This window comes from Halopiger aswanensis (assembly GCF_003610195.1).
Taxonomy (GTDB): domain Archaea; phylum Halobacteriota; class Halobacteria; order Halobacteriales; family Natrialbaceae; genus Halopiger; species Halopiger aswanensis.
In genome coordinates this window covers 1,289,692-1,344,715 of the sequence record NZ_RAPO01000001.1, presented here as the reverse complement: position 1 = coordinate 1,344,715, position 55,024 = coordinate 1,289,692, and the positions used below count along the sequence as shown (strand labels likewise).

At 68.0% G+C, this 55,024-nt stretch carries 56 protein-coding genes (2 of these 56 running past the window's edge); 28 read left to right on the top strand and 28 right to left on the bottom strand.

The window, feature by feature from the left end; all coding sequences use genetic code 11:
• A protein-coding gene (gene uvrA, locus ATJ93_RS06500; protein WP_120243768.1) for an excinuclease ABC subunit UvrA crosses the window boundary here: on the top strand, positions 1–136 show its end. 2,831 nt of this gene lie to the left of the window's left edge; 136 of the gene's 2,967 nt are visible here — the last part of the coding sequence; its start codon lies beyond the left edge, outside the window; its stop codon occupies positions 134–136.
• Positions 137–476: 340 nt separating this feature from the next.
• On the opposite strand, the gene ATJ93_RS06495 is transcribed toward uvrA, so the two are convergent.
• The 3 genes from ATJ93_RS06495 to ATJ93_RS06485 form a co-directional block, all read right to left on the bottom strand.
• On the bottom strand, positions 477–1,079 hold the full coding sequence (locus tag ATJ93_RS06495) for an OsmC family protein (protein ID WP_120243767.1): 603 nt from the start codon (positions 1,077–1,079) through the stop codon (positions 477–479).
• A gap of 287 nt (positions 1,080–1,366) precedes the next feature.
• A complete protein-coding gene (locus tag ATJ93_RS06490; protein ID WP_120243766.1) occupies positions 1,367–2,185 on the bottom strand; it encodes a helix-turn-helix transcriptional regulator in 819 nt (272 codons plus the stop codon).
• Positions 2,186–2,295: 110 nt separating this feature from the next.
• Positions 2,296–2,469 (bottom strand): DUF1059 domain-containing protein, encoded by a 174-nt coding sequence (locus tag ATJ93_RS06485; RefSeq protein WP_120243765.1) that lies wholly within the window; start codon positions 2,467–2,469, stop codon positions 2,296–2,298.
• A 179-nt stretch (positions 2,470–2,648) separates the two neighbouring features.
• Here ATJ93_RS06485 and ATJ93_RS06480 point away from each other — a divergent pair, with 179 nt between their 5' ends.
• Positions 2,649–3,686: a WD40/YVTN/BNR-like repeat-containing protein gene (locus ATJ93_RS06480; protein ID WP_120243764.1), complete on the top strand. Its 1,038-nt coding sequence runs from the start codon at positions 2,649–2,651 to the stop codon at positions 3,684–3,686.
• A 4-nt stretch (positions 3,687–3,690) separates the two neighbouring features.
• Here ATJ93_RS06480 and ATJ93_RS06475 read toward each other — a convergent pair whose 3' ends face one another.
• Positions 3,691–4,224, bottom strand: coding sequence for a hypothetical protein (locus tag ATJ93_RS06475; RefSeq protein ID WP_120243763.1), 534 nt, complete (start codon positions 4,222–4,224; stop codon positions 3,691–3,693).
• Between the two features lie 218 nt (positions 4,225–4,442).
• Here ATJ93_RS06475 and ATJ93_RS06470 point away from each other — a divergent pair, with 218 nt between their 5' ends.
• The 3 genes from ATJ93_RS06470 (at position 4,443) to ATJ93_RS06460 (ending at position 6,701) form a co-directional block, all read left to right on the top strand.
• Entirely contained in the window at positions 4,443–4,757 is a 315-nt protein-coding gene (locus tag ATJ93_RS06470) for a 30S ribosomal protein S24e (RefSeq protein ID WP_120243762.1), read from the top strand.
• Between the two features lies 1 nt (position 4,758).
• Complete coding sequence (locus tag ATJ93_RS06465) at positions 4,759–4,893, top strand: 30S ribosomal protein S27ae (RefSeq protein WP_120243761.1); 135 nt, start codon at positions 4,759–4,761, stop codon at positions 4,891–4,893.
• 98 nt (positions 4,894–4,991) lie between these two features.
• A complete protein-coding gene (locus tag ATJ93_RS06460) occupies positions 4,992–6,701 on the top strand; it encodes a bifunctional N(6)-L-threonylcarbamoyladenine synthase/serine/threonine protein kinase (protein ID WP_120243760.1) in 1,710 nt (569 codons plus the stop codon).
• A 6-nt stretch (positions 6,702–6,707) separates the two neighbouring features.
• On the opposite strand, the gene ATJ93_RS06455 is transcribed toward ATJ93_RS06460, so the two are convergent.
• Complete coding sequence (locus ATJ93_RS06455; protein WP_120243759.1) at positions 6,708–6,932, bottom strand: YgaP family membrane protein; 225 nt, start codon at positions 6,930–6,932, stop codon at positions 6,708–6,710.
• A gap of 118 nt (positions 6,933–7,050) precedes the next feature.
• On the opposite strand from ATJ93_RS06455, the gene ATJ93_RS06450 reads away from it, so the two are divergent.
• Positions 7,051–7,707, top strand: coding sequence for a helix-turn-helix domain-containing protein (locus tag ATJ93_RS06450; protein ID WP_120243758.1), 657 nt, complete (start codon positions 7,051–7,053; stop codon positions 7,705–7,707).
• Between the two features lie 7 nt (positions 7,708–7,714).
• Here the strand turns inward: ATJ93_RS06450 and ATJ93_RS06445 are convergent, their stop codons facing one another.
• Positions 7,715–8,422, bottom strand: coding sequence for a YqjF family protein (locus ATJ93_RS06445; RefSeq protein ID WP_120243757.1), 708 nt, complete (start codon positions 8,420–8,422; stop codon positions 7,715–7,717).
• 157 nt (positions 8,423–8,579) lie between these two features.
• On the opposite strand from ATJ93_RS06445, the gene ATJ93_RS06440 reads away from it, so the two are divergent.
• Positions 8,580–8,861: a DUF5808 domain-containing protein gene (locus ATJ93_RS06440; protein ID WP_120243756.1), complete on the top strand. Its 282-nt coding sequence runs from the start codon at positions 8,580–8,582 to the stop codon at positions 8,859–8,861.
• 1 nt (position 8,862) lies between these two features.
• Here the strand turns inward: ATJ93_RS06440 and ATJ93_RS06435 are convergent, their stop codons facing one another.
• Entirely contained in the window at positions 8,863–9,939 is a 1,077-nt protein-coding gene (locus ATJ93_RS06435; RefSeq protein ID WP_120243755.1) for a Gfo/Idh/MocA family protein, read from the bottom strand.
• Between the two features lie 141 nt (positions 9,940–10,080).
• Here ATJ93_RS06435 and ATJ93_RS06430 point away from each other — a divergent pair, with 141 nt between their 5' ends.
• Positions 10,081–10,629, top strand: a complete 549-nt coding sequence (locus ATJ93_RS06430; RefSeq protein ID WP_120243754.1) for an XTP/dITP diphosphatase — start codon at positions 10,081–10,083, stop codon at positions 10,627–10,629.
• 53 nt (positions 10,630–10,682) lie between these two features.
• Here ATJ93_RS06430 and ATJ93_RS06425 read toward each other — a convergent pair whose 3' ends face one another.
• The 9 genes from ATJ93_RS06425 to ATJ93_RS06390 form a co-directional block, all read right to left on the bottom strand.
• Complete coding sequence (locus tag ATJ93_RS06425) at positions 10,683–11,177, bottom strand: DUF7384 family protein (protein WP_120243753.1); 495 nt, start codon at positions 11,175–11,177, stop codon at positions 10,683–10,685.
• On the bottom strand, positions 11,167–11,325 hold the full coding sequence (locus tag ATJ93_RS23535; protein WP_170155488.1) for a hypothetical protein: 159 nt from the start codon (positions 11,323–11,325) through the stop codon (positions 11,167–11,169). The genes ATJ93_RS06425 and ATJ93_RS23535 overlap by 11 nt, the downstream gene beginning before the upstream one ends.
• 90 nt (positions 11,326–11,415) lie before the next feature.
• Positions 11,416–12,690 carry an ABC transporter substrate-binding protein gene (locus ATJ93_RS06420; RefSeq protein ID WP_120243752.1) on the bottom strand — a complete coding sequence of 425 codons (1,275 nt, stop codon included), beginning with the start codon at positions 12,688–12,690 and terminating at the stop codon, positions 11,416–11,418.
• A 179-nt stretch (positions 12,691–12,869) separates the two neighbouring features.
• Positions 12,870–15,536 carry a DNA mismatch repair protein MutS gene (mutS, locus tag ATJ93_RS06415; RefSeq protein ID WP_120243751.1) on the bottom strand — a complete coding sequence of 889 codons (2,667 nt, stop codon included), beginning with the start codon at positions 15,534–15,536 and terminating at the stop codon, positions 12,870–12,872.
• 87 nt (positions 15,537–15,623) lie between these two features.
• Positions 15,624–17,141: a globin-coupled sensor protein gene (locus ATJ93_RS06410; RefSeq protein ID WP_120243750.1), complete on the bottom strand. Its 1,518-nt coding sequence runs from the start codon at positions 17,139–17,141 to the stop codon at positions 15,624–15,626.
• A gap of 259 nt (positions 17,142–17,400) precedes the next feature.
• Positions 17,401–17,727 carry a tRNA-binding protein gene (locus ATJ93_RS06405; RefSeq protein WP_120243749.1) on the bottom strand — a complete coding sequence of 109 codons (327 nt, stop codon included), beginning with the start codon at positions 17,725–17,727 and terminating at the stop codon, positions 17,401–17,403.
• A 76-nt stretch (positions 17,728–17,803) separates the two neighbouring features.
• Positions 17,804–18,787 carry a TIGR03560 family F420-dependent LLM class oxidoreductase gene (locus ATJ93_RS06400; RefSeq protein ID WP_120243748.1) on the bottom strand — a complete coding sequence of 328 codons (984 nt, stop codon included), beginning with the start codon at positions 18,785–18,787 and terminating at the stop codon, positions 17,804–17,806.
• On the bottom strand, positions 18,784–20,157 hold the full coding sequence (thiD, locus tag ATJ93_RS06395; RefSeq protein WP_120243747.1) for a bifunctional hydroxymethylpyrimidine kinase/phosphomethylpyrimidine kinase: 1,374 nt from the start codon (positions 20,155–20,157) through the stop codon (positions 18,784–18,786). The genes ATJ93_RS06400 and thiD overlap by 4 nt, the downstream gene beginning before the upstream one ends.
• A 108-nt stretch (positions 20,158–20,265) precedes the next feature.
• Positions 20,266–21,276: an AIR synthase family protein gene (locus tag ATJ93_RS06390; protein ID WP_120243746.1), complete on the bottom strand. Its 1,011-nt coding sequence runs from the start codon at positions 21,274–21,276 to the stop codon at positions 20,266–20,268.
• 122 nt (positions 21,277–21,398) lie between these two features.
• Here ATJ93_RS06390 and ATJ93_RS06385 point away from each other — a divergent pair, with 122 nt between their 5' ends.
• From ATJ93_RS06385 to ATJ93_RS06360, 6 genes are all read left to right on the top strand, one after another.
• Positions 21,399–21,902: an SHOCT domain-containing protein gene (locus ATJ93_RS06385; protein ID WP_120243745.1), complete on the top strand. Its 504-nt coding sequence runs from the start codon at positions 21,399–21,401 to the stop codon at positions 21,900–21,902.
• 118 nt (positions 21,903–22,020) lie between these two features.
• The gene (locus ATJ93_RS06380; RefSeq protein ID WP_120243744.1) at positions 22,021–23,130 is read left to right on the top strand and encodes a putative sulfate/molybdate transporter; all 1,110 of its coding nucleotides are present in this window, start codon (positions 22,021–22,023) and stop codon (positions 23,128–23,130) included.
• A gap of 308 nt (positions 23,131–23,438) precedes the next feature.
• Positions 23,439–24,476, top strand: a complete 1,038-nt coding sequence (locus ATJ93_RS06375) for an outer membrane protein assembly factor BamB family protein (protein WP_211334026.1) — start codon at positions 23,439–23,441, stop codon at positions 24,474–24,476.
• Between the two features lie 153 nt (positions 24,477–24,629).
• A complete protein-coding gene (locus ATJ93_RS06370; protein WP_120243742.1) occupies positions 24,630–25,517 on the top strand; it encodes a dihydrodipicolinate synthase family protein in 888 nt (295 codons plus the stop codon).
• On the top strand, positions 25,514–27,766 hold the full coding sequence (gene mutL, locus ATJ93_RS06365; RefSeq protein ID WP_120243741.1) for a DNA mismatch repair endonuclease MutL: 2,253 nt from the start codon (positions 25,514–25,516) through the stop codon (positions 27,764–27,766). Before ATJ93_RS06370 ends, mutL begins: the two co-directional genes overlap by 4 nt.
• A 340-nt stretch (positions 27,767–28,106) precedes the next feature.
• Entirely contained in the window at positions 28,107–29,372 is a 1,266-nt protein-coding gene (locus ATJ93_RS06360; RefSeq protein WP_120243740.1) for an aminoacyl--tRNA ligase-related protein, read from the top strand.
• Here ATJ93_RS06360 and ATJ93_RS06355 read toward each other — a convergent pair.
• From ATJ93_RS06355 to ATJ93_RS06345, 3 genes are all read right to left on the bottom strand, one after another.
• Positions 29,369–30,010, bottom strand: a complete 642-nt coding sequence (locus ATJ93_RS06355; RefSeq protein WP_120243739.1) for a hypothetical protein — start codon at positions 30,008–30,010, stop codon at positions 29,369–29,371. The genes ATJ93_RS06360 and ATJ93_RS06355 overlap by 4 nt on opposite strands.
• Positions 30,011–30,086: 76 nt before the next feature.
• Positions 30,087–31,652 carry a sodium:solute symporter family protein gene (locus ATJ93_RS06350; protein ID WP_120243738.1) on the bottom strand — a complete coding sequence of 522 codons (1,566 nt, stop codon included), beginning with the start codon at positions 31,650–31,652 and terminating at the stop codon, positions 30,087–30,089.
• Positions 31,649–31,915, bottom strand: coding sequence for a DUF3311 domain-containing protein (locus tag ATJ93_RS06345; RefSeq protein ID WP_120243737.1), 267 nt, complete (start codon positions 31,913–31,915; stop codon positions 31,649–31,651). The genes ATJ93_RS06350 and ATJ93_RS06345 overlap by 4 nt, the downstream gene beginning before the upstream one ends.
• Before the next feature lie 214 nt (positions 31,916–32,129).
• On the opposite strand from ATJ93_RS06345, the gene ATJ93_RS06340 reads away from it, so the two are divergent.
• From ATJ93_RS06340 to ATJ93_RS06330, 3 genes are all read left to right on the top strand, one after another.
• The gene (locus ATJ93_RS06340) at positions 32,130–33,044 is read left to right on the top strand and encodes an ArsR/SmtB family transcription factor (RefSeq protein ID WP_120243736.1); all 915 of its coding nucleotides are present in this window, start codon (positions 32,130–32,132) and stop codon (positions 33,042–33,044) included.
• A 111-nt stretch (positions 33,045–33,155) separates the two neighbouring features.
• Positions 33,156–34,700, top strand: a complete 1,545-nt coding sequence (dnaG, locus tag ATJ93_RS06335; RefSeq protein WP_120243735.1) for a DNA primase DnaG — start codon at positions 33,156–33,158, stop codon at positions 34,698–34,700.
• 178 nt (positions 34,701–34,878) lie between these two features.
• Positions 34,879–35,172, top strand: coding sequence for a hypothetical protein (locus ATJ93_RS06330; RefSeq protein ID WP_147376633.1), 294 nt, complete (start codon positions 34,879–34,881; stop codon positions 35,170–35,172).
• On the opposite strand, the gene ATJ93_RS06325 is transcribed toward ATJ93_RS06330, so the two are convergent.
• On the bottom strand, positions 35,155–36,213 hold the full coding sequence (locus ATJ93_RS06325; protein WP_120243733.1) for a hypothetical protein: 1,059 nt from the start codon (positions 36,211–36,213) through the stop codon (positions 35,155–35,157). The two genes, ATJ93_RS06330 and ATJ93_RS06325, sit on opposite strands and share 18 nt — an antisense overlap.
• Before the next feature lie 81 nt (positions 36,214–36,294).
• Positions 36,295–37,638, bottom strand: a complete 1,344-nt coding sequence (locus ATJ93_RS06320) for a DUF92 domain-containing protein (RefSeq protein ID WP_120243732.1) — start codon at positions 37,636–37,638, stop codon at positions 36,295–36,297.
• 163 nt (positions 37,639–37,801) lie between these two features.
• Here ATJ93_RS06320 and ATJ93_RS06315 point away from each other — a divergent pair, with 163 nt between their 5' ends.
• On the top strand, positions 37,802–38,413 hold the full coding sequence (locus ATJ93_RS06315; RefSeq protein ID WP_120243731.1) for an undecaprenyl diphosphate synthase family protein: 612 nt from the start codon (positions 37,802–37,804) through the stop codon (positions 38,411–38,413).
• Between the two features lie 31 nt (positions 38,414–38,444).
• Here ATJ93_RS06315 and ATJ93_RS06310 read toward each other — a convergent pair whose 3' ends face one another.
• Positions 38,445–38,759 (bottom strand): hypothetical protein, encoded by a 315-nt coding sequence (locus tag ATJ93_RS06310; protein WP_120243730.1) that lies wholly within the window; start codon positions 38,757–38,759, stop codon positions 38,445–38,447.
• 75 nt (positions 38,760–38,834) lie between these two features.
• Entirely contained in the window at positions 38,835–39,776 is a 942-nt protein-coding gene (gene uppS, locus ATJ93_RS06305) for a polyprenyl diphosphate synthase (protein ID WP_120243729.1), read from the bottom strand.
• A 198-nt stretch (positions 39,777–39,974) separates the two neighbouring features.
• Here uppS and ATJ93_RS06300 point away from each other — a divergent pair, with 198 nt between their 5' ends.
• The 4 genes from ATJ93_RS06300 (at position 39,975) to hemA (ending at position 43,646) form a co-directional block, all read left to right on the top strand.
• Positions 39,975–40,382, top strand: a complete 408-nt coding sequence (locus ATJ93_RS06300) for a DUF5778 family protein (protein WP_120243728.1) — start codon at positions 39,975–39,977, stop codon at positions 40,380–40,382.
• Positions 40,383–40,565: 183 nt separating this feature from the next.
• Positions 40,566–41,564 carry a transcription initiation factor IIB gene (locus ATJ93_RS06295; RefSeq protein ID WP_120243727.1) on the top strand — a complete coding sequence of 333 codons (999 nt, stop codon included), beginning with the start codon at positions 40,566–40,568 and terminating at the stop codon, positions 41,562–41,564.
• Between the two features lie 85 nt (positions 41,565–41,649).
• The gene (locus tag ATJ93_RS06290) at positions 41,650–42,309 is read left to right on the top strand and encodes a precorrin-2 dehydrogenase/sirohydrochlorin ferrochelatase family protein (protein ID WP_120243726.1); all 660 of its coding nucleotides are present in this window, start codon (positions 41,650–41,652) and stop codon (positions 42,307–42,309) included.
• Positions 42,306–43,646, top strand: coding sequence for a glutamyl-tRNA reductase (hemA, locus tag ATJ93_RS06285; RefSeq protein ID WP_120243725.1), 1,341 nt, complete (start codon positions 42,306–42,308; stop codon positions 43,644–43,646). Before ATJ93_RS06290 ends, hemA begins: the two co-directional genes overlap by 4 nt.
• A gap of 176 nt (positions 43,647–43,822) precedes the next feature.
• Here the strand turns inward: hemA and ATJ93_RS06280 are convergent, their stop codons facing one another.
• Positions 43,823–45,106: an Nramp family divalent metal transporter gene (locus ATJ93_RS06280; protein WP_281271533.1), complete on the bottom strand. Its 1,284-nt coding sequence runs from the start codon at positions 45,104–45,106 to the stop codon at positions 43,823–43,825.
• Between the two features lie 295 nt (positions 45,107–45,401).
• Between ATJ93_RS06280 and ATJ93_RS06275 the strand changes: the two genes are divergently transcribed.
• The 3 genes from ATJ93_RS06275 to ATJ93_RS06265 all read left to right on the top strand — a co-directional run bounded on the left by ATJ93_RS06275 (position 45,402) and on the right by ATJ93_RS06265 (position 46,855).
• Positions 45,402–45,686, top strand: a complete 285-nt coding sequence (locus ATJ93_RS06275) for a 4a-hydroxytetrahydrobiopterin dehydratase (RefSeq protein ID WP_120243724.1) — start codon at positions 45,402–45,404, stop codon at positions 45,684–45,686.
• A 76-nt stretch (positions 45,687–45,762) separates the two neighbouring features.
• Entirely contained in the window at positions 45,763–46,146 is a 384-nt protein-coding gene (gene lwrS / locus ATJ93_RS06270) for an LWR-salt protein (RefSeq protein ID WP_120243723.1), read from the top strand.
• A gap of 79 nt (positions 46,147–46,225) precedes the next feature.
• A complete protein-coding gene (locus ATJ93_RS06265) occupies positions 46,226–46,855 on the top strand; it encodes an HAD family hydrolase (protein WP_120243722.1) in 630 nt (209 codons plus the stop codon).
• Between the two features lie 23 nt (positions 46,856–46,878).
• Here the strand turns inward: ATJ93_RS06265 and ATJ93_RS06260 are convergent, their stop codons facing one another.
• Entirely contained in the window at positions 46,879–47,553 is a 675-nt protein-coding gene (locus ATJ93_RS06260) for a helix-turn-helix domain-containing protein (RefSeq protein WP_120243721.1), read from the bottom strand.
• A 117-nt stretch (positions 47,554–47,670) separates the two neighbouring features.
• A complete protein-coding gene (locus ATJ93_RS06255; protein WP_120243720.1) occupies positions 47,671–49,593 on the bottom strand; it encodes a molybdopterin biosynthesis protein in 1,923 nt (640 codons plus the stop codon).
• Between the two features lie 116 nt (positions 49,594–49,709).
• Between ATJ93_RS06255 and ATJ93_RS06250 the strand changes: the two genes are divergently transcribed.
• Together ATJ93_RS06250 and ATJ93_RS06245 are read left to right on the top strand one after the other, a co-directional pair.
• Complete coding sequence (locus tag ATJ93_RS06250) at positions 49,710–51,194, top strand: MATE family efflux transporter (protein ID WP_245977515.1); 1,485 nt, start codon at positions 49,710–49,712, stop codon at positions 51,192–51,194.
• 77 nt (positions 51,195–51,271) lie between these two features.
• Positions 51,272–51,595: a hypothetical protein gene (locus ATJ93_RS06245; RefSeq protein ID WP_120243719.1), complete on the top strand. Its 324-nt coding sequence runs from the start codon at positions 51,272–51,274 to the stop codon at positions 51,593–51,595.
• Positions 51,596–51,610: 15 nt separating this feature from the next.
• Here the strand turns inward: ATJ93_RS06245 and ATJ93_RS06240 are convergent, their stop codons facing one another.
• A complete protein-coding gene (locus ATJ93_RS06240) occupies positions 51,611–53,272 on the bottom strand; it encodes a potassium channel family protein (RefSeq protein ID WP_120243718.1) in 1,662 nt (553 codons plus the stop codon).
• 100 nt (positions 53,273–53,372) lie between these two features.
• Entirely contained in the window at positions 53,373–54,674 is a 1,302-nt protein-coding gene (locus tag ATJ93_RS06235) for a molybdopterin molybdotransferase MoeA (RefSeq protein WP_120243717.1), read from the bottom strand.
• A 187-nt stretch (positions 54,675–54,861) separates the two neighbouring features.
• Between ATJ93_RS06235 and ATJ93_RS06230 the strand changes: the two genes are divergently transcribed.
• Positions 54,862–55,024, top strand: the beginning of a protein-coding gene (locus ATJ93_RS06230; protein ID WP_120243716.1) for a GIDE domain-containing protein. Its footprint extends 659 nt past the window's final position; the window shows 163 of its 822 coding nt (coding positions 1–163); it begins with the start codon at positions 54,862–54,864; the stop codon falls past the right edge of the window.

Sequence of the window (55,024 nt, the reverse complement as noted above, 5' to 3'; positions counted from 1 at the left end):
CACCCCCGAGGAGGTCGCGCAACTCGACGATTCTCACACCGGCCGCTACCTGCGGGACCTGCTTCCGAAGGTGGACATCGAAGGCCCGCGCGGCGAGCGCGTCGAACCGGTGTCGGCGCCGATGGACGACGACTGAGCCGGACGCCGGCGTTTTCGGTTCTACATCTCGAACTCGGCAGAAACTACCACGAAACCGGGCAGTTCGAGATCCGCTGGAACGGTGCGGACGGGTCGAATCCGGGCACCTACTACCGCCGGCCGCTGGGCGACCTCCTGGGACCGCTGTTCGAGGCCGGCTTCGACCTGCGCGCGCTCGAGGAGCCGACCCCCGACGAGACCCTCGCGGCGGAGCGTCCGGAACTCGCGGCCGAGATCGACCGCCGGACGCCCCGTTCGATCTGTTTCCGCGCGGAGCGGCGAGACGCGGCGGCTTCGGGAGTATTTGGATCCGAGAAACGGCGGTTCGTCGCCGCCGTTCAGTCGTCGCTCGCGATTTCGGCGGGCGTCTCCACCGAGAGGTGCACGTCCTGCCCGAGGGCGACGAGCGCGTAGACGGGGGCTCGCCGGGCCCACTCGTTGACACGATTCTCGTCGACGCCCTCGCCTTCGATCTCGATCTCCGCGGTCGTGTTCTCGAAGACGCCGTCGGTCGCCTCGAGGTCCGCGAGGCCGAAGAGGACAGCGGGGTCGAAATCGGTTCGGACGCGCGTTCGGAGGCGCTCGACGTCGACGCCGTTCGCCACGGCGTTGATCGTGATGCCGACGTTGATGCAGGCGGCCAGCGCCGAGAGCGCGACTTCGATCGGCTCCATCCGGTCCGTGCTGCCGGTCCAGCCGCCGGCGTCTAGCACCTCCTTCCACCCGCCGTACGGGATGGTGTACTCGCGGGTCTCGCGCGCGATCTCCTCGCCGCCGAGTTCGTAGCTATCGATCTTCGCCAGGCTGTGGGCGGCCGTCCCCTCGTAGGTCGCCGCCGCCCCGAGTCCGAGCTGGACCGCGTCGGGATCGTCGGCCGCGTGGTCGGCGAACGCCTCGAACGTCTCGAGGTCGACGCCGTGTGTGGTCTGGTCTGGTGTCATGGGTTGTCTCTCCTTCCCACGAAAGCCGAGGCGCTCGCGGGTTAGCTAGCTATCTGCCGCCCACTCGGCGAGCGCTGCCGGTTGCGCAGCCGATGACCGGCGGTCAGACGTCGCCGTTCGGCCGATGTCGGAGCAGCGGCGAAATAGCGTGCTCCGATACGTACCGTACGAGGGCAGCATCGGGGCGGATTGGGACAGTATTGGAGCGGAACAGAACGAGTGCCTCGAGCGCACGTCACGAAGCGGGTCACGGAATCACGACGCAGGTCACGGAATCACGACGCAGGTCACGGAAGCTCGACCGCCAGCGGCCGCGCCTCGAGCCGCGCGGCCTCGTACCTCGAGTCCGCCCACTCGCGGGCCGGCGGCGCGTCGGTGTCGACCAGCACGCAGACCGTGCCGCTGTCCCGCTCGTAACAGCTCACGGCGATCCGGTCGTCGAAGAGCCCGATCCCGTAGGGCGGCAAGTCGTCGTGGACGAACACCGCGAGGTTGCCGCTCTCGAACGGTTCCGAACAGTGGTCCGGGTACGTCTCGAGGATGTACGCGGCGAGGGCGGGCGGGTCGATGATCTCCGTCTCCATGCCGTCGACGATCCGCTGCCGGAACACGTCCTTGCAGGGTTCGAACAGGGCGATATCCGTGCCGACGAACCGGAACGCGGTCGTCCGCCGGAGTAGCGACTCGAACCGGTTCACCGGGGCGTACGGGTCCGCGGGCCGGGCGACCGTCACGGTCGCGTCGGCGCACATCTCGAGCGTGAACCCGTGGTCCTCGCCCGGCAGCCGGTGCCAGACGTCCCGGAGCGCGCGCTCGGTTTCGACGCGGTCGATCACCTCCTCCATCGCGGTCGCGACGGCGGCTCCGAGTTGCGTCGCCTCGTACCGGTAGCCGTCCCTGCGGACCCAGTTGCGGTCCTCGAACTCGCGCAGCGTGCGTCGGATGGTCGACGACGAAACCTCCGCCAGCTCGCGGAGTTCGGACCGGCTTCGCGGTCGCGCCGCGAGCGCGACGAGCGCCGCGACGCGGTGTTCCGAGCGCACGAGGTACGCGATGTCGTCGATCGGCGACCCCGCGGAAACGTGGTTGTTGGTAGCAGGGTTCATACGAGAACTACTCGTAGCGTCGCTATAACTATTCGTTCGCTCGAGCGCGACGGTCGCCGTCCCCGGTTCCCGGCAGAGGGTAGGAACGCGAACCGTCGCGAGACGCCGCCCTAGACGGTTTGCATGTGTTCGCGCCGAAGGTCGTCGTCCGTGTACTCCTGCCCGTGGACCTCCCGCATGTGATTCCGCGCCAGTTCGACCGTTTCGTCCTCGTCCTCCGACTGAATGATGAATCGGCAGTCGGCGGCCGCTTTTTCGCAATCGAGTCGGTGTGCTCGTGTCATCTCTCTGCTCCCCACGGCAGCTACGAGTCCGGAAGGGAGGTAGCTATCTGCTGCCCGAACGGCGGCGGTTGCCGGTCGGGCGGCTCCTGCACGACGGTCGTCGGCTGCGCGGTACACGCGGTCGCGACGCCGGTCGTGCCGGACCCACTTCGTTTGTACGAGCAGGTCGTAGCTCCGCTATGGCGACAGCGTACGTTGCACTCCGAGACCGCCTGCTCGTCTGTCGCGGTTCGGGACCGGACACCGACGACTGGATCGCCGAATCGACCCTCGAGGGTCGCGCTCTCGAGTGCGTCGCAGCCTCTCCCGACGCACCGGAACGTGTCTTCGTCGGCACCTTCGAGGACGGCCTCCACCGATCGACCGACGGCGGCGAGACGTTCGAGCGCCTCGAGACGGACTTCGTCAGCCAAGCGGTGATGTCGCTGGCGATCAGCCCGCACGACCCCGACGTCGTCTACGCCGGCACCGAACCGAGCCGCGTCTACCGCAGCGCGGACGGCGGCGACTCGTGGACGCACCTCGAGGGCTTGACCGACCTCCCCTCCGAGTCGGAGTGGTACTTTCCGCCGCGGCCGCACACCCACCACACCCGCTGGCTCGCGGTCGACCCGTTCGATCCCGACCGGCTCTACGTGGGGATCGAAGCGGGTGCATTCGTCTACAGCGAGGACGGCGGCGAGACGTGGCACGAACGCCCCGACGGCTCGCGGCGGGACAACCACAGTCTGGCGACCCACCCGGCCCGCGAGGGGCGGGTCTACTCGGCGGCCGGCGACGGCTACGCCGAGAGCGACGACGGCGGCGAGTCCTGGCGGCGGCCACAAGCGGGGCTCGAGCACACCTACTGCTGGAGCGTCGTGCCCCATCCCGGCGATCCGGATCGGGTACTCGTCTCGAGTGCGAGGGGCGCCTCGGCGGCTCACACGGCCGAACGGGCCGAGTCGTACGTCTACCGCCGAGACGATGGCGGCGAGTGGCACCGTCTCGACGACCGCGGGATTCCGATGGGCAACGGGGTCGTCCGCGCCGTGTTCGATGCCCCTGCACTCGGCACGGACGAGACGGCCGACGCTGAGGGCGTCGTCTACGGCGTCAACAATCAGGAGCTGTTCGTCACCACGAATTTCGGGGATCGCTGGCGCCCCGTCGGCATCGACTGGGACGATGCGCTCGAGGCGCAGGCGCCGCGCGGACTCGTCGTCGTGGAAGAATAGGTGGTCAGTTGTGAATCGGCGTCCGATCCGCGAGCCGACGCGGGACGGCGCCGCTGATCGTCGCGAAGGTCACGCCGACGAGCAGCCCGTAGACGAGGTGACCGACGGCGAAGAGCGCCGCGCCGAGCAACTCCGCCGCGAGCCCCGGCAGCGGCAGGAACGGCAACGGGAGCGCTCCCACGCCGGCCTGGGCCACCGCGGCTGGGAGGATCAGCCCGCCCGCGATGAGACCGACCCCCGTCCCGAACGCGATGCCGGCGACGACGTACTCGTCGAACGACGCGACGAACTGTCGAACCGACCGGCGCGAGACGACGACGGCGAACGCGATTCCGAAGATCATACTCACCGAGAGGTGGACGATCCACCCCGCGGCGAGCGTCGACGAGCCGAGCAGCGCGCCGAGGATCTCGAACACGTCCGGGCCGAGAAGGAGCACGAGCCCCATCCCGACGCCGCCGACGAGTCCCGCGAGTAATCCGCCGATCACGATCTCGATACCGGTGAGTCGCCGACTGTGTTTGTGTGTCTCTGCCATGTCTAGTGTTGCTCGCTCGAGAGGAATAACTCTAATTTCAGGCGCAGAGACGATTAACGAATATCGGTTTCGACTGTGTTCAGGGGAGCTACGAGTAGCTGCGAGCAACCGGGGATGGCTCTCGGCGGCGTGACTCGTCGCACGGACCGAGAGCCCGGTGACGGGTTCGAAATCCTTTTAGGCGCTACACGGGGATAGTAGGGTAACTGAGTGATATCATGGACGTCGACATCGTTTCCGAAGCAGACAACCCCATGTTGCACCGTACCGACGTGACCTTCGAGCTAACCCACGAGGACGCCACGCCCGAGCGCCTACAGGTTCGCGACAGCCTCGCGGCGAAGCTGAACAAGGACGCCGACGAGGTCGTCATCCGGAACCTCAACACGAAGTTCGGCATGCGAAAGACCGTCGGCGAGGCCAAGGTCTACGAGTCCGCGGACTTCGCCCGCGAGGTCGAGCAGGACCACATGCTCGAGCGCAACAAGATCGGCGTCGAGGAAGAGGCGGACGCTGAAGCGGAGGAAGCATAACATGGCGCGCTACGAACTCTACAACGACGACGGCAGCACGGACCGCGAGCAGTGCCCCCGATGCGGTGACTCCTTCCTCGCCGACCACGGCGACCGGAAGCACTGCGGGAAGTGCAGCTACACCGAGTGGGAATAACGCGTTCCAGCCGATTCCTGCCGGCCGTTCGCTCTCGAGTGCTCGAGTATCGCAGTGCTGAGAGCGGACCGAGAGCAGGAGTAGCGTAACCCAGACACGTGAGTTCTACTACCCGAATTCTCGGAATCGAGGGCACCGCCTGGGCGGCCAGCGCGGCGGTGTTCGATTCCGCGACCGACGACGTTGTCATCGAGAGCGACGCCTACCAGCCCGACAGCGGCGGCATCCACCCCCGAGAGGCCGCCGAGCACATGCACGAGGCGATCCCGCAGGTCGTCGAACGGGCCCTCGAGCACGCCCGCGAGACACACGACGGCCCCGCCTCCGAACCCCCCGTGGACGCCGTCGCCTTCTCCCGCGGGCCGGGGCTCGGCCCCTGTCTGCGGACCGTCGGCACCGCCGCCCGCGCACTGAGCCAGAGCCTCGAGGTCCCTCTCGTGGGGGTCAACCACATGGTCGCCCACCTCGAGATCGGCCGCCACACCGCCGACTTCGACTCGCCGGTCTGTTTGAACGCAAGCGGCGCGAACGCACACCTGCTCGCGTATCGGAACGGCCGCTACCGCGTGCTCGGCGAGACGATGGACACCGGCGTGGGCAACGCGATCGACAAGTTCACGCGCCACGTCGGCTGGTCCCACCCCGGCGGGCCGAAGGTCGAGGCGGCCGCCGAGGACGGCGAGTACGTCGATCTTCCCTACGTCGTCAAGGGGATGGACTTCTCGTTTTCCGGGATCATGAGCGCCGCGAAGCAGCGCTACGACGACGGCGTCTCCGCGAGCGACGCGAGCGGAGGCTCGTCGGACTCATCCGACGGTGTTCCCGTCGAGGACATCTGCTACTCGCTGCAGGAGAACATCTTCGGCATGCTGACCGAAGTCGCCGAGCGCGCGCTCTCGCTGACCGGCAGCGACGAACTCGTGCTCGGCGGCGGCGTCGGCCAGAACGCCCGCCTGCGGGAGATGCTCGAGGAGATGTGCGACCAGCGCGGCGCCGAATTCCACGCGCCCGAACCCCGGTTCCTCCGGGACAACGCCGGCATGATCGCCGTGCTGGGCGCGAAAATGTACGACGCCGGCGACACGCTCGCGCTCGAGGAGTCCCGCGTCGACCCCAATTTCCGGCCGGATCAGGTGCCGGTGACGTGGCGCGCCGACGAACCCGAATTAGCCGCCGGTCGCGGCGCGGCGACGGGCGAGCAGCAGGTGCAGGGTGCCGAGGCGCTGGTCGACCTCGAGCCCGACGCCGGCCGCGTGACCAAACGCCGCGAGTCCAAGACCTACCGCCACCCGCAACTCGACGATCGACTCCGCCGCGAGCGAACGACCCTGGAGGCCCGCCTGACGAGCCTCGCGCGCCGCGAGGGCGTACCGACGCCGGTACTCTCGGACGTCGATCCGCGGGAGGCGCGACTGGAACTCGAGTACGTCGGCGAGTGCGACCTCCGCGATTCGCTGACCGCTGATCGGGTCCGTGACGTGGGACGGCACCTCGCGCGGTTACACGACGCCGGATTCGTCCACGGGGATCCGACGACGCGGAACGTCCGCGTCGATGGCGACCGAACCTACCTCATCGACTTCGGCCTCGGCTACCACACCGACCACGTCGAGGACTACGCGATGGACGTCCACGTCTTCGACCAGAGCCTCGTCGGCACGGCCGACGACCCCGAGCCGCTGCGCGAGGCGGTGCTCGAGGGGTACCGCGAGGTCGGCGACGAACGGGTCCTAGAGCGTCTCGAGGACGTCGAGGGCCGCGGTCGGTACGTCCAGGACGACGACGAAAGCGACGCCGCGGACGCATAAGTTCGCTCAGTTCGCGTCGCAGGCGTCGCCGCTCGTCGTATCGACGCCGAGCAGGTAGTTGCCGCCGCAGAACCCGGTCGCGACGTTGGTGAGCAACCCGAGGCCGGCGATCCCCGCGATCGCGGCGCGTTCGGTCGAATCGTCCGAGTACGCCGCCGCTGCGGTGACGAGCAGCCAGATGCCGAGGACGCCGCGAACGATGCGATCCAGTCCGCCGACGTTTCGTTCCATATCCGTTCGCCACAGACGGCCGCAGGTGCGGTAGCGCTGCTGCCGAATATCTCGGTGCTATTTATATCCCCGCGCAGCGATACGTTTCACTGAGCTGTCAGCACTATCACGTTCGACCATGAAACGCGTCCGCATCACGCTGCAGCCGACCGGCGACTACGCCCCGCCGATCTACGACCTGCTCGCCGGCGGCGCGAACTACCTCGAGGCGGTTCGGATCGTCAACTGGAACGTGGCGACCCCACCGACGGCGTTTCTCCTGCGAATCCGCGGCGACTACCGGCGGTTCGAGCGCGTCCTAGAGGACAGCGAGGACGTCCGCGACTACGAGGTACTGCCGCTCTCGGAGCGGGAGTGTCACTGCTTTTTCGAGGGGGAGGTGTCGGCGGCCGCGCGGTCGCTGTTCGAGAACTTTACCCGCGGCGGGCTGCTGACGGTCCCGCCGATCGAGTGCAACGACGACGGCAGCAACACGTTCACCATCGTGGGGTCGGACGCCGACATTCAGGCCGCCGTCGAGGGCGTGCCGGCCGGCGTCGACGTGACGGTCGAGGCCGTCGGCGGCGACGGCGTCGCGCCGGAACGCGCACTCGACCGGCTCGCTCCCCGCCAGCGTGAGGCGATCGAAACCGCCCTCGAGATCGGCTACTACGACGCGCCCCGCCGCGCGACGATCGAAGACGTCGCTCGCGACCTCGAGTGCGCGACCGCGACCGCCGCGGAACACCTCCAGAAGGGCGAATCGGCGGTGATCGCCGCGCTGTTCGACGGGTGACCGTCGCTCACTTGCCGTCGCAGCGCTGGCTCGTCGCCGCGACGACGTCGAGACCCGGGCTGTAGTAGCGGATCGGCTCGGTCTCCGGCCGCTCGAACCCGTTCGCTGCCAGCAGCGTGTTCCGCTCGACGGTTGCAGTCGCCGGATACAGCGTCCACGGTTCGTGGTCAACGTCCGTGTAGCGAAGCGAGCCGTCCGGGGCCTCGGTGTAGAACCGGTAGCGCTCGACGAGGAATCTGGCTAACGGATCCGCAGGCGCTTCGAACGACTCTCCGGTCGGTCGGTAGGTCGCCTCGTACATACCGGGCCGTGAGCCGGGATGGCGCCGCCGACTCTCGAATCGGATGTGATCGCTGGCTGGCTCGAGCGAGATCCGCGCGTAGTAGTACGGGAGGTGGTGGAGAAAGCGCGCGCCGAGGACGCTCGCGATCCCGTCGGCGTCGAGGCTGAAGAAGTAGACGGCCGGCGCGCCGTCGCTGCCGTCCCGGGTGACGTACGTCCGCACGTTGATCTCGGGGAGTCGGATGCCGGCACGCGCCGGAAGGCCGCGCGGTCGAACCGCCACGTTGGTAAACGGGATCACCGACAGCCAGGCGTCGCCGTCGTGCGTGTCGACGGACAACTCGTCGGGTAGGTGCGCCTCGAGCAACTCGGCGTCGACCGGCCAGTTTTCGAACAGCAGGTGTCGCCAGCCCATCTCGAGCGGGAGGACCATGCGAATAGGTTAGTACGCCGACGGGAAGCGTGTTTCTATCGGGCGGGTGGCCCGTTCGACGCATCGATCGCAAGGGCCCGAACCGGACGGCGGGCGCGCTCTCGGCTGCCGAGACGAGCACGCAATACTCTTGACAGGGGAGAACGTATCACCGGGCATGGCAGACAAACCGAGCTCGGGAGAGATCCTCGGGGTACCGTACAACTTCGACCGGCCGAGCATCAGTCGCATGCTCTCGGCGTACTGGCAGCCCGGCGAGGGGATGCTCGTCGAGAAGCCGTTCGGCGTCGGTTACACCCTGAACCTGGCTAACTGGCGCTCCTGGATCGTCGTCGCCGTCGCCGGCGCGCTCCTCTGGCAGCAGGAACAGAGCGCCGCGAGCGTCGACGAGGACCGCGAGGACGAGCCGGTCGAAGTCATCGTCGACGACGACGAATAAGTCAGTCGACGGTAACCGACGTTCCCTTCTGTGCGGACCGATAGATCGCGTCGATCACGCGCTGGACCGTCAGCGCCTGCTCGACCGTGTTGAGCGCCGGCGCCTCGCCCGCGGTGACGGCCTCGAGGAAGCGCTCGTCGCTGCCCTCCCAGCCGGCGTGGTCGATGGCGCCCTCGGTGAGCGTCGCGTCCATGTTGTGGTCGGTCCCCTGTGTGCCGCTCTGGAACAGCGTCAGGTTCTCGCCGCCGAGCTCGAGCGCGGCGCCGGCCTCGGTGCCGCGGGCGACGAACTCCTGGGTTTCGGCCTGGTTGGCGGCCCAGGTCACCTCGAGCGAGATCGTCTCGTCGTCCGCACAGCGGATCATCGCCGTCGCGGAGTCCTCGACGTCGAAGACGGCCTCCTCGGTGGCCTCGTACCAGTCGCCGGGGTCGACGTAGTCGTCGCGGTCGCCGAACTCGGTCCGCGTGACGGCGAAGACTTCCTCGACTGCAGGGTACTCCATCAGGTAGAGTGCGAAGTCGATCGCGTGGACGCCGATATCGACGACGGCGCCGCCACCGGAGAGCTCTGCATTGGTGAACCACGAGCCGACGCCCGGAATGCCCCGGCGCCGGACGTAGTTCGCGTCGACGTGGGTGATCTCGCCGAAGTGGCCCTCCGCCTGGTACTCCTTGAACACCTCGGCGGCGGTCGAGACTCGGTTGTGGAAGTTGACCATGCAGAAGCCGTCGGCGTCGGCCGCGGCCGACGCGATCCGCTCGGCGCTCTCTAAGTCGTTCGCGAGGGGTTTCTCGCAGAGGACGTCGTAGCCGTGCTCTAGGGCGGCGACGACGGCCGGCTCGTGGAAGGCGTTCGGCGTCGAGACGGCGACGGCGTCTAAGTCTTCGGTCTCGTACATCGCCTCGAACTCCTCGTAAGTCGTCGCGTCGTACGCTCGAGCGAACTCCTCGCGCGTCTCGGCGACGACGTCCGCACCGGCGACGACCTCGTGGCCGAACTCCTCGGCGTTGGTTGCGTGGGTCTGTCCCATAAAGCCGAGTCCGACGACGCCGAGTCGGACGGGTGGTGACGAACTCATCGGTTGTAGTGACAGTGATTGTCACTCTCGGAGACCGAAAGCGTTCGCGTTGCGGAGAACGTTCCGGCTGGCACGCAGCAGTCACGCGCAGCCGGCAACCGACGGCTATATTCCCCCGGAGCACCCCGCCTCGCACAAGCTATGCTCGTTCGGTTCGTCACCGGCAACGAAGGCAAGGCCCGCGAGGCGCAGGCGTACCTCGAGGGGATCACCGCCGTCAATCAGGTCGAGTACGACTACACCGAGATCCAGAGCGACTCGCTTTCCGAGATCGCCGCCCGCGGCGCGCGCGAGGCCTACGAGGAACTGGGCGGCACGGAACCCGTCGTCGTCGACGACACCGGTCTCTTCGTCGACGCGCTCGAGGGATTCCCCGGCCCGTACTCGGCCTACGTCGAGGACACCGTCGGCGTCGAGCGCCTCTGGGACCTCGTCAGCGAGGAGGAGAACCGTCGAGCGCAGTTCCGGACGGTCGTCGCCTTCGCCGACGGCGAGCGGACGGAGACCTTCGAGGGCTCGGTCCGCGGAACGATCGTCGCGCCCCGCGGCGAGGGCGGGTTCGGCTACGATCCGATCTTCGAGTACAACGGGCAGACGTTCGCCGAGATGAACGCCGACGAAAAGAACGCGATTTCTCACCGCGGCCGCGCGCTCGAGGCGTTCGCGGAGTGGCTGGCGGAGTATCACTGACGCAGCGACCGTCGATCTGCAACCGTCGATCTGTCGTCAGTCTCCTTTTCCGCTCAACTGCGCGGATCCCGATCCGGTCCCGGATACTCGCCGCCCTCGACGGCCGCGTAGAGGCTCTCGGGATCGAACAGCCGCGCGAACGCGTCCGGGGGGCGGACGCTTACCGAGAGGTGGGGCTGCATCGAGAGGCCGGCCTTCGCGGACCCGAGCCCCTCGTCGTACGACAGCAGGTGCGCCGCGTTCCCTCGGTACGCGGACGCGAGCGCCGGATGATCCGCCGCCGGGTGGTCGACCGCGACCCGCTCGGCCTCGAGACGCGCCCGGTGGTCGGCCGCCAGCTCGGCGTCGGCGAGTTCGGTCACGAGCCGCTCGGTCCGCTCGAGCAGGTAGTCGCTCGCGACGAGTTCGACCCACGAGTGCCGACGGACGTGATCCAGCGCCGCGCGGGCGTCGCCGTCGATGAACAGGTCCGCCGCGAGGACGTCGGCGGCGGCGACGACGCGGGCGGGGTTCGGCCGATCGCCCCCGGGGCCGTCGTCAGGCGCCATCGTCGTCCTCCTCGGCTTCGGTTTCGGTTCCGTCGGCGTCCGCCGCCGCGGCGTCATCTAGGTCGTCGTCGACCGCTCGAATCCGCTCGAGGTCGACCCCGTAGCTCGCACTGCGGTCGAAGAGATCGCCCCAGCTCGTGGCTGTCATCGGCGGGTGTTCGGACGGCACGCAGAAAAGCGGGGTGTCTCGCTTCCGGTGGGGCCCAACGGTCGAACCCGCGCGGTAGCGAGGGCGGGACTACGCGGAGAACGCGCTCAGGAGGGACGGCGCGTGGTCATCGGGGTCGAAGTTGCCGAGGTAGGCGTCGATCGCGTCCTCGACTTCGCCGCGAATCGCCGGTGGAACGGCGGCGCCGTGGGCGATCGACGGCGGCTGTGCGTCGGAGTCGCGGAAGTCCCCGATCTGCTGCTGGAGGAACGGCGGGAACTCGCTCTCGTCGACGTCGACGCGGGGCGGAATCGAGCCCTTCAGCGGGTTGAAACGCTCCTGAGCGTCCGTCGAGCCGACGTAGCTGAGGAACGTCTTGGTGTCTTCCGGCGTCGGATTGTCCGCCGGATAGGTAAACGAGTCCATGTTGAGCGCGTACAGCCCTTCGGTCCCCGGGAACGGAACGTGATCCCAGTTGTCCCCGTAGTCGAACCCGTCTCTGTTCCGGTAGGCGCCGGCGGCCCAGTCGCCCTGGTGGATGAACGCCGCCTCGCCGTCGATGACGCGCTCGTTGGCTTCCGTGAACGACGTCGAGAAGTGGTCGTCCGGGAAGAACTCGACGTACTCGGCCAGGAGCGCGAGGGAGTCGCGAACTGCGTCCACGTCGTCGAACTCGCCGTTGATGAGCTCGTCGTAGGCGTCGGCACCGGCCTGTGCGAGGAAGATCGTCTCCCAGAGTTGGAAAACGGTAAACAGTTCGCCCGTCCCGTTTGCGAACGGCGTCGCCTCGGTGTTTTCCGCGACCGCCTGAAAGGCGTCGACGAGCGCCTCGGGTCCGTCGATCGATTCGGGATCGACGCCCGCCTCCTCGACGACCGCGACGTTGTAGAACAGGTTGTTGATCCGGTGGATGTTCAGCGGCACCGCGACGTAGGTTCCGTCCGGCCGCGCGGCCTCCTGTGGCCCCTCGAGGTAGTTTTCCTTCATCTCGTCGTCCCAGACGTCGCCCTCGATGTCGCCGAGATTATCGCCGAACTGCAGGAGGTTGGCGCCGGGCCACTCCTGCCAGGTACTCGGCGGGTCGCCGTCCCGGAGCCGCCTCGAGACGACGGTCTCGAGGTTGTCACGGGCGCCGCCCTGGACGTCCTGGACACCGAAGTCGATGTCGGGGTGGGACTCCTGGAATCCTTCGACGAGCGCTTGGATCGCCTCTTGGCCGTCACCTGCGGCCCACCCGTGAAGTACGTCGAACTCCTGTTCCTCAGACAACTGATCGAGACAGCCGGCCGCGCCGGCCAGTCCCACCGCACCCGCTGCCTGCAGGAAGGACCGTCGTGGCTGCCCCCCGCGAGTGTTCCGTCCCATGATTAAATAGTAACGTACCACCTGCGTTATCATGCAGCCGTCTTAAATGCTCTGGCACGGCGATTCGCGCCGAACGGTGATCGGTATCGCGGTCGGTAATACGACTCGCGTCGCTACGGGTCCGTCTCCGCTGGTTCTGGTGGTCGGCCGCTCCGCGAGCGCGGCGCGGGCCGCGCCGATCAGTCCTCGAGGCGTTCCTGAAGTTCCTGGACTTTCGACACTAACTCGATCGGCGGCGTCGTGTTCACGTCGATCGACTCGAGATCCTCGAGGACGTCCTCGGCGTGGGGGTCGACCGTCTCGTCAGCCTCCGCTTCGGACGCGCCGTCCGCCGGCGCTCCCCCGTCCGCGCTCGCGGACCCCCGGAACTGCCCGCTCGAGAGGTCGAACACCGTCTGGACGGGTTCGTTCGAGCCGCCGCCCTTGGCTTCGATGGCCTTCTCCTCGCGCAGGCGCTCGAGGACCGTCCGCGCCCGGTCGACGACGGGGCCGGGAACGCCGGCCAGATCGGCGACGTGGATCCCGTAGGAGCGATCCGTGGGGCCGTCCCGCACCGTCCGGAGGAAGGTGACGTCGCCGTCGCGCTCGTCGGCGGCGACGTGGACGTTGGCGACGCGGGGGAGTTCCTCGGCCAGCCCCGTGAGTTCGTGGTAGTGAGTCGCAAAGAGCGTCTTGGCCTGCACCTCGTTGTGGAGGTACTCGGTAGCTGCCCAGGCGATCGAGATGCCGTCGTAGGTCGCGGTCCCGCGTCCCACTTCGTCCAAGATCACCAGCGAGTCCTCGGTCGCCGTATGGAGGATATTCGAGAGTTCGCTCATCTCGACCATGAACGTCGAGCGGCCCTGTGCGAGTTCGTCCAGCGCGCCGACGCGGGTGAAGATTCCGTCGACGAGGCCGATCTCGGCGTCCTTGGCCGGGACGAAGCTGCCGATCTGGGCCAGCAGGACGATACAGGCCACCTGGCGCATGTACGTCGACTTGCCGGACATGTTGGGACCGGTTACGACCAGGAACCCCCGCTCCTCGTCCATCTCGACGTCGTTCGGGACGAACTCCGTCGTCTGCTCGACGACCGGGTGCCGGCCCTGATCGATCGCGAGCCGATCGCCCTGATGGAGGTCGGGCTGGACCCAGCGGTTCTCGGCGGCGTGGGTCGCCAGGCTCGCCAGCGCGTCGACGGTCGCCAACGCCCGGCCGACGTCCTGTAAGAGTTCGGCCCGCTCGGCGACCTCGTCGCGCAGTTCCTCGAACAGTTCGTACTCGAGGTCGCCCCGTCGTTCCTCGAGGCGCAGAATCTCGCGCTCTTTCTCCTCGAGTTCGTCGGTCGTGAACCGCTTGGAGTTCTTGAGCGTCTTGATCTCCTCGTAGTGGTCGGGGACGCCGTCCGCGGCGGACTTGCCGACCTGGATGTAGTAGCCGTCGGTCTTGTTCCGATCGACGGTCACGTGCGACAGGTTGTACTGGCGCTTCTCGCGCTCGGCGAGGGTATCGAGCCACTCTCGAACCTCCTCGTGGCGCTCGATCACTTCGTCGAGTTCCGGATCGTAGCCCCGGGTGAGGAGCCCACCCTGCGTGACGGTCGACGGCGGGTCCTCGGCGAGGGCTTCCGCGAGCGTTTCGCGGAGGTCCGCGGCGGCCTCGCGGTCCGGCCGGTCGACGATTTCCGACAGTGGCGAGTCGGCCAGATCGGGGTTCGACCGGATCGTCTCCGCGAGCGTCGGGAGCACGGCGAGCGTGTCCCGAACGGAGAGCAGGTCGCGGGCGTCCGCGCTGCCGTGGGTCGCCTTCGAGGCCAACCGCGCCAGGTCGTACGCCTCGCCGAGTTCGTCCCGCAACTCGTCGCGGGCCAGCGCTGCCGTCGACAGCGCCGCGACGCTCTCCTGTCGGCGCTCGAGGGTTTCGAGCGACCGTCGAGGCCGCTGGAGCCACTCCTTCAGGAGGCGGCCGCCGGCGCTCGTCTCGGTGTGGTCGATCGTCCGGAACAGCGAGCCCTCGCGCTCGCCCTGCATCGTCTCGGTGAGCTCGAGGTTGCGCTGGGTGGTCGCGTCCAGGGTGACGTGGTCGTCACCGTGGTGGGCCTGAATGCGGGTCATCGACGCGAGCACGCCCGCGCCGGTCTCCTCGACGTAGGAGAGGACGGCCCCGGCGGCCGCGATGGCCGAGTCGCCGACGGAGAGCCGCTCGACTGTCTCGGTGCCGAACTGCTCGCGGACTGCGTGGTCGGCGCGCTTGGGAGCGAACGCTTCGGTCTCGTGGAGGGTCAGCGTCGCGTCGATCCGCTCGCGGACGGTGGTCAGCAGGTCGTCGTCCGTCCGCGCGTCGGGCCCCGGGAGCACCTCGACGGGATCGAAGCGGTACAGTTCGGTCAGTACGTCGTCGCCGTCGTCGGCTTCGGCGACGAGGAACCGGCCCGTCGTCACGTCCGCGAACGCGAGCCCGTAGTCGGCGTCGCCGCTCGAGCCCGACCCGGAGCCGTCGACGACCGCCGCGAGGTACTGCGCGTCGGCGTCGGTCGTCTCGAGCAGCGTCCCCGGCGTGACGACGCGCACGATCTCGCGGGCGTGGCCGGAGTCGGTCTCGTACTGGTCGGCGACGGCGACCCGGTAGCCGCGCTCGACTAAGGCCTTGAGGTAGGGCGTCAGGTCGTCGACCGGCACGCCGGCCATCGGGTACGACGAGCCGTGGGAGGACTTCTGAGAGACCTTGAGATCGAGTTCGTCGGCGACGATCTCGGCGTCCTCGGCGAAGAACTCGTAGAAGTCGCCACACTGCATCGCCAGCAGATCCGCGTCGGTGTCTTCCTTGAGCGAGAGGAATTCCCCGACGATACCCGTCGCCTCTGTCATATACGCTCGAGGGTGTTCCGACGGGTAAAGTGCTACGGGTTCGGCTCCGGAGCAGCCGACCCCGGCGCCCGGCCTCGCGGGCCGGTCTCAGACGTCTTCGGTTTGCTGCACGTCCGCGAGCCGGTCGACCATTTCCGTCACGACCTGCACCTGCTGCTCGACGTCCTCGCTCACTTCGGCCAGCGACTCGACCTCGGCCGCGACCTGATCGGCGTTCGCCATCACCTCGTCGGCCATGCCGGCGATTTCCTCGGTGCTCGCGGCCTGGTCGTCCGTCGCGGTCGCGACCTCGTCGACCCCCGAGGCCGCCTCGCTGACGGCGGTCTCGATCTCCCCGAGGTTCTCGACGGTGTCCTCGACTAGGTCGACGCCGTCGTCGATCTCCTCGTTGGCGTCCTCGAGGCTTTCGACGGTCTCCTGTGTGTCCTCCTGGATCTGGTTGACCATCCGCTCGATGGTGGCCGCTTCCTCTTGGGATTCCTCGGCCAGATTCTTGACCTCGTCCGCGACGACGGCGAACCCGTCGCCGGCCTCGCCGGCGGTCGCAGCCTCGATCGAGGCGTTCAGCGCGAGCAGATTGGTCTGGTCGGCGATATCGTTGATCACGTCGACGATCTCGTCGATGCGCTGGACGCCCTCCCGGAGATCCTCGACGTCTTCGGTAACCTCGTCGGCCGCCTCCCGGACGCCCTCCATCTTGTCGATCGCCCGTTCGGCGGTGTCGGTCGTCTCGCCGGCGATCTCCTCGGCGCGCTCGGCGGTCGCGCTGACCTCCTCCGTGTTCGAGGCGATTTCCTCGACGGTCGCGCTGAGGTTCGACATCTCGCTGGCGATTTCGGCCGTCGACGACGACTGCTCGGTCGCGACGTCGTCGATCGTCTCCGTGCCGTCACCGATCCGCTCCGCGTAGTCCTCGAGTTCCTCGACGGTGTCCTCGAGGTCCTCGCGGACGGACTTCCGTCGTTGGGTCATCGAGGCGAGTTGCTCCATGAAGTCGTCGACCTTCGAGCCGATGACGAACTGCTGGTCCAGCACGGCCAGCCGGAGCGTCGAGAGGGTTCGCTCGACGGTTTCGTCGACGGCGGCCTCGACAGCCGCTGCGGTGTCCGTCTCTGCGTTTGCCGCTCCATCCGCCGCATCCTCCTCGGCGGCCGCGTCCGGTGTATACTCCGCCGTCACCTCGTCGGCGATCTCCTCGAGCAGCCGCTCGTAGTACACCATGTACGAGCCGACGTACTCGTTGAGTCCGGGCTCGACGAACAGATCCGCAGGGGCGAACTCGGCCCGGCGCTCGAAGAAGGCGGGGCCGTAGTCGCCGTCGCCGAACGCCTCGAGGTACTGTCGGTGCGCCCGTTTGAACTCCGCTCCGCTGAGCTCCGACGCGGCGAACGCCTCATCGAGCTTTCGGCGGGACCGAACGTTCTCGTAGTACTCGTCCGCGAGGTCGTCGCTGACCCGCTCGAAGAGGTGTGCCTGCTCCTCGAGGCGGCGCTCGTCCTCGGGACCGAAGCCGACGAACTCCTTGACTCGATCGACGCTCGCCCGGTCGAACGACGTGCGCTGTGGAGCGCCGGCGCCGCCCGTCGCCTGCCCTTGCTGTGACATGGTCCAGAGAGGGGACCTCGGTGCCATAAGTATTCTTGCCGGAGAATTATCTGTAATCGGAACTATAGCTCGAGATCTTCCCGGTCAAGGTGGGAAAACGAGAATCTACGCTTACAGATCGCTCGCACTCACAGCACATATCGAGTAGTAATCAGCATCGGCCGCCCGGTACGGCGATCGGTCCGATCGGGCCACGGTGTAGCGACTCGGGCGCTGCGCGTCCACGGTACGACGGCGTTGCGCGCCGTCGCAGGGAACGTTAAAACAGCAGTCCGCCGAGCGGCACGTCCTGTTCCGGTTCGACGAGGACGGGGAACTCGTCGTCGTCCGGGACGCCGACCGTCAGCGCCTCGGATTTGAACCCGGCAATCCGAACCTCGCCGAGGTTCGTCGCACACAGCACCTGCCGTCCCTCGAGTTCCTCGGGTTCGTAGTGGTGGTCCAACTGCGCGGCGGACTGTACCTCGCCGTGCTCGCCGAGGTCGATCCACAGCTTGGTCATCTTCGGCTTGTTCGCCTCCTCGAACGATTCCGCCTCGAGCACCTCGCCGACGCGGATTTCGACGTCGAACGGACTGTCGACCATGGCAGGTCGTGACGTGGACGTACTCCCGAATAAGGAATTGGATTCCGGCATCCGGACGCAGAAGTCCAAGGCTGCGCTACTCGAGTGCCAGTTCCTCGGCCAGCAGCGCCAGACTCTCGTCTTCGGACTCGGCCGCGTCGGGAACCACGAGCATGACTTCCTCGATCCCGGCGTCGGCGTACGCAGCCAGCGACTCGCGGACGTCGGCCGGCGTCCCGGTCGGCGCCGTCTCGAGGTAGCCCGCGAGGAAGAACTCCCGGGGCTCCTCGGGTTCGTCCGGCAGAAACTCGGTGCGGAACTGCTCGCGCTTCTTCTCGGCCTCGTCGGTCGTCTCGCCGACGAACGCGAATAGTTCAGCGGACTTCGTGATCTCGTCGTACCGCTGGTCGTCCCCGCAGTGCTCGCGTAGAACCTCGAGTTTCCCTTCGAATCCCTCGGGCTCGAGGGTGCCGTAGTTCCAGCCGTCGGCCAGTTCGGCGGCGTAGGGGAGGGTCACGTCCTCGCCCCCGCCGCCGATCCAGATCGGCGGGTGCGGGTCCTGCACGGGTTGGGGTTCGCAGAACGCGCGCTCGAGGCCGACGTCGAGATACTCCCCGTCGTGGCTGTACGTCTCGTTCGTCCACAGACCCCGCAGAATCTCGATCGTCTCGCCGAGCCTGTGGATCCGCTCGGCCGGCGGCTCGCGGAACTCGTAGCCGAAGCGGTCGTACTCGTCGGCGTACCAGCCCGCGCCGAGGCCGAGCTCGAGCCGCCCCTCACTTAGGCGGTCGACCGTCGCAGCCATCTTCGCCAGCAGTGCAGGATGGCGGTAGGACTGACAGGTGACGAGCGTTCCGAGGCGGATCTCCTCGGTCGCCTCGGCGAGCGCACTGAGCGTCGTCCAGCACTCGTGGGTCGCCCGCCGCCGGTCGCCGATCCACGACTGGAAGTGGTCCTCGAGCCATACCGAGCGGTAGCCGAGTCGTTCGGCCTCGCGGGCGGTCTCGCGGACCGTCGCGACGTCGGTGCCGTACTGCGGGAGGACGAGGCCGACGTCCAACTCGAGGGCGCTGGCGCTCACGATTCGTCACCTTCCGAGACTGCGGCGTTCAGCGTCAGCGCGCGCTCGACGAGCGTCTTCAGATCCGCGGCGACGAGCGTCACCACCGCCTCCTTGCCGACGGCGCCGCGGTCGACGACGGCGGCCGGCGGCTCGTCGCGGTCCTCGAACGCCCGCTGTGCGCCCCACTGCATCGTGCGTCCCTCGATCGCCGCGATCTCGGTCGGTTCGTCGGTGCGGTCGTACTCGGCGACTGGCCACTCGAGGCCTTCGAGCGCCGCCTCGACGTCCTCGTCGAACCGGCAGTTGACGGCGAACCGGAGTTCGGGGAAGAACTCCCGGGCAGCGAGCAAGAATCGTGCGACGTGGCTCGAGGCGCCGAACCGCACCCCGCGGTTCGGCCGGACGCCCGACAGCGTCCGGGTCATCCGTCCCTCGACGGCGGCGGTCTCGTCGACGGCCTCGGCGTAGGGCGTCGCGCCGACGACGTTCATCCCCACCTCCGGAACGAGCCCGGAGACGTCGGCCGCGACGAACTCCTCGACGACGGCTTCGACCTCCTCTGCGGTCGCCTCGCGCGCGGCCTCGTTGCGCAGCGACGCCATGTGGTTGACCGCGCCGTGGCCCTCGCCGACGTCGTAGTAGTACCGCACCGCCCGCGCGAGGAAGTCGGTCGCGCCGCCGACGGCGTCCGAGAGCGGCTGGCCGTTGGCAAGCCTGGCGGCGATTGCGGCCGCCAGCGCGCAGCCGGAGCCGTGGGTGGCCTCCGTACCGATCCGCGGGTGCTCGAACGCCCGCACTTCGTCGGCCGTGACGAGCACGTCCTGAACTCGCTCGCCGGGGACGTGCCCGCCCTTTACGAGGACGGCGTCGGCGCCCGTCTCGAGGATCTCCCGGCCGGCCTCGCGGGCGCTCTCCTCGTCGACGACCTCGATTCCAGTCAACACCTCGGCCTCGTCGGCGTTGGGGGTCGCGACGGTCGCCGCCGAGAGCAGGTCCTCGTAGGCGCGCTCGGCCTCGGGCTCGAGCAGCCGATCCCCGGAGGTCGCGACCATGACGGGGTCGACGACCAGCGGGAACTCGAAGTCGCGCGCCTTCTCGGCGACGAGTTCGACGATTTCGGTCGTCGCGAGCATCCCCGTCTTCGCCGCGGCGACGTCGAAGTCGCCCGTGACGGCCTCGAGCTGGGCCTCGACCTCCTCGACCGGCAGGACGTGCGAGGACTCGACGCCGCGGGTGTGCTGGGCGGTGACGGCCGTGATCGCCGACGTGCCGAAGACGCCGTGGGCGACCATCGTCGCGAGGTCGGCCTGGATCCCGGCGCCGCCGCCGGAGTCGCTGCCGGCGATCGTCAGCGCGACGGGACGCGTGTCGGGTGCTGGCGTTCTCATAGCTGGACGTATTTCTCGGTTATACAAATTGATGGTGGTGTGCTGGGCGAACGATCGTCGGCGCTCGAACTCAAGCGGTGCGACCACGCCGACGCCTATCAGTCTTCGCTACTCGCTCGCAAGGTCGGCGTAGACGCCCCAGGAGGCGTCGCCGGCCGGGTGTTCGATCCGTTCGCCCGCCTCGTCGACGACGCCGGTTCCCGACTCGACGCGGCCGATTTCGGCGACGACGGTGTCGCGCTCCTCGAGCGCCGCCCGCACGTCGTCGACGCCGTCGGGATCGACCGCGATGAGCAGCGAACCGCAACTGGTCGTCGCCCAGGGATCGATCTCGAGGGCGTCGCAGACCTCGCGGACGCCGGGGCGCATCGGGACGGCCTTGCGGTCCACGACGAATCGGGCGTCCGCGCCGTCGGCCATCTCGTTCAGCGCGCCCGCGAGTCCGCCCTCCGTCACGTCGTGCATCGCCCGCACCGGACCCGCCGCGGCCGCCGTCAGCGCGTCCCGGACGCAGTGGACCTCCTCGAGGCGCGCTTGCGCGTCGGCGAGCTCGCCGTCGGAGACGTCTATCTCGTCGGGGAAGAGGGTGCTCAACAGGCCGACCGCCTCGACGGCAGGGCCGGTCGTCAGCAGGAGTCGGTCGCCAACCTGTGCGCCGTCCGGCCGGACGATGTCGTCGAACTCGCCGACGCCCATCGCGGTCGCCGCGCCGATCCAGGGGAACGTGGGATCGGAGTAGCGCGCGGTGTGGCCGGTAACGACGGAGACGCCCAGATCCGTACACTCCTCGTGGATCGTCTCCCAGACCGTCGCGAACTCGTCGTCGGTCATCGCCTCGGGGAGGGTGAAACAGATCGAGAGGTGCGACGGCGCGACGCCGCTGACGGCCACGTCCGCGAGGATCAAATCGAGGGCGAACCGCGCCGCACGCTCGAAGCCCAGCGGCGGCAGGATCGATATCGGGTCGGTCGCCGTAACGAGTGCCTGGCCGCCGATCTCGAGGACGCCGAAGTCGACGCCGTGCTGGGGACCCAGCGCGACGTCGTCGCGGTCCGCGCCGAGGTTGGACGCGACGTGCCGTTCGAAGAACGTCCGATCGATTTTACCGAGGTCGCTCACGCTCGGACCGTCGCAGGGAGCGCTCTTAGCGGTGGTGATCCGTCCCGTCGTCGGACCCGGCCTCACCTCCGCGTTCGGAACCGCGCGGTACGTTTAATCCGCTGTCGTCCCAACGGTCGGATATGGTCTCTCGTCGCTGGCTGTACTTCGGCGGGTTCATCGCGTCCACGGCGTTGCTGCTCGGCGTCGGATTGCTCGGCGTGCTGGACGCGCTGTCGGTGCTCTCCGGAAGCGTCCCGCGCGGCGAGGAGTTCATCCTGCTGGCGATGGTCGGCGAAGCCGCCGAGTGGATCGCGCTCGGACTCGGTCTCGGGTTGCTCGCGGCTCTGTTCCTCGCGGCGACCGTCGTCTCCGTCCTGCGGAGCGCCTCGCTCCCCCGGAGCGACCGGCTCGTCGCGCTCGTCGAGCGACTCGAGCGCGAGTACCCCGTCCTGCGGCAGTTCGACGTCGCGGAGACGGTCGAACCGACGCCGGAGGATCGCAGGCAACGGCTGAAAGAGCAGTACGTCGACGGCGAGATTAGCGAAGCGGAGTTCGAACGGCGAATGGAGACCGCGATGGACGACGACCTCGCGGAGTCCTCGCGGTCGGGAACCACTACCGTCGACGTCGAGGAGCGGTCGTAACGCCGTTCTCGATCGACCGTCCGGTTCGACGTAACCGATTCCCGCATCATTTGTCGCTCGAGAAACCCCGAATGGTTACTCAAAACGGTCAAAAGCGTCGATAGCGAATCGGACGTCAATGGCGTACTCGTTCCCGACGGCGGGTCGATCCGACCTCGAGTTCTCCCTGGGCGAGTTGACGGGTGCGCTAGGGGATTCGATTACGGTGCTGCCGCTGCTGGTGGCGCTGGCCGCGACGACGAGCGTCTCCCTGCCGCACGTGCTGGTCGGCTTCGGCGTCTTCCAGATCGTCTGGGGCCTCTACTACGGGATGCCGCTCTCGGTCGAGCCGATGAAGGCGCTGGTCGGGCTGGCCATCGTCGGCTCCCTCTCGTATCCGGAACTCGCCGCGGCCGGCCTCCTCGCGGGCGGCGTGCTACTCGCGGTCGGGCAACTCGGCCTCGTCGGCCGCGTTCAGCGCGTCGTCGGCGAGCCGGTCATCCGCGGCGTCCAGTTCGCCGTCGCCCTGCTCTTGCTCGAGTCGGCCGTCGAACTCTCGCTCGGGGGTCCGGCTGTCGCGGGCGCCGGCCTCGCGGTCGTCGGCCTGCTCGCGCTCGCGGGCTACCGCCAGTCCAGCGTGCTGGTCGTCCTCGCGCTCGGCGCCGCTGCGGCGGTCGCTGCGGCCGGCATGCCGATGCCAACGGCGCCGGAACTCACGCCGTTCCCCGCCGGCACGCCCAGCCTTACGGCCGCCGCACTCGAGGGCACTGTCGCCCAACTGGGGATGACCGTCGGCAACGCGGCGATCGCGACCGCGCTGCTCTGCGGCGACCTCTACGATCGGGATATCTCGGCCGACGACCTCTCGACGAGCATGGGCGTGACCTGCCTCGCGGCGATCCCGCTGGGCGGCGTGCCGATGTGCCACGGCAGCGGCGGCCTCGCAGGGAAGTACGCCTTCGGCGCGCGGACCGGCGGCGCGAACGTCCTGCTCGGGATCGGCTACGTCGCGCTCGCGCTGGTCGCGACCGGCGCGCTGCTCGCCGCCTTCCCGACGGCCCTGCTCGGGGTTCTGCTGGCCGTCGTCGCGCTCGAGCTCGGCCGTGCAGCGCTCGACCCCGTCGACTGGGACGACCTACGGGCACTGGCGCTGGTCGTCGGCGTCGGAATCGTCGGCCTCGCGGTCAACGTCGGCGTCGCATTTGTCCTCGGTGCCGTCGCGTTCTGGCTGGTCTCGAGGGGCGACTGAGCCCGTCCGGCTGTTCCGTCAGATCGCGTCGTCCGAGTAAGTTCGCTCGATGAGTCAGACGAGAACGGCGGGGTAGAGAGAGGGCTTGTATGAATGTCTAATTACATCAGTTTTGTTCCACATACTCACGCTTATTTCCGTACCGGGGGAAATGACACTAATTTTATCCCTGTCGGATGGGAGCAATAGCTATGGAACACGCCCCGTCGCGGCGCAGATTCCTCCAGTTTTCCGGGACCGGATTGGCCCTCCTCAGCGGCTGTTCCCTCCCCCGTACCGCGAGGACACGAACTGCGGGCAGTGCCGGCGTGTCGACGTTTCAGTACGATTCCGCCCGGACGGGAGGGCCGCCGGGTACGACCGGTCCAACCGATTCGGTCACCGAACGGTGGACCGCCCAGACGGACGGGTGGGCCGGGAAAGCGCTTGCGGTGATCGATGACACCGCCTACGTCGGGAGCGACGGTGGGTCAGTCTACGCGTTCGACGGTGACGGCACCGAACGGTGGACCATCTCCACGGGCGGGCGGATCGACTCGGCGCCGGCAGTCGTGAACGACACCGTCTACGTCGGGAGTCACGAGCGCCACGTCTACGCGCTGGACGCTGCCGACGGTACTGAACAGTGGCGCTCCGAGACCGGCCAGTTCGGAATTTCGTCACCGACGGTGGTCGATGGAACCGTCTATATTGGAAACAACGGTGACGGACAGCTCTACGCGCTGGACGCCGCCGATGGCAGCGACCGGTGGACGTTCGGGGTGGGATACAGCGTCACGGCCTCGCCGGCGGTGGTGGACGACACCGTCTACATCGGGAGCGGGAGCGCCGCTTACGCACTGGACGCCGCTGACGGTACCGAGCGGTGGACGTTCGAGACCGACGCCCTCGGAAACGCGACGCCAGCGGTAGCCGACGGCACCGTCTACCTCAGATGGAATCAGAAGGTCTACGCGCTGGACGCCGCCGACGGCACCGAACGGTGGGCTTTCGAAACGGACGACTCTACGGCCACTCCCGGAACGGCACCGCCAACGGTAGTCGACGATACGGTTTACGCCGGAGTGAACGATAGCATCTATGCGATAGCTGCCAACGACGGCACCGAACGGTGGTCGTTCGAGACGGGGGAACGAGTTCGATCCTCTCCGGCAGTAATCGACGACTCGGTCTACGTCGGCGGCGATGACGGTATCGTCTATGCATTGGACGCTTCCGACGGCACCGAACGGTGGCGCTTCGAGACGGGAGATCGCAACACGTCGATATCGTCGCCGGTGGTGGTCGACGGAACCGTCTACGTCGGTACCAGCGACGGGGCCGTCTACGCGCTCACCGAACAGTGACCTCCGTAGCGGAGCCGAATCGAGTACCTCCGCGTCCAGTTCGTCGTGATCGGTTCCAGTTCCCCTGTGCATCCCCGATTACAACTTCCGCAGGGGGCAGCACCTCGAGAGTGGAGTGGATACGTTTTTGCAACCGCCGCGAAACAACCCGATATGGATCTCCAGCAGGAACTCGCGGGAATCACGTGTCCGGTCGCGACGCCGTTCGACGACGCGAACGAGATCGACGAGGACGCCCTCACTGACCTCCTCGAGACGCTCGTCGCGGGCGGCATCGATGCGGTCTTCCCGAACGGGACGACGGGCGAGTTCGCCAGCCTCTCGCCCGACGAACGGCGCCGCGTTCTCGAGTTCACAGTCGACCAGATCGACGGCGACGTACCGGTCGTCACCGGTGCAGGCGCGACCAGCGTCGCCGAGACCCTCGAGTACCTCGACCAGGCGGCCGAACTCGGCGCCGACGCCGCGGTCGTCGTCCCGCCGTACTTCCACGCGGCGAACGCGCCGGCCGGTAACGAGCGGTTCTTCGAGGCCGTCGCGGATGAGTCGCCGCTGCCGCTGTTGCTGTACAACATCCCGGCCTGCACCGGCGGCGAAATCGCGGTCGAAACCGTCGAAGCGGTCGCCGAGCACGACAACGTCGTCGGCCTGAAGGACTCGAGCGGCGACCTCGAGTACTTCCTCGCGGCGATGCGGGCGACGCCCGACGACTTCCTGCACCTGCAGGGGTACGACGCCCTCCTGCTGCCGTCGCTGCGGATGGGCGCCGACGGCGGGGTGAACGCGCTGTCGAACGCCGTCCCCGAAGCCTATAGCGAGCTGTACGAGACCGCCGAGAGCGAGCGCGGCGCGACGCTGCAGAACGCGATCGCGGACCTGTTCGAAGCCTGCGGCGCGTACGGATTCGCTCCGGCGACGAAAGCGGCGCTCGAGTACCGCGACGTGATTCCATCGGACGCCGTTCGGCCGCCGCTTGTGACCGTTCCCGAGGACGGCCGCGAAGCGATCGAAGACGCGGTCGACGGCGTGCTCGAGGCATGAGCGAGGAAACCAACATCCACCGCCTCGACGAGGACACCGTCGCCCGCATCGCCGCCGGCGAGGTCGTCGAACGCCCCGCCAGCGCGGTCAAGGAACTCGTCGAGAACAGCCTAGACGCCGACGCCGACCGCGTCGACGTCACCGTCGAGGAGGGCGGCACCGAACTCATCCGGGTCGCCGACGACGGCCACGGGATGAGCGAGGCGGATCTGCGCGCCGCCGTCCGCGAGCACACGACCAGCAAGATCGAGGGGCTCGAGGACCTCGAGTCGGGCGTCCGGACGCTGGGCTTCCGCGGCGAGGCCTTGCACACGATCGGCTCGGTCTCGCGGCTGACCATCTGCTCGCGACCGCGGGGCGCCGACGGCGCGGGCACGGAACTGGTTTACGAGGGCGGCGAGGTGACGTCGGTCGAGCCCGTCGGCTGCCCGGAGGGCACCACCGTCGAGGTCGAGGACCTCTTTTACAATACGCCCGCTCGCCGGAAGTTCCTCAAGACGACGGCGACGGAGTTCGCCCACGTCAACCGCGTCGTCACCCGCTACGCGCTGGCGAACCCGGACGTGGCGGTCTCGCTGACCCACGACGACCGCGAGGTCTTCGCCACGACGGGCCAGGGCGATCTGCAGGCCGCGGTCCTCTCGGTCTACGGCCGCGAGGTCGCCTCCTCGATGATCCGCGTCGAGGTCGATGAAGACGAACTGCCGCCCGGCCCCGTCGACTCTGTCTCGGGACTCGTCTCTCATCCCGAAACCAACCGCTCGAGCCGCGAGTACCTCGCGACCTACGTCAACGGCCGGGCCGTCACGGCCGACGCGATCCGCGAGGGGATCATGGGCGCCTACGGCACCCAACTGGGCGGCGACCGCTACCCGTTCGTCGTCCTCTTTCTCGAGGTGCCCGGCGACGCCGTCGACGTGAACGTCCACCCGCGCAAGCGCGAGGTCCGGTTCGACGACGACGATGCCGTCCGCCGGCAGATCGACGCCGCGGTGGAGTCGGCGCTGCTCGAGCACGGCCTGCTCCGTTCCCGCGCACCTCGGGGTCGGTCGGCGCCCGACGAGGCGCGGATCGAGCCGCGCCGCGGGACCGGGGCGGACTCGAGCGCTCCGTCGGAGACGAGTACCCAACGCTCCCTCGAGGACAGCCGTTCGACTCCGGAGCGGACGGATTCCGCCGAGTCTACGAGCGCCGACTCGAGTCGCGACGCCGGCTCCTCGTCCGCCGACGGTTTGAATGCCGACCGCTCGCAGTCGACCTCGAGCGAGCCCGAATCGACGATTGGGGTCGAATCAGCCCCGGATTCGGACCACGACGGAAACCCGTCGTCTCCCTCGAGTACGAGCGCAAGGTCGACGGACCGCCTCTCTTCCGACTCGGGATCACCGTCGGCCTCACGAACCGACCCCGCGGATGGCGCGGCACCGGCGACGGAATCCCCCTCGAGTACCGAGAGTCGCGAGAGTCCCGAGAGCGCCCCCTCGAGTTCGAACGGCTCCGACTCGCGGACGGTCGCCGACGACGGCTCGACTACCGATACCGACCGAACCGAGTCGGCCGATTCGAACCGAAAGTTCGACGGGCCGACCGAACAGCGGACGCTGGCCGGCGAGCCCGCGACCGGCGACGAGACCGACTTCGACTCGCTGCCGCCGCTTCGGGTGCTCGGCCAGTTCGACGACACCTATCTCGTCTGCGAGACCCCCGACGGGCTCGCGCTGATCGACCAGCACGCCGCCGACGAGCGGGTCAACTACGAGCGGCTGCGGGACGCGTTCGCCGACGACCCCGCCGCGCAGGCGCTGGCGTCCCCCGTCGAACTCGAGTTGACCGCCGCGGAGGCCGAAGCCTTCGAGGGGTACGAGGACGCCCTCGAGCGGCTCGGCTTCTACGCCGATCGCGTCGACGAGCGCACGATCGCCGTGACGACCGTCCCGGCGGTGCTCGAGGAGACCTTGGAGCCCGCGAACCTGCGGGACGTCCTCACCTCCTTTATCGAGGGCGACCGCGAGGCGGGCGCGGAGACGGTCGACGCGCTGGCCGACGAGTTCCTCGGCGACTTAGCGTGCTATCCGTCGCTGACGGGGAACACGTCGCTGACGGAGGGCTCGGTGGTCGAGCTGCTCTCGAAGTTAGACGACTGCGAGAATCCCTACGCCTGCCCGCACGGGCGGCCGGTTGTCGTCCGGATCGACGAGGACGAAATCGAGGATCGGTTCGAGCGGGACTATCCCGGCCATCAGGGTTGAGGATTGTTTGAGTTCGTTTCCCACACCTCCCGAACCTATTTCTTTTCGGCCGCTAACACTTCGGCTGCATGTTCCAACCCGAACACCCCAGCAACCGTGAGTCCGGCGCGGCTCACGGCTGGGTTCCGCGAGAACGCGACTGATTCTCACCTAGTAGTTATCGTACTGTCCGCGACGCTCCCCAGCGCCTGCTGTGGTAACGGTCACATCGACAGACAGCTCGAAGTTGATCTCGTTGATCGCCGGCTTGAGACCGAGTCTGACCGCGAACTCGAGCGGTGCGTTCATTGTACAGGGACGGTTCGAACTGACCGTCGAAACCGTCGTGACGGGTGGTCCGATGCGACGTAGCGAGATGCTCCCATTCGCGAGCCGCGAGGCGGACGGTCACGAGAACGCGACCGTCGCACTGACGATGCGGGCGGGACTCGTCCGCCGGTTCGGTAGCGGCCTCTACGGCTTCACGCCTATCGGCCAGCGCGTTCGAGAGAATATCATCTCGATCATTGCACGCGAGATGAACGCCATCGGCGGGCAACGGGTCAGGCTTCCCTCGCTGAACGACAGCGGGATCTGGAAACGGAGCGGCCGCTGGGCGAACTTCGATGACGAGATGTTCACGCTCGAGAATCGGGACGGGAAGCACCTGTGTCTGGCACCGTCCCACGAAGAGGGGGTCGTCCACCTCGTGGATGGGGTCGTCCGCTCTTACGAGGATCTCCCCGTCCTGCTGTACCAAGTAACATCAAAGTACCGCGACGATCACGCGCGAAACGGTCTCGTTCGGACGAAGGAATTCACGATGAAAGACGCCTACAGCCTACACGCGACAGACGATTCGCTCGAGACCTACTACGACCGGGTCCGTGCAGCGTACGTACGGATCTTCGATTTGCTCGGCCTCGAGTTCGCGATTACTGTCGCTGAGAACAGCGTTATGGGCGGATCGAACTCCGAGGAGTTCGTCGCGCTCGCCGACACCGGAACGTGCGTACTTCACCGGTGTACGGCCGCAGACTGTCGATTTGGCGTCACTGACGAGTCGCCGACCGCGGACCTGTCGGCCGGAGATCCCTGTCCCGAGTGCGGCGGCCGGCTTGCGGCTGGTGAGGGAATCGAGATCGGCCACGCGTTTAAACTTGGGACGCGGTATACCGAACCCGCGGGACTGACCGTCGACGACGCCGACGGCGGCGAACGAGACGTGGTGATGGGCAGCTACGGCATCGGTATCGAGCGACTTCTCCACGCGATCGTCGAACAGCACGGCGACGAAAACGGGTGTTACTGGCCCGGTAGCAGACATGATCGGGTGGCGCCGTTCGTTACTTCGATCGTCCCCCTCGAGTACGACGGCGACCTCCGCGACGTAGCTGATCGCCTGTACGACGCGTGCGGTCGGGATGAGACGCTCCTGTTTGACGACCCCGAGCAGACGATCGGCGAACGGTTCGCCGAGAGCGATCTGCTCGGCGTTCCCTGGAAGGTGATCCTCGGGAACCACTATCGGGAGACCGGCGAGATCGAACTCGAGGCGCGCGATGGCACGACGCGATACGCGCCCGTCGAAGCTGTGGCCGACATCGTCGAGCGGGCCGCGCCTTAGTCGCTCTCGGCTTCGAGATCGATCCTCTCGACCAATTCTGCGATCGTGTCCCGGTCGCGATCCGGGGCGACGGCCTCGGCTTCGTCCGAGACGTCCGCGACGCCGTTCTCGAGCGGGAGGATGCCGCCGGCGACGCCGAAACTCGAGTCGGTCGGCCAGACGGCGACGTTGGCTTCGGCGGCGATGCGGTCGGTCTCGGACTGGCCGTCGTCGCCGTCGGTATCGTCGGCCGACTCGCTGGCTCCCTCGAGCGGATAGCTGACGTCGAGCACGTACCACTTGCCGGCTTCGCCGTTCGGCCCCTCGAACTCGAGGGTATCGCGGGTGTCCTCGACGACCAGCCCCTCGTCCTCGACGGTGTCGACGAACTGGTTCTTCGCCTTGGGTGCGGCCTTCTCGAACACGGCCGACGGGGAGACGCCGATCGTCGACAGCGACGGCGAGACCGACAGGTCGACGACGAACAGCGAGCGGAGGGGGATCTTGCTCGCGGCCAGATCGGCGAGTTCGGTCGGCTCGAGGGGTTCGTACAGCGTCGTTTCGGCGGTGATCGACGCGACCATCACGCTCGACTCGCCGGTCTTGGTTCCGGCGGGGCGCCACGAGTCGGAAAGCGACGCCGGCAGGTCTGCGGTCATCGGACTCGCGTACGCGGGCGGTCCTTTTCGGTGTGTTGCTCTCTGGCGCCGGTTGCGAACGGTGCCGGGCGGGTAGTCAGTCCGCCCGCAGTCCGTCGAAGTAGATCGCCCGCCGCTCGTCGGCCGCCGGTGTCGTGACCAGCGAGACGCCCACGGTGAGGACGAGTCCGAGCGCCATGCCGACGAGGCCGGCCGTCCAGCCCAGGTAGGTCCCCTGGAAGACCGTCGTGGCGACGGCGACCAGCGCGGGCGTGACCTCGCCGAGAAGCGGGACGACCGCGAGCGCCTCGAGCGCGCCGACGATCGCGCCGACGAACAGGTTCCCGAGGTAGAACGCCTGGCTGCCGAGGATGCCGGCGGTGATGCCGGTGCGGGTCGTCCGCCGCCAGTAGAGCGCGACGAGGACGGGCAGGGCGAGCTGCGCGAAGCCGCTGAAGGCCGCGTCGCCGATGTCGAACAGGGGCGCGGGACTGAGCAGGCTCGCGACGAACGCACCCGTCGCGAAGACGACGACGCCGGCGCGAGCCAGCAGGTCCTCGCGGCGGTCCGAGAGGTTCCGGTCGACGAACGGCCGGTAGAGGTCCCGCGTGAAGTACGACGACCCCGACAGTAGCATCGAGTCCGAGGAGGACATCATCGCGGCCATCGCGCCGGCGATGACGAGCGCAGCGAACCAGAGCGGCGTGTACTCGGACAGCACGGCGGGGAGGACGTTGCCGCCCTCCGGCACCGAGACGCCGAGCCCGCGCGCCCACGCGCCGAGCATGAACGACGGAACAAAGAGGAGAACACAGAGGATCGGCCACAGCGCGAACGATCGTTTGAGCACCGTCCGCGACCCCGCGGCGAAGAACCGCTGGTTCACCTGCGGGAACATCGCGACGCCGAACCCGATCGTGATCGCCGTCGAGAGCATCCAGCGGGGCGTGTAGTAGTCGCTGCCTAACGAGAGGAACTGTGCAGTTTCGTCGCTCGAGGCCAGCGCCGCCGTCGCGGCGCCGGGCCCGCCGACTTCGGCCAGCAGCCACAGCAGAGCGACCCAGGTCGTGACGAGCATGAAGGCGCCCTGCAGGGTGTCGGTCCAGGCGATCCCGCGCATTCCGGCGACGACGACGTAGAGAATCATGAACGCGGTGATCAGCCCTGCACCGGCCGCGTAGGGGACCGCGCCGTCGGTCAGCGCCTCGAGCGCCGTCCCGGCGCCGACCTGCTGGAGCATGACGTAGGGGAACAGCCACAGCAGACTCACGCCGGCGACGAGACCGCGGAGTCGTTTCGAAGCGAAGCGCTCGCCGAGCATCTCGCCGAGGGTGACGTAGCCCCGCTGCTGGCCCAGCAGCCACTGCTTGTAGCCGATGACGTACCAGAGGATCGCGAAGATGATCCCGTCCATCAGGCCCATCACGAGAATCCACTCGGGACCCTGCGCGTAGGCGACGTTCGGGCCGGCGAAGAAGGTGAACGCCGACAGCAGCGTCGCGAAGGTCGTAAAGAGGAGGACGACGGTGCCGAGCGTCCGACTCGCGAGGTAGAAGTCCTCGGCGGTCCGATCCGTGAGTCGGTAGGCGATCAGCCCGACGGCCAGCGCCAGCAGGAGGTAGCCGACGATGATGCCGAGTTGCAGCGGCAGCGAGGCCGTCACGGCGCATCACCGCCCGACGGCGAGCGCGCGTCGTTCGGTTCCGCGTCCCGTTCTACGGAGCGCGGTTCGATGCCGAGCCCCCACGCTCGCTGGGCGAAGTACCAGAAGACCAGCGACGCGAGACCCATCCAGCCGACGTGCCACCAGAGCCACAGCGGCAGTCCGGCGACGGTCGCGTCGTTGCCCCAGAGGAACCACGGAATCGCCAGTGCACAGAGTACAACCCCAACGACGATCCACCCGCCGAGTTCGAGACGTCGCATATCGGCGCTCAGTAGTCGATGTGGGTAATTGTTTCGTTCGGTACCCAATATTGAAGACAATCGTTCTTCAGCCCTGCGCGTCGTCGATCCCCGGTCAACCGTCGCAGTGACAGCCGTCATCCCGGTGCCCGCCAGCGATTCCGCGTAGCTAAAAGATCCCTTTCAGGTAGGAAAAGGAGTATAAGTGTCGGAGAGAGAATGCTATCCGACCCAAATGGCCCGTCTGTTCCCCTTCCGATCGGAAACGTCGCCAGAGGAGGGGCAACCCCGCGTCGTCGAACTCGAGGGGGAGGACGCCGACGCGGTGTTCAGCGCCCTTTCGTCGACGACGGCTCGCCGGATCTACGCACGCCTCGACGAGGAACCGGGGACGCCCAGCGACGTCGCCGACGCCATCGACTCCTCGATTCAGAACGTTCGCTACCACCTCGAGAACTTAGAGGAGGCCGGCCTCGTCGAGGTCGTCGACACCTGGTACTCCTCGCGTGGCAACGAGATGAGCGTCTACGCGACGACCGACGGGCCGTTGATCGTCACGAGCGACGAGTCGACGGCCTCGCAACTCAAGACGGCGCTGTCGCGGCTGATCGGCGGTATCGGCGCGCTCGCCGGCGGGAGCCTCCTCGTCCAGTACGGACTGACGGAGTGGTTCGGAGCGGCTCGGACGGAATCAGCCGGCGACGGCGGCGGTGCCGGCGGCGCTAACGGCGCCGCGGTGTCGGAATCGAACGATGCAGCCGACGACCGATCCGGTAACGGCAACGGAGCAGAAGGCAACGGCGCCGACAGTGCAGACAGCAGCGACGGCGACGAGGAGGGAGGAGACGACATGTCGATCGCCGAGGAATCGTCCGACTCCGCAGACGGAGACGGTGGGACGGATACCGCCGACGCAGGCGCCGAGGACGGCGCAGATGCGGGCGGCGATTCGGCGACCGATATCAACGAGACGTTCGACGCCGCGCCGGACGGCGGCGACGGCACGCTCGAGAACGCGGCCGACGGCGGGGCCGAAGCGGCCGACGCCGTCCTGCAGACGGTGCCGCCGGGACTGCTCTTCTTCCTCGGCGGGCTCGCGGTGTTGCTCGCCGTCACGCTCTACTGGTACTGGTATCGGCCCGCGTACTAGTCGGACATTCCGGATGTCAACAGCTATTTGCCCGTCACGACCCACATTCGTCATAAACGGTCTCTGTACGCCTCTCGCGTCACCGCCTCCCCCGCCGGGGAGAGATCTCCAATGGAAGACACGTCGAAATACCTCATTCACGCGGACGTCACGGCTGACGGGGTCGTCGAGCGGAGCGACGTCGTCGGCGCCGTCTTCGGGCAGACCGAAGGCCTGCTCGGCGACGAACTCGATCTCCGCGATCTCCGCCAGTCGCAGAAAGTCGGTCGTATCGACGTCGAAATAGCCAGTACCGCCGGCCAGTCACACGGCCACCTCACCATCGCGACCAGCCTCGACAAGGTCGAAACCGCGACGCTGGCCGCCGCCCTCGAGACGATCACCCGGATCGGTCCCTGCCGCGCCGATCTCGAGGTGACCGAGATCGAGGACGTCCGGGCCGCGAAGCGCAAGGAGGTCGTCGACCGCGCGAAGGAGCTGCTGCACACGGCCTTCGACGACAGCGTGATGAGCTCCGAGGAGATCCTCGCGGAGGTCCGCCAGCACGTCCGCGTCGAGGATATCACCGAGTACGAGGGTCTGCCCGCCGGCCCGCGGGTCGCCGAGAGCGACGCGATCATCGTCGTCGAGGGCCGCGCAGACGTCCTCACCCTCCTCAAGTACGGGGTCAAGAACGCCATCGCGGTCGAGGGGACGAACGTCCCCGATGCCGTCGCCGAACTCACCCGTCACCGGACCGTCACCGCCTTCCTCGACGGCGACCGCGGCGGCGACCTCATCCTCGAGGAACTCTCGCAGGTCGGCGACATCGACTACGTCGCCTTCGCCCCGGCCGGAGAGTCGGTCGAGGAACTCGACCACCACCAACTGTTCGCCGCGCTGCGGAACAAGGTTCCCTACGAGACGGTTTCGGGACTGAACGAGCCCCGTGAAGCCGTCGCCGCGACCGACGGGAGTACGACGCCCGCGCCGGCTCCGGACGCGACCGAGACGTCCGACACGACCGACGAGACGAACGGCAGCGGCGCGGGCACCGACTCGACTGCGAGCGACGCCCTCCCGCGCTCGCCGGCGATCGACGGGACGCGATCACCCCGCGAGTACGAGTCGGCGGGAACCGATCCGACGCAGTCGCTCGAGTCGAACGCCGCAGGCAGTACGCGATCGGCATCGGACTCGAGCACTAGCGCCGATCTCGAGGATGAGATGCGGCCCGCACCCGCGAACGACAGCGAACCGAGCTCCGGAACCGAGAGCGCCGAGTCAGCGGCGGACACCGGGACAGACGCCGGGGCTGCGGCCGAGCCCCGTGCGGACGACGCGGACGCGACCGAACCCGAGCCGACGACCGTCTACGAGCACGCCACCGACGTCATCCGGGGAGACTCCGATCGCGTTCGATTCCTCGATGCGAACGGCGAAGCGATCGACGACGCCGACGCCGGCGAGGCCTACGACGCCCTCGAGGCCCTCGAGACGGTCCCGTCGACGGTCGTTCTGGACGGGATTCTTTCTCAACGACTGCTCGATCTGGCGGCCGACCGCGGCGTCGAGCGGATCGTCGCGGACGCGCTGGGACAGTTCACGAAGCGACCGACGGACGTTCAGATCCACGCGATCGAGGGCGTGGCCGAAGAACCGCCGAACGGCAGCTGACATACCGTCGGTTGGTTGAACCGAAATCTCGAGGCTGATCGAGTAGAACCGGAACCGGATCGCACCGGAACAGGACACCGCACATATTCGCCCTATTTTCCGTCCTGCCGTGTGTAATCGTTGCGCAGAGCGCCCGTAGGCCGGGATATTGATATACGGTCCACGGGAAGGTGCGATAATGAGCCCACCACCGGCCGCCGCACTCGCACTCCTCGGTATCTGGGTGCTCATGGTCTTTTTCGTGACGAACGAGACGGGGTACGCGCAACTGCGTTCGGACGGCGACGCTGTCAGGGTTCCCGAGCCCGAGATCGAGCCAGAACCCGACCCCGCGACTGCCGAGTGCGACGGGGCCGCTCGAGCAGACGCCGACCGGTACGACTCGAGTAGCGGGACGACGAGTGACCAGGTCTCGGACCCGAATCAGGAGCCGGAACCGTCCTCCGGCATCCACTCACCGGCCGACGATTGAGTGTCCGTCGAACGCTCCTTCGAGGCCGACCGCGGCCAACTGCGCCTCGAGCAGGGCCCCGGTCGCGACATCGCAGTTAACGGCGATACCCGGCCCGCGCTGCTCGACGTGGACCGACCCGATCCCGTCGGCATCGGTTGCGAGGCCCTCGAGTCCCTCGCGGACTGTCGTAACCGATAGCTCTTCATCGCCGACGAGTCCGTACGTGAGCTCGCTCCAGCCGTTCTCATCTGGCTCGACTGAAACGGAGACGCCAAGCGACGCCGTGTGCTCGAGGATCGGTGCGAGCGACCGGGACCGACGGCCGTCGGCGAGCACCGATCGAATCTGCGCTCGCGTCCCGGCGTCGGGGGCTGCGGTTACGGTTAGATCGCCGTTTTCGCTCCCGTCCTCGAGTACCGTTCTGGCGGCGGTCGCGGGCGAACCGCTGCTGGCCGACGCGGGCCCGCGAACGGCTGCGGCCCGGTTCGACCGCTGAACGACGGTATCGACGCGGGCCAGTCCGTTCGCGTGCAGCGACCGTCCGTCCGTCCGCCCTGCACTCGGCCCTCCAGTTTGCCGCCCGTCGTATCCGACGACGAGCCTCGAGTCGGCCACACCGACGGCGAACGGACCGTCAGGCGTCGCGTACCGGTCGACGCCGTTTCGGTCTCCGACCGCGGCGAACCCGCGTCGTCGCAGGGATGATCGGACGGCATCGGCGTCGATCGATCCGTTCGCGACGACCGTCCCGGCGACGAGGTCGCCGCCCGCGATGTGACCGGTGCCGGTAGCCGACGCGAAATCCGCGAGCGAGACTCCGTCGAATCGTCGCTCGAGCGTCTCAACGACGGGTGTGAGCATCTCCGGTCGTCCCGCCGAGCGGATCGCGGTTCGATTCGCCTCGAGGGTCACCGTCGCCGCGCCGCGGTTTCGGGTCTCGGATCGTGCGGTAGCCGTATCGCCGGAGCGGGCGGCTGCACTCTCTGCGGTGCCGAATACTGCCGCTCCGCCGGTGACCAGGCCGGTCACCGTCCGAAGCAGCGATCGTCTCGAGTCCATACGCGGTCTCCACGGGGACGCTATAAAAACGGGGTTCGGCGTTTTCCGAACGGGAAAACGAGTTGCGACGACTCGGGTGGCTCAGCCGAAGACGGCAAACGAGAGCACCAGCAGCGCACAGACGAGCGCGCCGGACAGCGTCGCGAGGAAGTTCACGCCCTGATTGCCGAGGAACGAGCCCTCGAGGGTCGCCCCGAGCAGGCTGTCGACGGTCATGCCGACGAAGCCGGCGGCGACGATGATCGCCGCGCCGGCGACCCCGACTTCGGGGAAGAGGACGTAGGAGATGCCGGCGACGACGGCCGCGCCCGCGAGGCCGGCGAGCTCGCCCTGCCAAGTGACGCCGCCGTCCGTGCCGGGTTCGACCGGCTCGAGCGTCGTGATCAGCCGCGGCGTCTCGAAGACGCTGCCGATCTCGCTCGAGAGGGTGTCGCTCATCGCGGTCGCGACCGAGCCGGCGAACGCGAACAGGAAGACGCCGGGCTCGAGTTCGCCGGGCAGCAGCGACGCCGAACTGGCGGCGTAACCGAGGACGGCGGCGATCGCGACCGCGGCGTTGCCGAGGACGTTCCCGCTGCCGCGCGCGCCGTCGTTGTCTTCGGCGACGCCGAGTTGCTCCTTGCGGTCGTAGCGGAACTTCGTCGACAGGCCGCCGATCCCGAAGAACGAGACGAGGACGACGAACCAGCCGTACCCGCCCAGGACGATCGTCAGCAGACAGAGGAGGACGCCGGTGAGCATCCCCGCGACGGAGGCCGTCTCGAGCGCGTACGCGAGGTAGCCGAATCCGACGGTCACCGCCAGCGCAGCCGCGATCTCGACCGTCCCCAGCGCCGGCTCGAGTTCCGCGAGCAGCCACAGCAGGAAGCCGACCGAGAGCATGACGACGGGATCGTCGTACAGCAGGAGCATGTCCCGAAGCAGGGCCGCGAGCAGGGCGCCGGTGGCTGCGAGGAAGACCATCGTCGGCAGCGCCGACTCGAGCGACGGGCCAAGCGCCGTGCCGTCGATGACGGCCGTCGCGACCTGCCCGACGACTGCGGCGACCGTCGCGACGGCTGCGAAGACCGTCACGCGGGCGACGTCGTGGTCGGTGCGCAGGCGAGCGAGTTGCTCGCCGAGGTTCCCGTAGCCGACGAGGACGGCGGTGCCGACGAAGACTTCGGTCGGCAGCGACGCGCGCACGCTGATCAGTCCGAGTGCGACGATCGCTAAAACGAACGTGATGAGACCGTAGAGGCGGCCGTCCTCGTAGTCGCCCGGATAGGCGAGGAGATCGAACAGCGGGCCGTCGGTGATGACGGCGGACCCCAGGAGGACGACCGCAGCGACCACCGCTGCGACCTGCGGACCGAAGAGCGGAACGACGAGCGCGAGCGTACACAGCGCCGCGAAGACGCCGGCTCGCCGGACGGGTGCTGTCACGATATCGGTGTCTTTCTGTCGGGTTTACTTGAAGGTTCCCGAACTCGCCGCAGCGGACGTTTCGACCGTGTCAGTAGGTCTCGCGGGAACCGTGACCTTCGAATCCCGTCACGATGCGAGCGAACCCGTAACCGGTATAGTACCGGACCGGAAACCGGGAGGCGTGGGACTGTACGAACGGTACCTCGCCCTCCGAATCCGCCGCCACGAGGCCGCCCCGCCCGAGCACGTCGCCCTCGTCATCACCGAGCGCGACCTCCTCGAGGAGGGCGCCTACGAGACGCTCACCGACTTCTTCGAGTGGGCGTTCGCGTACGCCTCGCGGGTGACGGTCTACGTGAGCGTCCTCGACGCCGACGCCATCCCGACGCTGCGGCGCGAACTCGAGGCGATCGACGGCCCGGGCGGCCGCGAGGTCGCGGTCCGCGGGCCCGAAGATCGGACGCCGGCGGACGCGCCGATCCAGATCGGGATCGGCCTCGGCGGGAAACACGAGTTCACGAGCGCCGTCCAGACGCTCGCCGAGAGCGTCGACGCCGGCGAACTCGAGCCCGCGGAGATCGACGACGAACGGGTCGAGGAACACCTCGTCTTTCCGTCGGAACCCGACCTCGTCATCAAGACCGGCGCCGAGCGGCTCTCGGATTTCATGATCTGGCAGTCGGTCTACTCGGAGCTGTACTTCACCGACATCAACTGGCGGGACTTCCGCGAGCGAGACTTCCTGCGGGCGGTGCGGGAGTTCTGCAACCGGTCGCGGCGGTTCGGTCGCTGATCTCGCCCCTTCATTCGGTTGGCGGCGTCGGCTACCAGGTATCTCGGTCCGATCCGAAGTCGTCGCGTCCCCAGTCGTCGTCCCAACCGGTTGGCTCTCGCTGTCGGGCATCCTGTTCGTCGGCCGCCTCGTCGATATCGACGTCGTCGTAGATGTCGATGTGGTGAACTGCGCTGGGCGAGAGCAATCGATCGCCCTCGAGCTCGAGCCAGCCGTTCGGGTGGATCAGCACGGGGCCCTCGTAGAGCACGTCGTCTTCGCCCGTTCCGTCGTAGATGACGACGTCCTCGTACGCTTGCGTTGCGCGATCAAGTTGTGACGGCGTGAACAGTGTGGAGGGATCCATTACCGGATGTGGTTCGGCGATTGACAAAGTAGTCGGGGTCGAGGTTTGAGTCGGGACGGATTCCGGCGACCGTCGTCAGTCGGCGACGGGCTCGTTCCCCTCGAGGTCCTCGCCGACGGCGAGTTCGTCCTCCGTCGGGCGTTCGCTCGTCGGTAGCGAGTCGCGGAACCGCTCGACGATCGATCGGGCTTCGGTGAGCTCCGCCTCGCTAACCGCGCCGAGCAGGGCCAGCGCCCGCCGGGCGCGGGTCCGCCGCCACGATTCCTTGCGGTGTTCGTAGGTCCGAATCCCGCGGAGGAAGTCGGCCTTCGAGAACTCCGGCCAGTAGGGCGTACAGAAGAAGACGGCCGCCTCGTTGCCGTTGGCGTGCCAGGGCAGGAAGTTCGAGGTCCGCTCTTCGCCGGCGGGTCGAATGATCAGATCGACGTCGCGAACCGGCCGGTCGTACAGCCGCCGCTCGATCGTCTCGACGTCGATCTCCTCGGGCTCGAGTTCGCCGGCGTCGACGTCGCGGGCGACGCCGCGGGCGGCCTCGAGCAGTCGCGACCGGCCGCCGTAGGCGAGCGCGATGTTGAGGACGAATCGATCGTAGTCGCCGGTGCGCCGTTCGGCGTAGTCGACGGCGTCTTGGACTCGTTCGGGAAGCATGTCGATTTCGCCGATCGCGCGGATGCTGACCTCGTTCTCGTGGACGCGGTCGGCGTCGGCGAACTCCCGCAGCTTTTCACAGAGGAGATCGAACAGCGCCTCCTTCTGCTCGGCCGGTCGATCGAAGTTCTCCGTCGAGAACGTGTAGAGCGTCAGTTCCTCGACGCCGATCTCCTGACACCACTCGAGGACCTGTTCGGTCGTCTCGGCGCCCGCACGGTGGCCCTCGTGGGGCTCGTCGCCGTTTTGCCGAGCGTATCGTCGATTCCCGTCCTGAATCACCGCGATGTGGGTCGGCGCACCGGAGATCTCTCTGGTCAGCAGTCGCTCGTAGGCCGCGTCGACGCGCTGACGGAGCCACCGCTTCATCGGTTGATTTGAAGGGACCAATGACTATGTGTCTTGTGTGTTACTCCACGACGGGAAACGGGTCCGTCCGCTGAGATTTCCTGTCGGATGGTACCGCATCACGGTCGATCGAACCGTCCGAAAAGACCCGTCAAACGACCCGCTCACGGCTCGGCGGAATCGTGACGGCTATCTGTCCGGCGAGTCTCGGTGCGGCTAATGGCTGACGCGATCGACGACGACCTCTACCAGCGTACCAAGGCACTGCTCGAGCCCGGCGACATCGAACTGAACGCCGCGGTCGTCCACACCGACTACGACGGACAGGCGGACGTCCAGATGATGCAGGCGACGATCGACATCGGCGACATCGTCGCCGAACACGCCGGCTACGACCCGAAAGACTGCTACGTCTACTCGGGCAACGACGACCCCGATTTCTCCTCGAACCAGCACCAGGGGCTGACCTTAGAGGACGAGGAGTTCGTCTGGGAGTGCCAGCAGCTGCTGCGCGAGGGGAGCTTCGACATCGTCATCTACTACGAGGCCAGCGCCGACCACGAGGCGATCCTCGAGGACATCCGCGAGCTGGGATACGACGTGACCGGCGTCGAGGGCTCGGAGTAGCGACGGAGCGACCGTCTCGCAGTCACGATCCGTCCCGCTCGAGCCAGTATCCACACCGATTACGGCTCGGTAATCAAGTATCGGCAGCCGGTTCTCACGGACTGGGAATCCACCCGTCGTACATAGGGTTACTCTGGCAACCGTTGACTAGCAGCGCCGCTCGACGGTCCCTGCGCACTACCCATGACTCAACAGATCGCCACTGCGACCGACGGTCGACAGCCGCAGGAAGTAGCGTCCGACGTCTCGACCGGCGAGACCGAATCGGCCGACGCGTCGGTTCGAGCAACGTGTCCGGAGTGTAGCGGTCGGATCGTCCACGACGCCGAACACGGCGAACGCGCGTGTGCGGAGTGCGGGCTGGTGCTCGACGACGACGAACTCGACTACGGGCCCGAGTGGCGGGCCGGCGACGACGAGGACGCCGACGAGCGACGCCGGGTCGGCGCACCGCTCACCGAGCGGCGACACGACAGGGGACTCAGTACGACGATCGGCTGGCAAAACAAGGACGCCTACGGCAACGAACTCTCCGCGCGGAAGCGATCACAGCTCCGGCGCCTCCGGACGTGGAACGAGCGGTTTACCGCCAAAACCGCCCAGGAGCGGAACCTGAAACACGCCTTCGGCGAACTCGAGCGCATGGCGTCGGCGCTGGACCTGCCGGAGCCGTGTCGCGAGACCGCTGCCGTGCTCTATCGTCGCGCCGTCGACGAGGAACTACTGCCCGGCCGCTCCATCGAGGCGATGGCGACCGCCTGCCTCTACGCGGCGGCCCGCCAGCACGGAACGCCCCGGACGTGGCCCACCTTCGAGTCGGTCAGCCGCGTCGAGATCGCGCGGGTCCAACGCGCCTACCGCTACCTCTCGCGGGAACTCGGCCTCGAGATCGCCCCCGCCGATCCGCTGCAGTACCTCGGGCAGTTCGCGTCGGCGCTGTCGATCAGCGACGAGGCCGAACACGTCGCCCGCGAGATCCTCGAGACGGCCAAGGAAGCGGGTATTCACGTCGGAAAGAGCCCGGCGGGGCTGGCGGCGTCAGCGATCTACGCGGCGGCGCGCCTGACGAACGAACACGTCACCCAGAAGACCATCGACGAGCAGACCGGCGTCAGCGAGTTCACGATCCGGAACCGGTACCAGGAGTTGCTCGACGCGTACGGGCCACACGCCGAGTGCTAGGTCGAGACTCGGTCGTCGTCGAGAAGGCGTCCGAATGCGAACACTAAAGACGACCACCGCCCGACGGTCGACAATCCCTCGTTCGATGATCCCACTCCTGCACGATTTCACCGACGAAACGGTCCTCGTCGTCGGCGGCGGTCCCGTCGGCGCGCGAAAGGCCCGCCGATTCGCCCGCGAAGCCGCGGTCGTCGTGGTGAGCCCCGACTTCGCGGACCGGGAGTTCGGTGAGGTCGACCTGATCCGTGCCGCCCCCGACCCCGACGAGGTCGACGGCTGGCTCGAGCGCACCGACCCCGCGCTGGTCGTCGCCGCGACGGACGACGAGGCCGTCAACGACGCCCTCGAGGCGGCGGCTCGAGACCGGGGCATCCTCATCAATCGCGCGGATCGGGCCGGCGAGCGCGACGCGGGGAGCGTCGTCGTTCCCGCGACCGTCCGCGAGGACCCGGTCGTCGTCTCGATCTCGACCGGCGGGACGGCGCCTGCACTGAGCAAGTATCTGCGCCAGGAACTCGAGGAGACGCTGGCCGGCGCCGGCGAGATGGCAGCACTCTGCGATGAACTACGATCGGCGCTCAAATCGCAGGACGTCGCGCCGAAACGGCGCCGCGAGATCGTCACGGATGTCGTCAATTCTCCGGACGTTTGGACAGCTTTACGTAGTGGCGATTCCAATACTCGTCAAGTGATTGAGGACGTGCTCGGCGACGAACTACCACCATCCGGAGGTGAGCGTGCGTGATTCCGTCGGGAGTCGTGTCGGCCGCGCGAGTAACCCACGAGAGCGGGACCGTCGACGAACTCGCCGCTGTGAGTCCGGACAGCCAGCCGGCCGCCGTCTCGCAGCTCCGCTCCATTCCCGACGTCGAGGAGGCGTACGTGCTCTCGACGTGTAACCGGGTCGAAGCCTACGTCGTCAGTCCCGACGCGGCGGTCGGGCAGGCCGCACTCGAGCAGTTCTTCGCGCCGGCCGACGACGACGCGATCGTTCACACGGACCACGACGAGAGCCTGCGGCACCTGCTGCGGGTCGCGGCCGGCCTCGAGTCGGTCGTCCTCGGCGAGGACCAGATCATCGGCCAGGTTCGGGGAGCCTACGAGGACGCCCGCGAGGCCGGCGGCATCGGCTCGATGCTCGAGCCGGCCGTCACGAAAGCTATCCACGTCGGCGAGCGCGCCCGAACGGAGACCGAAATCAACGAGGGCGTCGTCTCGCTCGGCTCCGCGGCGACGAAACTCGCCGCCGCGGAGATCGCCCTCGAGGGGGCGACCGCGCTGGTTGTCGGCGCCGGCGAGATGGGCCAACTCGCCGCCCGCAGCCTCGCGGACGCGGGCGTCGACGACCTGGTCGTCGCGAACCGGACCGTTTCCCGCGCCGACCACCTCGCCGCGGAACTCGACGTCGACGCCGCGCTCGAGGCGGTGCCGCTGGAAGCCCTCGAGACGGTCGCGCCCGAGGCCGACGTCGTCGTCGCGGCGACCGGCAGCGAGGAGCCGGTGGTGGAACCCCACCACCTGGAACTCCAGACCGACGGCGGCACGGAGACCGACCGCGTCGTCGTCGACCTCGGCCAACCTCGGGACGTCGATCCGGCCGCTGCCGACCTCTCCTCCGTAGCCGTCTACGACCTGGACGACCTCGAGTCGATCACCCAGTCGACCCGCGAGCAACGGGCCGACGCCGCCCGCGAGGTCGAAGCGATGATCGACCGGGAGTACGAACTACTCTGCGACCAGTACAAGCGCGCCCGCGCCGACGAGGTCATCGCCGCGATGTACGAATCCGCCGAACGGATGAAAGAGCGCGAACTCGAGACGGCCCTCTCGCGGCTCGAGGACGACCTCTCGCCGGCCCAACGCGAGGTCGTCGAATCGATGGCCGACGCGCTGGTCAGTCAGTTGCTCGCGCCGCCGACCAAGAGCCTGCGACAGGCCGCCGCCGAGGACGACTGGAGCACGATCAACACCGCGCTCCAGTTGTTCGACCCCGACTTCGAGGGCGAGGGCTCGACGCCCCCGTCGCTGCTGGCCAACGCCGAGCGCTCCGATCTCCGGATCGGAACGGCCGACGACGACTGAGTGCCGCTGTTCTCGCCGGTCGTCGTTCGATTTCGGTTTCAGTTTCGCATTCGAGTTCGATTTTCGCCCGTCTCGAGCCCGGCCGATAGTCGCGTCCGGTAGGTACGTCTGCGCGAGGGGGCCCGACTCGAGACGCGCCGAAAAAATACGAAATACGAAATCAACGGGGCGGTCGATCAGAAGCCGCCGCCGAAGAATAGGTCGAGGAAGTCCTGCACCGCGAAGACCGCGAGGACGAGCGCGAGCAGGACGAGCGCGGCGTTGACGGCGTTCACAAGTCCGGAGTTGCGGTGTTCACCCATCGTTTCGCGGTCGTTGACCGCCCAGAACAAAAGCGCCGCCGCGAGCGGGAGCCCGAAGATGCCGTTGTAGGTCGGGAACAGGATGACCATGTCCACGACCGAGAGATCCAGCGCGGCGCTGATCAGCGGCGATGCGAAGCCGGTGGCGGTCCCGGCGGCGAACAGGAGCTTGAACAGCCGGTCGTTCTGGTCGACGTCGATCCCCATCGCCTCCGGGATGATGTACGCCGGCGTCCACATGATCGGGATGATGCTGTTGAACGCCGCGGCGATGACGCCGACGACGAACAGCACCATGGCCCACGTTCCGAGCACCTCGACTAAGGCCTCACCGGGCGTGATGAACGTCTCGAGTTCGGTGTAGCCCATCGGCCGCAGCAAGGCGGCCGAGACGATCAGGATGGCGACGGTCGTGATCCCGCCGACGGCGTAGCCGACCGCGAGGTCCTTGCGCGCCTCGGGCAGGTCGCTCGCGTCGGTCCAGCCCTTCCGCTCGACCAGGATCGATTCGAGGAAGAAGTTGGGCCACAGCGCGGTCGTGCCGAGCAGGCCGGCGGCCATCGTGAGCGCGCCGAGGCTGTCCGGCGTCGGGACGAACCCGAGCGCGAGGGAGCCGATGTCGGGACCGCTCGGGACCGCGACGACGGCGTAGACGACCATCATCGACAGCATCATCGCGATCATGATCGTTTCGACCCGCCGGTAGTTCAGCAGGCCGACGGCCACGGCGGCCGCGGTCGTGACGAGCGCGATCGGCTGCCAGCCGATCGCCCCGTCGGTGAGGAAGGAGACGCCGGCCCCGACGGCGGCTACGAGGCCGAGCGTCCACGCGACGCAGCCGATCGAGAGGAACAGGGCGATCGCGGTGGCCGGGCCGCGGCCGAGCTTTCGCCGGACGAACGTCATCAGCGACGTGCCGTGGATGCCCAGGCGGGCGCTCATGTCCTGGGCCATCACGCCCAAAAGCGCCGCGCCGACGACGGCCCACAGCAGCGCGTAGCCGTGCATCACGCCGGCCTGGCTCGCGATATAGACCGATCCGGAGCCGAAGTAACTGGCGACCATCACGAACGCCAAGCCGTACTCTCGGATTACGGCGGGTATCTCGCGGACTGTCCCTCCAACGAACCGCTCGTCGAACTGATCTTTGACTGCCATGTCGGTATGTCAGCGTTCGGTCAGCTCGTTGCGACTCGTCGATTACGTCACTGTACAGCGAACCGTACCGCACCGCAACCGGTCGCATGTAGGTAGTCCGATCTAAAAAATGCGGTTGTTTCGCCGCGTTTTATCAGTTATTCGTCCTGAGATCGGTCGAATCTCGGTCTCCATCGGTCTCATCGTTCGATACGTTGATTTCGACGATATCCGACGTAAGCGGCGCTCGAGGGGCGGAATCACTCGCAGTCGCAGCGGCACAACCATTATTTGAGTGGCTTCCGTTCGGTCGGCCATGGGCGACTTACTGTCCGACGACGAGATCGAGGCGGGGCTTCCCGACAACTGGACGCGCGAGGGCGACGAGATCGTTCGCACCTACGAGTTCGACGAGTACCTCCGCGGCGTCAACTTCGCCCAGATGGTCGGCGAAATCGCCGAGTCGCAGTTCCACCACCCGGAGATCGTCATCCGCTACAAGGAAGTCGAGGTGCGGCTCACCTCCCACGAGGAGGGCGGCATCACCGACGACGACCTCGAGATGGCGGAGTTGATCGAGTCCGAGCGCAACGCTGAGTAGCGATTCGAGTCCGTTACTATCGGAGTCGTAGTCGTTTCCGAAACCACGATTGAAACCGGCACTGAGACGAAGCGAGATGGAAGGGAACTACGTCTTCGCCGTTCAAGTCCGCCTCGAGCCCGCACGCGACGGGATCAGCGTCGAGCCCTCGAGCGCCGAAACGACCGTCACCGTCTTTCGCGAGGCGCCGGAGCCGGGCACCGAGGGCTGGCTGTTCTTCCGGAACACGCTCTGGCGGGGCGAGGTTGCCGATCAGGAGTACGCCTGCCAACTCGCCGAAGGGTGGCTCGACCAGCCCGTCGAGTCGGTCTCGTTTCGCGAACTGCAGGTCGACGAACAGTACTTCGACGCGCTGAAGGCCGCAATCGCGGCCGATCTCGAGGCGTTCAACGCCGACGCCGTCTCGGAAGTGCTTTCGAAGTATCTCGGCTCGAGCATTCGGGTGACGGATTCGTCCTGATCGCTCCCGATCGCTCTAGATTACGAGAGGGTCAGGACCGGTACACATTTACTCGAAGATCACGTACTCCTGTGTCCCGATGGTCTCCGAGTACGACTTCTGGTTGCTCGATCTCGACGGTACCCTGGTGGACGTCGACTGGTCGTACACCCGCGACGTGTTCGACCGGGTCGGCGATCGGCTGGGCCGGGAGTTCTCCGATCGGGAGGCTGAGATCCTCTGGAACGGTCTGACCGGCTCGCGGAACCGACAGCTCCGCGAGTGGGGGATCGACCCCGAGGCGTTCTGGGAGGTGTTCCACGACGAGGAGGACCCGATGGTCCGGGCCGAACAGACCTACCTCCACGAGGACGCGGAGTTCGTCGGCGACCTCGAGGCGCCGGTCGGGCTCGTTACGCACTGCCAGGAATTCCTCGCGGAGCCGGTGCTGGACAACGTCGGCATCCGGGACTGGTTCGACGCGCGGCTGTGCTGTACGGAGGAAACCGGCTGGAAGCCCGATCCCGAACCGGTCCAGCAGGTTATGCGCGACCTCGGCGTCGCGAACAACGGCCACCAGGGCGTCCTGGCCGGCGACGGGGACTGCGACGTCGGCGCGGCCTGGAACGCCGGCCTCGACGCGATTCACGTCGAGCGCCTCGGCCACGACCGGCGCGGCCGGTGCGTCCTCGGAGACTACCGCGTGCAGTCGTTCGACGAACTGTTCTAACCATCTTGATTCCGGACTGTCGGTCACGAACCGTCGACCAGCGACGCCTCCCCGTTCGACTGGAGTTCCTCGTCGACCAGCGTCTCGTAGGCGCGGCGGAACCGCTCCGAGAGCGCCTGGTGCGAAATCCCCAGTTCGTCCGCCAGTTCGGCCATCGAGATCGCGCGCGGAATCTCGAAGTAGCCGTACTCGAGCGCCGCCTCGAGGGCCTCGCGCTGTTGGGGCGTCAGTCGGCTGCTGGCTTTCGTGTGCTGTGCGACGTCCGTAACGTCGGTGAGCCGCCGGAGGTCGGCGTTGACGCCGCGGTCGACGAGCCGATCGTAGGCGTCACAGAGCGTGCCTCGATCCGGAAATCGCGCACGGGCTCGCCACCAGCCGTTGGTCCCCCGCGCCTCGAGCAGCGAGCCCCCGTCTGCGAGCAGCACATCGCACAGTCGTTCGGGCCCCGCTCCCCTGACGAAGTCCACGGTGAACAGGTGGCGGGCCGACGTCTCGACAAGGAGTTCGTAGGTTTCGACCTCCGGATCGGCATCGAACGCCGTCTCGGCGCGCGAGCGCCCGACGCCGGCGACCCAGATACTGGGCGGCGTCTGCGAGACGACCGGCTCGAGTTCGAACGCCGCGTCCGGCGCGTGCTCGAACGCCGTCTCGAGGAGCGCGTCCGAGGCCGGCAGCCGAAGCTCGGCTATGGTAGCCATCGAGCGTCGTACACCGCCGCGAACTAAAAACCGCTGTTGTGCGGCCGCTGACTGTCGGATTCGTTGATTTGTCGACACTCGATCGGCGTCGATCGCCCCCGATCGCTCCCGATCGCCTTACCGGGTCGCGACTTCGTCAGCATCCGCGAGCACCCGCTCGAGGTCGCGGACGCCGTCCTTGTCGGTCCGGTCCGGATTCGCCACGATCCGCACCGGCTGGGTGCCGACCGGCGCGAACGCGAGATCGAGCCGCTCGGCCGTCTCGCGGAGTCCGAGGCCGGCGTCGGCGTCGCCGGCGATGACCTTCCGGGCGGGGCTCTCGTGGGCGCGCAGCCCGAGGTCGAAGCCGTCGATCGCGTCGACGATCTCCCGGCGGTCGACGCCGCGGTCCTCGGCGATCTCGGCGGCAGCCGCGCCGAGGCTCGTTCGCAGCCCGGAGTCGGTCGTCCGGTTGACGAACCGGAGATCGCGGTCGATCAGGTCGTCGAGGTCCTCGATCTCCTTCGGGTTGCCGGCGCGGGCGATCAGCCCCCACTCGCGCTCCCAGCGGCCGAGTTCGACCGCGTCGACCTCGCGGTCGATCGGGCCGGCGACGACGGCGACGTCGGGCACGCCCTCGCGGAGCCGCCGCAGCGCCGGTCGGGAGCCGACCGAGAGGTAGCGCGGGTGCTCGAGGCGGTCGAGCAGCCGGTTCAGCGTCGGATCGTCCTCGCCGACGCCGAGCAGGGTCGGCGGCCGGACGTCCGGCGAGAACAACCGGACGTCGACGGACTCGCCGTTCTCGAGGTAGTCGGTCTCGGGCGGGACCTCGACGACGCCGTCGGCTTCGGCGAGGCTGGTGGTCGCGCCGGAGCCCTTGTCGACGGGGTAGACGAGGGTGTCGCCGTCGCCGTCCGTTACCAGACCGACCGGCATCAGCCGCATTCGACCCTCGCCGTAGCGCTCCTCGCGAGCCATTCGGCCGGTGACGGTCGTGGCCTTCGGTTCCGGAATGCCGGCAGCTTCGCGGATCGCGGGCGCGACGAACGTGCGGAAGACCATCATCGCGGAGACGGGGTAGCCGGGGAGGCCGACGTACGCCGAGTCACCGGAAGACGAGCGGCGCTCGCCTTCCGAGCCGTCCGAGCGCGGCTCGGAGACCCCCAGTCGGCCGACGAGCATCGGCTTCCCGGGCTTGACGCTGACCCCGTGGAGCAGCAGTTCGCCCTGCTCCTCGATGACCCGGTAGATCACGTCGACCGCGCTCGCGCTGGTCGACCCCGAGGAGAGCACGAGGTCACACTCCGCGGCGGCCTCCCGGAGGATCCGTTCCATCTCGTCCTGCTCGTCGCCGGCGTGGGGGTAGAGGACGGCCTCGCCGCCGGCGTCCTCGACGCCCGCCGCGATCGTGTAGCTGTTGACGTCGTAGATCTCCCCGCGGTCGCTGTCGACGTCCTCGCCGGGGCGGACGAGTTCGTCGCCCGTCGAGACGATGCCGACTTTCGGGCGACCGCGGACCGGTACCTCGTCGATGCCAAGCGCCGAGAGCAGGCCGATATCCCGCGGCGTGATTCGCGTCCCCGGGCCGAGCGCGCGCTCGCCGGCGGCGACGTCCGCACCGGCGAACATGACGTTGTCGCCGGGCGCGACGGACGTGCGGATCAGTACCTCGTCCCCGTCTGCAGCCGTGTCGGTTCGCTCGACGGGCACCATCGCGTCCGCCCCGTCGGGCATCACCGCACCCGTCGAGATTTCCGCCGCTTGGCCGTCCTCGAGTTCCACCTCGGGTTCCTCGCCGGCGTGTACCTCGCCGACGAGTTCGAGGCGAGCGGGGTCGGCCTCGTCGGCACCGAACGTGTCTCGAGCCCGGAGGGCGTAGCCGTCGAGGGTCGCCCGGTCGAACCCCGGCACGTCGAGTTCGGCGTCCAGTCGCGCCACGAGGACCCGGCCGCGGGCCTCCTCGAGGGGGACGCGTTCGACGCCGGCCGTCAGCGACAGCGAGTCGATCGCTTCGCGGGCCTCCGCGGGGGAGGCGAGATCGCGAAACTCCTTGCGGTCCATACCGGTCCTTCGGGGTCGGAGGCTAAAAACGTCGGTCGAATTCGATTCCGCGCGCGGTCGAACAGAAATATTCCGGGACGTGAAGACATTTGTCGGGGGATCGCGAACGGCCCGGCGTGGCTTTTCGCTGGAGTTGGAGCGACCTGCCGAACCCGTTCCGGTGGCTCCTGCTGGCGGTCGGCTACGCCCTCGCGCGAGTCGGGATCATCGACGCGGAGCGCGTCGAACGGACCACCGACCTCGCCTGGCCGCGGATCGTGACCGGGATCGCCCGGATGTCCAAGTCCGCGGCCGACGTCGCGATGGTCGGGATGGCGCTGGGCCCGGCGGCGATCGGCGGCGTCGGACTCGCGACGCCCTACTGGGGGATCGGCTTCGCGTTCGGCGGCGGGATCGCCGGCGCGACGATCAGCCTCGTCTCCCAGCGGTACGGCGCCGGCGCTGAAGAGGACCTCTCGCGGGCGGTGACGACGAGCGCGCTGATCGTCGCCGCGCTCGTGATCCCGCTGGCGCTCCTGTTCGGCGCGGTGCCGGAACGGCTGATCGCGCTGGTCGGCGACGACGCCGACTCGATCGGCTACGGCGCCGCCTACCTTCGGACCGTCGCCGTCGGCCTGCCGTTCGCGGCGCTGAACCTCATCGGCAGTCGGACCCTCGTCGGGGCGGACGACGCCTGGACGCCGATGGTCCTGCGTGCCGGCGGCGCGGTGGTCAACATCGCGATCAACGCGGTTCTGATATTCGCGTTCGGAATGGGCGTCGTCGGCGCGGCGATCGGCACCGCGGTCGCGAACATGCTCGTCCTTGCGGCCTTTACCGTCGGACTCACGACTGGCCGGCTGCCGCTGATCGGCGCGTTCCCCGTGACGATCAGCCTCGCGTGGCCCCACGCGACGGTCGCCGAGATCCGGACCGTCCTCGAGATCGGGACGCCGCTGGCGTTTACGAACATCGCCCGGCGGGCCGCCCAGTTCCCGATGCTCGCGCTCGTCGCGATGTTCGGCCCGAACGTACTGGCCGCGTACATCGTCGCCCGGCGCGTCCGCGGGCTGATGAACACGCCCGGTTGGGGCTTCTCGCTCGCCTCCTCGAGCCTGGTCGGGCAGGAACTCGGCACCGGCGACGAGGGCGACGCCGACACCTACGGCCGCGAGGTGCTCTGGTTCGGCACGGCGGTCTACGTCGTCAGCGGCGCGTTCGTCCTCGTGTTCGCCGAGCAGGTCGGCCGCGTCTTCGTCGACGATCCGTCGATCCTGCCCACGGTAACGTCGTTCATCGCCGTCGCCTGCGTCAGCGTCGTCTTCCTCGGGATCAGCAGCGGCGCGACCGGCCCGCTGCGGGCCAGCGGCGACACGAACTGGCCATTCTACGGGCAGGTGCTCGGCCGCTACGTCTTCGCGATCCCCGTCACTGCGCTGGGCGTGTACCACGTCCCGCTGCCGTACCTCGCGAGCGTCACCCCGCTGGGAATCGGTACCCTCTACGCCGCGTTGATCCTCGAGACGCTCGTCCCCGCCGTCGTCACCTACTACCGGTTCGAGGCGGGCCACTGGAAGGCGATCAGCCGGACCTACCGGCCGGAATCGTCGCCGAGCGACTAGTTCCGTTCCCGTCGGCCGCAGTTTATAAATGAACAACAATGAGTGACTTTTTAGGCTCGAGTGGTGAACTGCGTGGTATGGCTACCCATGGCTTTCAGGACGGGGGGAACGCGGGCGCGTCGCTACCCGATGCGGTGCCGTTCGACCTGCCCCACCTGACGCGGCTGAGCTGGGAACTCGGCTCGCGGGTCGTCGACGACGAGGAGGCGACGCTGCACAGCGAGTGGGAGCCGGCGGGTCGGACGTGGCAGCTTTCGATCTTTCGGGTGACGAGCAACACCATCGTTATCCGCGTCCGAACGCCCGTCGGGCGGGAGAAATTCTACGGCGCCGCGGAGCTGGATCTGGCGTCGGCGCTGCCGGAGCTGCGATCGGCGCCGCAGTGGCGCCGCCTCGAGTGACGCGACGGCGGCCCATCAGGTGACGTCGACCGTTCGTTCGAACTCCCGAATAGTCTCGTCGCTGCCGGCGACGATAATCTCGTCGTCGGGTTCGATCTCGGTCTCTTCGTCGGTGATGATCGTTCCGTCCCGGACGATACCGACCAGCGTCCAGCCTCGTTCGGTATCCCGCCGGAAGTCGATCGGCGAGTCGCCGGTAAACGGCGCGGCGTCGGTGCGGACGATCCGAATCTGACTCGTCGGATCGACGACGCGCTCGCCGTGGACCTCGGCTGCGACCAGCCGCGCCGACGCCTGCTGGACGGAGAGCACGTAATCGGCCCCCGCTTTGAACGCCGGCGTCACCTTCCGCGTGTCGGTCACGCGAGCGAGTATTTCGACGTCGCCCGAGAGCGACCGCGCCGTCGCGATCGTTAAGAGTGCGCTCGCGTCGTCGTCGACGGTTACGATCAACGCGCTCGCCTCCTCGAGGCCGGCCGCTCGAAGGGTCCCCGGTTCGGTGATATCGCCGACGATATCGGGCTCGACGACCGCGTCCGCGGACTGGTCGACGACCGTCACCGACACGTCGTCGGGGAGCGCGTCGACGGCCGCCGCGCCGCCCTCGCCGGCGCCCGCGACGAGGATCCGTTCGTGTCTCGCGGGATAGGACGGCCGGACGCCGGCCACCTCGCTCGAGACGTCGTCGATCTCTCCCTCCGGTCCGGCGACGACCAACACGGTGTTCGGCGTCAGCCGAATGTCGCCGGGCGGGGACAGCCGGAGCACGCCGTCGAACCAGCCGCCGACCAGGGTCAGTTCCGGGTGGTCCGCGACCGGCGAGTCGCCCAGCCGAACGCCGTGCAGCGGACTCTCGCGCCGAACGAGGATCTCCCGAACCGTGATCGACGCCGCGTCGGCGTCCTCGACCGCGACGGGCGTCGTCGCCTTCTCTGCGAGTCGGCGACCGATGAGCGCGTGCGGCGCGACGGCTCTGTCGACGCCGATTTCGGTCAACGCCGCGTCGTGGCGCGTCGACTCCGTGAAACTGATCGTCCGCAGGTCCGGATTGGCCTCCAGCGCCGTCAGCAGGATGCTCGCCGTCCGATCCTCGGCGTCGGTGATCAACAATGACGCGTCCCGGATCAGCGCTCGCTCGAGATCCGCCCGGTCTTCGGGGTCGCCGTTGATCGCCTGATAGCCGTCGTCGGAGAGTCGCTTCGCCTCCTCCTCGTCGGACTCGATGAGGACGTAGTCGATGTCGAGGTCCTCGAGTTCGTCGAGCAGGACGCCGGTGTCGCGACGGTACTCCGCGACGACGACGTGGTCGTCCTTGGCCGTGAGTCGGTCGTCGAGGTGGATCGGCGTGCGCTCGAACAGCGGGATGACGAGCACGCGGAGGGCGACGAACCCGATCAGGATGCCCGTTACCTGTATCGTCACCATCAGCAGGTTCATCACCGGCGTCGCCCACGGCGAGTCCGCGCCGAACCCCGTCGTCGTCATCGTCTCGGTGACCGTCTGCAGCGACCGGAAGATCGAGTGCGGGCGGTGCTCGAGGTAGCGCATTCCCAGGTTGTAAATCACCGTGTAGAAGAGCACGACGGCGACGACGGCGACCGCGTAGATGAGCACTAATCGATGCCGGCGCGTCAGGCGCCGCGGCACGCGGTCCGCGAGGGATCGGCGGTCGGGCATGCGGTAGTCCCTCGTACTAGCGGCTACGGGCCACTAAGCGCTCGGTCTGAACAGGCAACGTTCCCCGTTCGAGAAATCGAGGGGATGCGGCTGTCGTTGTTTACGGGTTAATTTCCCAGTCCTCGACGGCGACCGTTTCACCCTCGGGAATCCCCTCGCGATCGTCGTCGACGACCACCCAGCCGTCGGCCAGCGCGACGCTCGAGAGCACGCCCGAGCCGCTGGCCCGGGTCGGCGTCGCCGCAAACTGCGGTTCGCCCTCGTCGATCTCGTCGGGGTCGCGTTCCTCGAGTTGCACCCGCGCGAACGTCCGGGTGCCGGGTTCGCTCGGAATCTTGCGCTCGAGGACGGCCTGCGTCGTCGGGTGCGGATCGGGCTCGGTGCCCTCGAGCCAGCGCAGCGTCGGCCGGAGGAACTGGACGGCGTTGACGATGCAGGCGACGGGGTAGCCCGGTAAGGCGAGGACGGGCGTGTCCTCGACGATGCCGAGACAGACCGGATGGCCGGGCTTGAGGCCGACCCCGTGGACGAGCACCTCGCCTAAGTCGTCGATGACCTCCGGCAGCAGGTCGCGCTCGCCGACCGAGGAGCCGCCGGTCGTGACGACGACGTCCTTCGTCAGATCGCGCTGGATCGCCACGCGCAGCGACTCGGGATCGTCGGTGACGACGTCGCGGTACGTCGCCCGCGCGCCCCACCGCTGGGCCAGCCGCGAGACGGTCAGTCCGTTCGTCTCGACGACCTCGCCTGGCCCGGGATCGCCCTCGACGAGTTCCTCGCCGGTCGGGATCACGCCGACCGTCGGCTGCTGGGCGACCGAAACGCGGTCGTAGCCCGCCGAGCGGACGAGTCCGAGGTCGGACGGCCGGAGCCGGTGGCCCGCCTCGTAGAGGTGCTGGCCCTCCTCGACGTCCTCGCCGATCGGCGCGACGTTCTCGCCCTCCGCGACGGCGTCGCCGACCTCGAGTTCCGGTTCGCCGGCCGCCTCGAGTTCCGCGACCTCCTCGATCATCACGACGGCGTCGGCGCCGTCGGGCAGCGCGCTGCCGGTGTGGACGCGCGCGGCGGTGCCGGGTTCGACCGCCGCGTCGGCGCCGATCCCCTCGGCGATTCGCAGCACCTCGGGCGAGCGGTCGCTCGCGCCGAAGGTGTCCGCGGCCCGGACGGCGTAGCCGTCCATCGCCGCCCGCCGGTAGTGGGGCACGTTCCGGGCGGACTCCAGCGGCGCGGCGAGGGTGCGGCCGTCCGCGCGCTCGACGTCGACGGTTTCCGTGCCGGTCGCACACGGTTCGTCCTCCGGCTGGCGCTCCTCGATCGCCGCCCTGAGAATCCGGCGCGCCTCGTCGACCGGCGTCCGTACCTTGAACCCGGCCTCGGTGCGCTCGCTGTCGGCTCCCTTCATACTCTGAACCGGGGTGCCGGAGGGCAAAAGCGTGGGGGACTGACCGCCGTCCACGTGCCCTGTTCGCTCCCGCTCGAGTCGCGAGTCGAATCACGCGCTCGAGTTGCTGCACGGCGGTTCAGGCCGTCCAACTGCCGACCCGGACCGATGTCGGATATACTATCTGTTCGGCACCCTGACTGTCGGTATGGTCCCGCTGCCGGTCGATCCGTTCGTCCTCGCCCTCCTCGCGCTCGCAGCCGTCGTTTCGCTGGTCGCGCTCGGCTACGGCATCGCCGAACTCCGCCTCGCGGTGCTCGTCCTCCGGTCGCGGCCGAGTGCCGTCCTCGAGACGCCCGGCGGCGGCCCGG

Bases quoted from the DNA above. Each gene is read 5' to 3' on its own strand.
- ATJ93_RS06495 (WP_120243767.1), bottom strand. From the start codon at position 1,079: ATGACACCAGACCAGACCACACACGGCGTCGACCTCGAGACGTTCGAG.
- ATJ93_RS06490 (WP_120243766.1), bottom strand. From the start codon at position 2,185: ATGAACCCTGCTACCAACAACCACGTTTCCGCGGGGTCGCCGATCGAC.
- ATJ93_RS06485 (WP_120243765.1), bottom strand. From the start codon at position 2,469: ATGACACGAGCACACCGACTCGATTGCGAAAAAGCGGCCGCCGACTGC.
- ATJ93_RS06480 (WP_120243764.1), top strand. From the start codon at position 2,649: ATGGCGACAGCGTACGTTGCACTCCGAGACCGCCTGCTCGTCTGTCGC.
- ATJ93_RS06475 (WP_120243763.1), bottom strand. From the start codon at position 4,224: ATGGCAGAGACACACAAACACAGTCGGCGACTCACCGGTATCGAGATC.
- ATJ93_RS06470 (WP_120243762.1), top strand. From the start codon at position 4,443: ATGGACGTCGACATCGTTTCCGAAGCAGACAACCCCATGTTGCACCGT.
- ATJ93_RS06465 (WP_120243761.1), top strand. From the start codon at position 4,759: ATGGCGCGCTACGAACTCTACAACGACGACGGCAGCACGGACCGCGAG.
- ATJ93_RS06455 (WP_120243759.1), bottom strand. From the start codon at position 6,932: ATGGAACGAAACGTCGGCGGACTGGATCGCATCGTTCGCGGCGTCCTC.
- ATJ93_RS06450 (WP_120243758.1), top strand. From the start codon at position 7,051: ATGAAACGCGTCCGCATCACGCTGCAGCCGACCGGCGACTACGCCCCG.
- ATJ93_RS06445 (WP_120243757.1), bottom strand. From the start codon at position 8,422: ATGGTCCTCCCGCTCGAGATGGGCTGGCGACACCTGCTGTTCGAAAAC.
- ATJ93_RS06440 (WP_120243756.1), top strand. From the start codon at position 8,580: ATGGCAGACAAACCGAGCTCGGGAGAGATCCTCGGGGTACCGTACAAC.
- ATJ93_RS06435 (WP_120243755.1), bottom strand. From the start codon at position 9,939: ATGAGTTCGTCACCACCCGTCCGACTCGGCGTCGTCGGACTCGGCTTT.
- ATJ93_RS06430 (WP_120243754.1), top strand. From the start codon at position 10,081: ATGCTCGTTCGGTTCGTCACCGGCAACGAAGGCAAGGCCCGCGAGGCG.
- ATJ93_RS06425 (WP_120243753.1), bottom strand. From the start codon at position 11,177: ATGGCGCCTGACGACGGCCCCGGGGGCGATCGGCCGAACCCCGCCCGC.
- ATJ93_RS23535 (WP_170155488.1), bottom strand. From the start codon at position 11,325: ATGACAGCCACGAGCTGGGGCGATCTCTTCGACCGCAGTGCGAGCTAC.
- ATJ93_RS06420 (WP_120243752.1), bottom strand. From the start codon at position 12,690: ATGGGACGGAACACTCGCGGGGGGCAGCCACGACGGTCCTTCCTGCAG.
- mutS (WP_120243751.1), bottom strand. From the start codon at position 15,536: ATGACAGAGGCGACGGGTATCGTCGGGGAATTCCTCTCGCTCAAGGAA.
- ATJ93_RS06410 (WP_120243750.1), bottom strand. From the start codon at position 17,141: ATGTCACAGCAAGGGCAGGCGACGGGCGGCGCCGGCGCTCCACAGCGC.
- ATJ93_RS06405 (WP_120243749.1), bottom strand. From the start codon at position 17,727: ATGGTCGACAGTCCGTTCGACGTCGAAATCCGCGTCGGCGAGGTGCTC.
- thiD (WP_120243747.1), bottom strand. From the start codon at position 20,157: ATGAGAACGCCAGCACCCGACACGCGTCCCGTCGCGCTGACGATCGCC.
- ATJ93_RS06385 (WP_120243745.1), top strand. From the start codon at position 21,399: ATGGTCTCTCGTCGCTGGCTGTACTTCGGCGGGTTCATCGCGTCCACG.
- ATJ93_RS06380 (WP_120243744.1), top strand. From the start codon at position 22,021: ATGGCGTACTCGTTCCCGACGGCGGGTCGATCCGACCTCGAGTTCTCC.
- ATJ93_RS06370 (WP_120243742.1), top strand. From the start codon at position 24,630: ATGGATCTCCAGCAGGAACTCGCGGGAATCACGTGTCCGGTCGCGACG.
- mutL (WP_120243741.1), top strand. From the start codon at position 25,514: ATGAGCGAGGAAACCAACATCCACCGCCTCGACGAGGACACCGTCGCC.
- ATJ93_RS06360 (WP_120243740.1), top strand. From the start codon at position 28,107: ATGCGACGTAGCGAGATGCTCCCATTCGCGAGCCGCGAGGCGGACGGT.
- ATJ93_RS06355 (WP_120243739.1), bottom strand. From the start codon at position 30,010: ATGACCGCAGACCTGCCGGCGTCGCTTTCCGACTCGTGGCGCCCCGCC.
- ATJ93_RS06345 (WP_120243737.1), bottom strand. From the start codon at position 31,915: ATGCGACGTCTCGAACTCGGCGGGTGGATCGTCGTTGGGGTTGTACTC.
- ATJ93_RS06340 (WP_120243736.1), top strand. From the start codon at position 32,130: ATGGCCCGTCTGTTCCCCTTCCGATCGGAAACGTCGCCAGAGGAGGGG.
- dnaG (WP_120243735.1), top strand. From the start codon at position 33,156: ATGGAAGACACGTCGAAATACCTCATTCACGCGGACGTCACGGCTGAC.
- ATJ93_RS06330 (WP_147376633.1), top strand. From the start codon at position 34,879: ATGAGCCCACCACCGGCCGCCGCACTCGCACTCCTCGGTATCTGGGTG.
- ATJ93_RS06325 (WP_120243733.1), bottom strand. From the start codon at position 36,213: ATGGACTCGAGACGATCGCTGCTTCGGACGGTGACCGGCCTGGTCACC.
- ATJ93_RS06310 (WP_120243730.1), bottom strand. From the start codon at position 38,759: ATGGATCCCTCCACACTGTTCACGCCGTCACAACTTGATCGCGCAACG.
- uppS (WP_120243729.1), bottom strand. From the start codon at position 39,776: ATGAAGCGGTGGCTCCGTCAGCGCGTCGACGCGGCCTACGAGCGACTG.
- ATJ93_RS06300 (WP_120243728.1), top strand. From the start codon at position 39,975: ATGGCTGACGCGATCGACGACGACCTCTACCAGCGTACCAAGGCACTG.
- ATJ93_RS06295 (WP_120243727.1), top strand. From the start codon at position 40,566: ATGACTCAACAGATCGCCACTGCGACCGACGGTCGACAGCCGCAGGAA.
- ATJ93_RS06290 (WP_120243726.1), top strand. From the start codon at position 41,650: ATGATCCCACTCCTGCACGATTTCACCGACGAAACGGTCCTCGTCGTC.
- ATJ93_RS06280 (WP_281271533.1), bottom strand. From the start codon at position 45,106: ATGGCAGTCAAAGATCAGTTCGACGAGCGGTTCGTTGGAGGGACAGTC.
- ATJ93_RS06275 (WP_120243724.1), top strand. From the start codon at position 45,402: ATGGGCGACTTACTGTCCGACGACGAGATCGAGGCGGGGCTTCCCGAC.
- lwrS (WP_120243723.1), top strand. From the start codon at position 45,763: ATGGAAGGGAACTACGTCTTCGCCGTTCAAGTCCGCCTCGAGCCCGCA.
- ATJ93_RS06265 (WP_120243722.1), top strand. From the start codon at position 46,226: ATGGTCTCCGAGTACGACTTCTGGTTGCTCGATCTCGACGGTACCCTG.
- ATJ93_RS06260 (WP_120243721.1), bottom strand. From the start codon at position 47,553: ATGGCTACCATAGCCGAGCTTCGGCTGCCGGCCTCGGACGCGCTCCTC.
- ATJ93_RS06255 (WP_120243720.1), bottom strand. From the start codon at position 49,593: ATGGACCGCAAGGAGTTTCGCGATCTCGCCTCCCCCGCGGAGGCCCGC.
- ATJ93_RS06245 (WP_120243719.1), top strand. From the start codon at position 51,272: ATGGCTACCCATGGCTTTCAGGACGGGGGGAACGCGGGCGCGTCGCTA.
- ATJ93_RS06240 (WP_120243718.1), bottom strand. From the start codon at position 53,272: ATGCCCGACCGCCGATCCCTCGCGGACCGCGTGCCGCGGCGCCTGACG.
- ATJ93_RS06235 (WP_120243717.1), bottom strand. From the start codon at position 54,674: ATGAAGGGAGCCGACAGCGAGCGCACCGAGGCCGGGTTCAAGGTACGG.